The sequence below is a fragment of the Citrobacter sp. TBCS-15 genome (genome assembly GCF_005280815.1).
GTDB classification, from domain to species: Bacteria; Pseudomonadota; Gammaproteobacteria; order Enterobacterales; family Enterobacteriaceae; genus Citrobacter; species Citrobacter werkmanii.
In genome coordinates this window covers 172865-230535 of sequence record NZ_SZWK01000102.1, presented here as the reverse complement: position 1 = coordinate 230535, position 57671 = coordinate 172865, and the positions used below count along the sequence as shown (strand labels likewise).

The 57671-nt window shown below is 50.7% G+C and carries 53 protein-coding genes and 2 pseudogenes (2 of these 55 running past the window's edge); 18 read left to right on the top strand and 37 right to left on the bottom strand.

Features of this window, described 5'->3' with window-relative positions; translation table 11 throughout:
• The 3 genes from FDW96_RS07835 to FDW96_RS07825 all read right to left on the bottom strand — a co-directional run.
• Nucleotides 1-708, bottom strand: the 5' portion of a protein-coding gene (locus tag FDW96_RS07835) for a glucan biosynthesis protein D (protein WP_079224079.1). Its footprint begins 948 nt before the window's first position; the window shows 708 of its 1656 coding nt (coding positions 1-708); the start codon lies at nt 706-708; its stop codon lies beyond the left edge, outside the window.
• Nucleotides 709-901: 193 nt separating this feature from the next.
• The gene (locus tag FDW96_RS07830) at nt 902-2245 is read right to left on the bottom strand and encodes a VOC family protein (protein ID WP_042308247.1); all 1344 of its coding nucleotides are present in this window, start codon (nt 2243-2245) and stop codon (nt 902-904) included.
• Between the two features lie 121 nt (nt 2246-2366).
• On the bottom strand, nt 2367-3269 hold the full coding sequence (locus FDW96_RS07825; RefSeq protein WP_137365477.1) for a manganese-dependent inorganic pyrophosphatase: 903 nt from the start codon (nt 3267-3269) through the stop codon (nt 2367-2369).
• Nucleotides 3270-3500: 231 nt separating this feature from the next.
• Here FDW96_RS07825 and FDW96_RS07820 point away from each other — a divergent pair, with 231 nt between their 5' ends.
• The gene (locus FDW96_RS07820; protein ID WP_038640774.1) at nt 3501-4424 is read left to right on the top strand and encodes a LysR substrate-binding domain-containing protein; all 924 of its coding nucleotides are present in this window, start codon (nt 3501-3503) and stop codon (nt 4422-4424) included.
• 39 nt (nt 4425-4463) lie between these two features.
• Here the strand turns inward: FDW96_RS07820 and FDW96_RS07815 are convergent, their stop codons facing one another.
• From FDW96_RS07815 to FDW96_RS07805, 3 genes are all read right to left on the bottom strand, one after another.
• The gene (locus FDW96_RS07815; RefSeq protein ID WP_061381287.1) at nt 4464-6152 is read right to left on the bottom strand and encodes a methyl-accepting chemotaxis protein; all 1689 of its coding nucleotides are present in this window, start codon (nt 6150-6152) and stop codon (nt 4464-4466) included.
• Between the two features lie 169 nt (nt 6153-6321).
• The gene (locus tag FDW96_RS07810; protein ID WP_038640779.1) at nt 6322-7440 is read right to left on the bottom strand and encodes an S-(hydroxymethyl)glutathione dehydrogenase/class III alcohol dehydrogenase; all 1119 of its coding nucleotides are present in this window, start codon (nt 7438-7440) and stop codon (nt 6322-6324) included.
• 32 nt (nt 7441-7472) lie between these two features.
• Nucleotides 7473-7748 carry a metal/formaldehyde-sensitive transcriptional repressor gene (locus tag FDW96_RS07805; protein ID WP_003833178.1) on the bottom strand — a complete coding sequence of 92 codons (276 nt, stop codon included), beginning with the start codon at nt 7746-7748 and terminating at the stop codon, nt 7473-7475.
• Nucleotides 7749-8332: 584 nt separating this feature from the next.
• Here FDW96_RS07805 and FDW96_RS07800 point away from each other — a divergent pair.
• Entirely contained in the window at nt 8333-8527 is a 195-nt protein-coding gene (locus FDW96_RS07800; protein WP_042308241.1) for a hypothetical protein, read from the top strand.
• A gap of 56 nt (nt 8528-8583) precedes the next feature.
• On the opposite strand, the pseudogene FDW96_RS25395 reads toward FDW96_RS07800, so the two are convergent.
• The 4 genes and pseudogenes from FDW96_RS25395 to cybB form a co-directional block, all read right to left on the bottom strand.
• A pseudogene (locus FDW96_RS25395) lies at nt 8584-8670 on the bottom strand (SAM-dependent methyltransferase); the annotation flags it as partial.
• Nucleotides 8671-8935: 265 nt separating this feature from the next.
• Nucleotides 8936-10201 carry a Y-family DNA polymerase gene (locus FDW96_RS07790; protein ID WP_042308236.1) on the bottom strand — a complete coding sequence of 422 codons (1266 nt, stop codon included), beginning with the start codon at nt 10199-10201 and terminating at the stop codon, nt 8936-8938.
• A gap of 2 nt (nt 10202-10203) precedes the next feature.
• Nucleotides 10204-10623 carry a translesion error-prone DNA polymerase V autoproteolytic subunit gene (locus FDW96_RS07785; RefSeq protein WP_042308234.1) on the bottom strand — a complete coding sequence of 140 codons (420 nt, stop codon included), beginning with the start codon at nt 10621-10623 and terminating at the stop codon, nt 10204-10206.
• A 475-nt stretch (nt 10624-11098) separates the two neighbouring features.
• Entirely contained in the window at nt 11099-11629 is a 531-nt protein-coding gene (cybB, locus tag FDW96_RS07775) for a cytochrome b561 (protein WP_137365476.1), read from the bottom strand.
• Nucleotides 11630-11818: 189 nt separating this feature from the next.
• Between cybB and gap the strand changes: the two genes are divergently transcribed.
• On the top strand, nt 11819-12820 hold the full coding sequence (gene gap, locus FDW96_RS07770; RefSeq protein WP_042308230.1) for a type I glyceraldehyde-3-phosphate dehydrogenase: 1002 nt from the start codon (nt 11819-11821) through the stop codon (nt 12818-12820).
• A gap of 86 nt (nt 12821-12906) precedes the next feature.
• Here gap and aldA read toward each other — a convergent pair whose 3' ends face one another.
• The 3 genes from aldA to hrpA all read right to left on the bottom strand — a co-directional run bounded on the left by aldA (nt 12907) and on the right by hrpA (nt 19326).
• On the bottom strand, nt 12907-14346 hold the full coding sequence (gene aldA, locus FDW96_RS07765; protein ID WP_137365475.1) for an aldehyde dehydrogenase: 1440 nt from the start codon (nt 14344-14346) through the stop codon (nt 12907-12909).
• A gap of 199 nt (nt 14347-14545) precedes the next feature.
• Nucleotides 14546-15343, bottom strand: coding sequence for a YdcF family protein (locus FDW96_RS07760; RefSeq protein WP_170974692.1), 798 nt, complete (start codon nt 15341-15343; stop codon nt 14546-14548).
• A gap of 80 nt (nt 15344-15423) precedes the next feature.
• The gene (hrpA, locus tag FDW96_RS07755; protein ID WP_137365474.1) at nt 15424-19326 is read right to left on the bottom strand and encodes an ATP-dependent RNA helicase HrpA; all 3903 of its coding nucleotides are present in this window, start codon (nt 19324-19326) and stop codon (nt 15424-15426) included.
• A 201-nt stretch (nt 19327-19527) separates the two neighbouring features.
• On the opposite strand from hrpA, the gene azoR reads away from it, so the two are divergent.
• Nucleotides 19528-20133 (top strand): FMN-dependent NADH-azoreductase, encoded by a 606-nt coding sequence (gene azoR / locus FDW96_RS07750; RefSeq protein ID WP_006684422.1) that lies wholly within the window; start codon nt 19528-19530, stop codon nt 20131-20133.
• Nucleotides 20134-20175: 42 nt separating this feature from the next.
• On the opposite strand, the gene FDW96_RS07745 is transcribed toward azoR, so the two are convergent.
• From FDW96_RS07745 to FDW96_RS07680, 14 genes are all read right to left on the bottom strand, one after another.
• The gene (locus FDW96_RS07745) at nt 20176-20367 is read right to left on the bottom strand and encodes a hypothetical protein (protein WP_137365473.1); all 192 of its coding nucleotides are present in this window, start codon (nt 20365-20367) and stop codon (nt 20176-20178) included.
• A 98-nt stretch (nt 20368-20465) separates the two neighbouring features.
• The gene (locus FDW96_RS07740; RefSeq protein WP_042308219.1) at nt 20466-20867 is read right to left on the bottom strand and encodes a hypothetical protein; all 402 of its coding nucleotides are present in this window, start codon (nt 20865-20867) and stop codon (nt 20466-20468) included.
• Nucleotides 20843-22147, bottom strand: a complete 1305-nt coding sequence (locus FDW96_RS07735) for a phosphatase PAP2/dual specificity phosphatase family protein (protein ID WP_252362857.1) — start codon at nt 22145-22147, stop codon at nt 20843-20845. Before FDW96_RS07735 ends, FDW96_RS07740 begins: the two co-directional genes overlap by 25 nt.
• Nucleotides 22137-23897, bottom strand: coding sequence for a bifunctional alpha/beta hydrolase/class I SAM-dependent methyltransferase (locus FDW96_RS07730; protein WP_137365472.1), 1761 nt, complete (start codon nt 23895-23897; stop codon nt 22137-22139). The genes FDW96_RS07735 and FDW96_RS07730 overlap by 11 nt, the downstream gene beginning before the upstream one ends.
• Complete coding sequence (locus FDW96_RS07725) at nt 23890-24531, bottom strand: 1-acyl-sn-glycerol-3-phosphate acyltransferase (protein ID WP_137365471.1); 642 nt, start codon at nt 24529-24531, stop codon at nt 23890-23892. Before FDW96_RS07725 ends, FDW96_RS07730 begins: the two co-directional genes overlap by 8 nt.
• Nucleotides 24532-24534: 3 nt before the next feature.
• Nucleotides 24535-25452 (bottom strand): phosphatidate cytidylyltransferase, encoded by a 918-nt coding sequence (locus FDW96_RS07720; RefSeq protein ID WP_137365470.1) that lies wholly within the window; start codon nt 25450-25452, stop codon nt 24535-24537.
• On the bottom strand, nt 25449-26054 hold the full coding sequence (locus FDW96_RS07715) for a CDP-alcohol phosphatidyltransferase family protein (protein WP_042308211.1): 606 nt from the start codon (nt 26052-26054) through the stop codon (nt 25449-25451). Before FDW96_RS07715 ends, FDW96_RS07720 begins: the two co-directional genes overlap by 4 nt.
• A gap of 109 nt (nt 26055-26163) precedes the next feature.
• Entirely contained in the window at nt 26164-26487 is a 324-nt protein-coding gene (locus tag FDW96_RS07710) for a YdbL family protein (protein WP_042308209.1), read from the bottom strand.
• A 7-nt stretch (nt 26488-26494) separates the two neighbouring features.
• Nucleotides 26495-26686 carry a YnbE family lipoprotein gene (locus FDW96_RS07705; RefSeq protein ID WP_042308207.1) on the bottom strand — a complete coding sequence of 64 codons (192 nt, stop codon included), beginning with the start codon at nt 26684-26686 and terminating at the stop codon, nt 26495-26497.
• Nucleotides 26683-29322, bottom strand: a complete 2640-nt coding sequence (locus FDW96_RS07700) for a YdbH family protein (protein WP_137365469.1) — start codon at nt 29320-29322, stop codon at nt 26683-26685. The genes FDW96_RS07705 and FDW96_RS07700 overlap by 4 nt, the downstream gene beginning before the upstream one ends.
• A gap of 229 nt (nt 29323-29551) precedes the next feature.
• On the bottom strand, nt 29552-29887 hold the full coding sequence (locus FDW96_RS07695; RefSeq protein WP_042308203.1) for a hypothetical protein: 336 nt from the start codon (nt 29885-29887) through the stop codon (nt 29552-29554).
• A 10-nt stretch (nt 29888-29897) separates the two neighbouring features.
• Nucleotides 29898-30350 carry a hypothetical protein gene (locus FDW96_RS07690; RefSeq protein WP_137365468.1) on the bottom strand — a complete coding sequence of 151 codons (453 nt, stop codon included), beginning with the start codon at nt 30348-30350 and terminating at the stop codon, nt 29898-29900.
• A gap of 3 nt (nt 30351-30353) precedes the next feature.
• A complete protein-coding gene (locus FDW96_RS07685) occupies nt 30354-31733 on the bottom strand; it encodes a DUF2272 domain-containing protein (RefSeq protein WP_137365467.1) in 1380 nt (459 codons plus the stop codon).
• A gap of 39 nt (nt 31734-31772) precedes the next feature.
• Entirely contained in the window at nt 31773-32681 is a 909-nt protein-coding gene (locus tag FDW96_RS07680; protein WP_061381273.1) for a hypothetical protein, read from the bottom strand.
• 358 nt (nt 32682-33039) lie between these two features.
• Here FDW96_RS07680 and FDW96_RS07675 point away from each other — a divergent pair, with 358 nt between their 5' ends.
• From FDW96_RS07675 to hslJ, 3 genes are all read left to right on the top strand, one after another.
• The gene (locus FDW96_RS07675) at nt 33040-34146 is read left to right on the top strand and encodes an alpha/beta hydrolase (RefSeq protein ID WP_137365466.1); all 1107 of its coding nucleotides are present in this window, start codon (nt 33040-33042) and stop codon (nt 34144-34146) included.
• 474 nt (nt 34147-34620) lie between these two features.
• Nucleotides 34621-35610, top strand: coding sequence for a 2-hydroxyacid dehydrogenase (locus tag FDW96_RS07670; RefSeq protein WP_137365465.1), 990 nt, complete (start codon nt 34621-34623; stop codon nt 35608-35610).
• Nucleotides 35611-35722: 112 nt separating this feature from the next.
• The gene (gene hslJ / locus FDW96_RS07665; RefSeq protein ID WP_137365464.1) at nt 35723-36142 is read left to right on the top strand and encodes a heat shock protein HslJ; all 420 of its coding nucleotides are present in this window, start codon (nt 35723-35725) and stop codon (nt 36140-36142) included.
• Between the two features lie 13 nt (nt 36143-36155).
• Here the strand turns inward: hslJ and FDW96_RS07660 are convergent, their stop codons facing one another.
• Nucleotides 36156-36422: a DUF333 domain-containing protein gene (locus tag FDW96_RS07660; RefSeq protein ID WP_003833199.1), complete on the bottom strand. Its 267-nt coding sequence runs from the start codon at nt 36420-36422 to the stop codon at nt 36156-36158.
• A 274-nt stretch (nt 36423-36696) separates the two neighbouring features.
• On the opposite strand from FDW96_RS07660, the gene nifJ reads away from it, so the two are divergent.
• The 5 genes from nifJ (at nt 36697) to ttcA (ending at nt 43723) form a co-directional block, all read left to right on the top strand.
• Nucleotides 36697-40221 carry a pyruvate:ferredoxin (flavodoxin) oxidoreductase gene (gene nifJ / locus FDW96_RS07655; protein ID WP_137365463.1) on the top strand — a complete coding sequence of 1175 codons (3525 nt, stop codon included), beginning with the start codon at nt 36697-36699 and terminating at the stop codon, nt 40219-40221.
• Between the two features lie 367 nt (nt 40222-40588).
• Nucleotides 40589-41716: a porin OmpC gene (gene ompC / locus FDW96_RS07650; RefSeq protein WP_137365462.1), complete on the top strand. Its 1128-nt coding sequence runs from the start codon at nt 40589-40591 to the stop codon at nt 41714-41716.
• A 145-nt stretch (nt 41717-41861) separates the two neighbouring features.
• Nucleotides 41862-42074 carry a KTSC domain-containing protein gene (locus FDW96_RS07645; protein WP_069324961.1) on the top strand — a complete coding sequence of 71 codons (213 nt, stop codon included), beginning with the start codon at nt 41862-41864 and terminating at the stop codon, nt 42072-42074.
• An 81-nt stretch (nt 42075-42155) separates the two neighbouring features.
• Nucleotides 42156-42590: a universal stress protein UspF gene (gene uspF / locus FDW96_RS07640; RefSeq protein ID WP_006684401.1), complete on the top strand. Its 435-nt coding sequence runs from the start codon at nt 42156-42158 to the stop codon at nt 42588-42590.
• A gap of 197 nt (nt 42591-42787) precedes the next feature.
• Nucleotides 42788-43723, top strand: a complete 936-nt coding sequence (ttcA, locus tag FDW96_RS07635) for a tRNA 2-thiocytidine(32) synthetase TtcA (protein WP_042308186.1) — start codon at nt 42788-42790, stop codon at nt 43721-43723.
• Between the two features lie 48 nt (nt 43724-43771).
• Here the strand turns inward: ttcA and dbpA are convergent, their stop codons facing one another.
• The 4 genes from dbpA to FDW96_RS07615 all read right to left on the bottom strand — a co-directional run bounded on the left by dbpA (nt 43772) and on the right by FDW96_RS07615 (nt 47880).
• Nucleotides 43772-45145 (bottom strand): ATP-dependent RNA helicase DbpA, encoded by a 1374-nt coding sequence (gene dbpA / locus FDW96_RS07630; RefSeq protein ID WP_137365461.1) that lies wholly within the window; start codon nt 45143-45145, stop codon nt 43772-43774.
• Between the two features lie 28 nt (nt 45146-45173).
• The gene (locus tag FDW96_RS07625) at nt 45174-45338 is read right to left on the bottom strand and encodes a hypothetical protein (RefSeq protein ID WP_370607385.1); all 165 of its coding nucleotides are present in this window, start codon (nt 45336-45338) and stop codon (nt 45174-45176) included.
• 292 nt (nt 45339-45630) lie between these two features.
• On the bottom strand, nt 45631-46614 hold the full coding sequence (gene zntB, locus FDW96_RS07620; RefSeq protein WP_042308182.1) for a zinc transporter ZntB: 984 nt from the start codon (nt 46612-46614) through the stop codon (nt 45631-45633).
• A gap of 156 nt (nt 46615-46770) precedes the next feature.
• Entirely contained in the window at nt 46771-47880 is a 1110-nt protein-coding gene (locus FDW96_RS07615) for a methyl-accepting chemotaxis protein (protein ID WP_137365681.1), read from the bottom strand.
• Between the two features lie 699 nt (nt 47881-48579).
• On the opposite strand from FDW96_RS07615, the gene FDW96_RS07610 reads away from it, so the two are divergent.
• Entirely contained in the window at nt 48580-49812 is a 1233-nt protein-coding gene (locus tag FDW96_RS07610; protein ID WP_079224040.1) for a sensor domain-containing diguanylate cyclase, read from the top strand.
• A gap of 12 nt (nt 49813-49824) precedes the next feature.
• Here FDW96_RS07610 and smrA read toward each other — a convergent pair whose 3' ends face one another.
• The gene (gene smrA / locus FDW96_RS07605) at nt 49825-50388 is read right to left on the bottom strand and encodes a DNA endonuclease SmrA (protein ID WP_042308178.1); all 564 of its coding nucleotides are present in this window, start codon (nt 50386-50388) and stop codon (nt 49825-49827) included.
• Nucleotides 50389-50602: 214 nt separating this feature from the next.
• Here smrA and ogt point away from each other — a divergent pair, with 214 nt between their 5' ends.
• The 3 genes from ogt (at nt 50603) to uspE (ending at nt 53167) form a co-directional block, all read left to right on the top strand.
• Nucleotides 50603-51118, top strand: coding sequence for a methylated-DNA--[protein]-cysteine S-methyltransferase (ogt, locus tag FDW96_RS07600; protein WP_038640835.1), 516 nt, complete (start codon nt 50603-50605; stop codon nt 51116-51118).
• Between the two features lie 194 nt (nt 51119-51312).
• Nucleotides 51313-52065 carry a fumarate/nitrate reduction transcriptional regulator Fnr gene (gene fnr / locus FDW96_RS07595; RefSeq protein ID WP_003020397.1) on the top strand — a complete coding sequence of 251 codons (753 nt, stop codon included), beginning with the start codon at nt 51313-51315 and terminating at the stop codon, nt 52063-52065.
• Nucleotides 52066-52216: 151 nt separating this feature from the next.
• Nucleotides 52217-53167 carry a universal stress protein UspE gene (gene uspE / locus FDW96_RS07590; protein ID WP_042308175.1) on the top strand — a complete coding sequence of 317 codons (951 nt, stop codon included), beginning with the start codon at nt 52217-52219 and terminating at the stop codon, nt 53165-53167.
• A gap of 47 nt (nt 53168-53214) precedes the next feature.
• On the opposite strand, the gene FDW96_RS07585 is transcribed toward uspE, so the two are convergent.
• Nucleotides 53215-53475, bottom strand: coding sequence for a DUF2534 family protein (locus tag FDW96_RS07585; protein ID WP_079224038.1), 261 nt, complete (start codon nt 53473-53475; stop codon nt 53215-53217).
• A 244-nt stretch (nt 53476-53719) separates the two neighbouring features.
• Here FDW96_RS07585 and FDW96_RS07580 point away from each other — a divergent pair, with 244 nt between their 5' ends.
• A complete protein-coding gene (locus FDW96_RS07580; protein WP_137365460.1) occupies nt 53720-54751 on the top strand; it encodes a mechanosensitive ion channel family protein in 1032 nt (343 codons plus the stop codon).
• Between the two features lie 39 nt (nt 54752-54790).
• On the opposite strand, the gene FDW96_RS07575 is transcribed toward FDW96_RS07580, so the two are convergent.
• The 3 genes and pseudogenes from FDW96_RS07575 to FDW96_RS07565 form a co-directional block, all read right to left on the bottom strand.
• Nucleotides 54791-55843 carry an NAD(P)-dependent alcohol dehydrogenase gene (locus tag FDW96_RS07575; RefSeq protein WP_137365459.1) on the bottom strand — a complete coding sequence of 351 codons (1053 nt, stop codon included), beginning with the start codon at nt 55841-55843 and terminating at the stop codon, nt 54791-54793.
• A 40-nt stretch (nt 55844-55883) separates the two neighbouring features.
• Nucleotides 55884-56528 (bottom strand): annotated as a pseudogene (locus FDW96_RS07570) (carboxymuconolactone decarboxylase family protein); the annotation flags it as partial.
• 157 nt (nt 56529-56685) lie between these two features.
• Nucleotides 56686-57069 (bottom strand): VOC family protein, encoded by a 384-nt coding sequence (locus FDW96_RS07565; protein WP_137365680.1) that lies wholly within the window; start codon nt 57067-57069, stop codon nt 56686-56688.
• Between the two features lie 116 nt (nt 57070-57185).
• On the opposite strand from FDW96_RS07565, the gene FDW96_RS07560 reads away from it, so the two are divergent.
• Nucleotides 57186-57671, top strand: the 5' portion of a protein-coding gene (locus FDW96_RS07560) for a DeoR/GlpR family DNA-binding transcription regulator (RefSeq protein ID WP_137365458.1). The gene runs 285 nt beyond the window's last position; 486 of the gene's 771 nt are visible here — the first part of the coding sequence; its start codon is at nt 57186-57188; its stop codon lies beyond the right edge, outside the window.

Genomic DNA, 57671 nt, shown 5'->3' with positions numbered 1-57671 from the left:
ATCAAGTAGCGCATACACGGTAAAGGAGGTCGCTCCCGGTTTGACCGTTTCGAACCAGAAAGCGGTGAAATCAGGAAACTCTTCTTTGCTGTCGGTATAGGTATCTACCGCCAGACCACGCGCCGATAAACCGTACTGGTAGGTGTCATCCACTGCGCGGAAGTAGCTGGCGCCGAGGAAAGAAACCACATCACGACGGGCCAGTTCTGGCGCTTTAAACACGCGGAAACCCGCGAACCCGAGGTCAGTTTGCCCTTCCAGTTGTTTGGTATCCACACCCGCGTCGTTGTATTTAAACAACTCCGGACGGAAGTGGATTTCACGCGCCATATGCGTACTGTCATCGACCGAGAACATGCGAACCCGGCGGCGGAATCCCATTCCCACATGGAAGAACTGCGCATCAAGCTGACGATTTTCAACATTGTTCCACAGAGACTGCTCTGCGTCATATTGAATGCTGTTGTAGGCCTGCGGCGTCAATTTCGCCAGCGTGTCGGGTAACGCACGCGGCGCGCCGCCCCAGGGTTTCTGTGCTAAGTCGTGGGCCATCGATTGCAGAACGGAAAAATCAAAACGTACGGTTTTTCCGTCTGCAATGTCTGACTCTGCCGCAAAGGCGGCGCGGGAAAAGAGTGATGCAATACCACTGGTTCCGCACACGGCGGCCATTGCCATTGAACCTTTAATAAATCGTCTGCGATTCATGCCTGAAAGTGAGTCCTTCTGGTCGTGTAAATGGTCCCGCGCCGGTCAAAATCTGCGGCAAGAGAGTGCACATTTCTGACCGCTCACTCTAGACAAAATTCATTAATAATCCAATTGTTGGTCGCCGATTATCTGTACAAAATCGAAAATATTTTATGTCGATGGGAACAGACCGAATCCCGTGTAAATTCCGTTAAAGTAAACCACACCGCCGTTTACTTCTCTCCTCCGCCTCCTGATACAGCATAAACTCGTCATATACCGTGCAACCCAGTGCCTGTTCAAACGCGTCGCGGCTGGAATTCCCGTGGCTGCGAGCCTGAGTTTCATTACCCAGATTTGACTGGAAAATCCCCGCAGCGCTCACCGGTAAGAAATCTTCGTAGGTGATAGGTTGCGCGACCAGCCAGCCCCGCTCAATAAGCGGTTGCGGATCGTCATCCGGGCGAATAGCCTGGCGATGCGCTTCGCCTGATGGCGTCAGTCGATAACGAAACCAGGCAAGTCCCTGCTGGCGCAGCAGAAACTCACTGTCCGGGAACGCCTTGAAAACCTCCTGAAGATGTAACTGATGCGTCAGATTATCTTTTCCCGTTCCCGCTTTATTCAGCAGTTCGTCATACAAGGCTCTGCCTTTCGGCGTGAGCGCTACGCCGCGCTGTTCAATCTCACCAAAACGCGCCGTGTGAGTACCGCGCATTTCACCGGCAAACAGCACCGGTTCTTCCAGCGCTTTGAAACTGGTCTGACGTAATAAAATCGGCACCTCGCGGCGCGGCGGCCCTTCAATCAATATTTTCGGCTCTATGCCGCATTCCGGCATCATGGACTGTACCCGGTCAATATCCAGCGTGCGCGGCGTCAGATGGTTGATGTGACAACCAGGGAAACACACCACATCTGCAATCAACCGGTGTTCGTTGTGTAATGCGTGATAGGTCGCTTCATCTACCGTGGCGTGCTGATGCCAGCGGAAAGTTTCCAGTGCTTCATGGACAAACTCCTGCGCCTGCTCAGGCGTAAAACTGCCCTGCGCATCAAACTCATCCAGTAGTTCATGACAACGACGAGTGAAAATGTCGCGTTTCGCGAGGATCTCCGAAGCCTTTTGCCGCAGCGCTACGTTCTCGATTAATTCGAGCCGTAATAACGATGTGAATACCCGAAACGGGTTGCGCGAAAGCGATGCATCGTCGATGGGCCGAAAAGCAGTGGAATGTACAGGGACGCCGGCCTGAGAGAGGTCATAGTAACTCACCGGATACATGCCCATAATGGCAAACATCCGGCGCAGCGTAGAAAGTTCCTGCGCAGTACCCACCCGGATGGCTCCGTGGCGCTCAACGTTTAGCCGGGCCAGCTCATCCGCATTAGCCAGTTTTTCATGCAGCGTCGGATTATTTTCCAGTACCGCCAGATTCACATCAGCGACAAGTTCCAGCAACGTGCCATACTGCGGGACTTCCTGCTGGTACATTGCTGACATTGCCTGCGAAAATTGTTCCCGAATCTCATCTGCCGTGATGGTGTTCGCCATAATGTCATGCCTCCAGTGAATATTACCTGGAGTGTAGAGAACGCTGCAAAGTCCGGTGGGAAGAATTTACAAAGTGTGACCCCGCGTAAATTTCCCACCCTATACAGACGGCGAACAGAACCTACTGGCGTGGTTTTAAATGACTTTCCAGCCAGGGGAGCATCTGTTTTTTACGGCTGAGCATACCTTCCACTTTGCAGGGCTGCGGGATGTCTGAAAGCTCAGAACCGGCAAACCACAGACTGGTGTCGCCCAGATTAATATCGGTGAGCATGAGCACAACCAGCGCGGCATTTTTTTCCTGCGCATAGCGCGCCATTTCCTGGCGTAATTCATCCAGCACTGTATCAACCTGTTGCAGTGCATACAGTTCAAGTTGCGCCACACAGACCTGATGCCCATGGATAGTGAAGGTTTTAATGTCTTTCTGCAGGAGTTCGCGGGCGCTCATCCCTTCCACGCTCGTTTTGGCAGACAGCAGGTCACGGCTGAAGGCATCAAGGTCTACACCAGCCTTTTGAGTCAGCGCATCGACCGCCAGGCGATCGTCGGCGGTGGTCGTGGGTGAACGAAGCGTGACAGTGTCACTCAACACGGCACCCAGCAGCAAAACGGCCTCCGCAGGAGATAACTGGCTACGCTCATCTTCCGACATCAGTTGCCATAACAGCGTTGCGCTACTGCCGACAGGCTTCACCCTCACTTCTGGCGGCAGACGGGTGACTAATCCCCCGAGTCGGTGGTGATCGATAATCCCCACGACGTTACAGTCTGCCAGCGATTGCGGTCCCTGGGCAGGTTCGGTGAAATCAACCAACCAGACGTCACGATCGGTCAACTCAAACGTCAGCCGTTCAGGAAGCGCCAGCCCCGCTTGCGCAAAGATAAACTGCGTTTCGCGGTTAGCTTCCCCCAGACGCCATGCCGTTGCCTGCTGACCGCGTAAGGTAAGCCAACGCGCCGTCATTGCGGCAGTGCAAATGGCATCGCTATCGGGATTAAGGTGTCCTACTACATGTATCATTAATCAGTGCCTTGTGAAGATAAAGGGTGCAAAAGCAAACAATATTCAAAGTATAACGACCGGATACATTCCCTTCCATGATCCCACCACCCAGCCTGACTGTACAAAACATAAGCAAAATAAATGAGTTGTAAGTAAAATATGATAAATGTTAATAATATTTTGCTATCAAGTTATCAAAAACGAACAACTTCACTTGTCACCGATACGGCTCTGTTTTTAACATCGCTTATGGAAAAAAATGTTCTGTTCAATCAGCGCATTCGCTTGCGCCACCTGCATACTTTTGTCGCCGTTGCACAACAGGGAACGCTGGGGCGCGCGGCTGAAACCCTTAATCTGAGCCAACCGGCCCTCTCCAAAACACTAAATGAACTGGAGCAGTTGACCGGTACCCGGCTCTTTGAACGCGGTCGCCTTGGCGCGCAGTTAACATTGCCCGGCGAGCAGTTTCTTACCCACGCGGTGAGAGTACTGGACGCGCTCAATACTGCCGGACAGGCGTTAAACCAGCGCGAAGAGTCGCAGACTGACGTCGTACGGATTGGGGCTTTACCCACCGCTGCGTTGGGTATTCTTCCGGCGGTAATCGGTCCGTTCCATAAGCAGCAAATGGAAACGACGCTGCAAGTTGCCACCATGAGTAATCCCATGATTCTGGCCGGTTTAAAATCGGGAGAGATCGATCTCGGTATCGGTCGGATGGCCGATCCGGAATTAATGGTCGGTCTGAATTACGAGCTGTTGTTCCTTGAGTCGCTCAAACTGGTTGTGCGACCTAACCACCCGTTGTTGCAGGAAACCATCACGCTGAGTCGGGTGATGGAATGGCCTGTTGTGGTGTCACCAAAAGGAACGGCTCCTCGTCAGCACGCGGAGACGCTGCTGCAAAGCCAGGGTTGCAAAATGCCGCCGGGCTGCATCGAAACGCTGTCAGCATCGCTTTCCCGCCAGTTGACGGTTGACTACGACTATGTATGGTTTGTGCCGTCAGGCGCGGTCCGGGAAGATTTACGTCAGGCGACGTTGGTATCATTGCCGATTCCCACCCACGGGGCGGGTGAACCTATTGGCATTCTTACCCGTGTAGACGTGCAGCTTTCCTCTGCCGCACAAATCCTCATTGGCGCGATACGCAAAACCATACCGTTTTGATACCAAAAATTAAGGGACCATCTGGTCCCTTATAGCGTGTTAAAACGTTTCCCAGTTATCACCACTGGCCGTTGCTGCCTGCGGACTTGAATGGCTCGACGTTTTGGTACCAGGAGCGCGCTTTATCGCACTTGCGCCCTGCAAGCGGAATGTGCCGACGGCTTCAGTTAAACGTGCGGCCTGTTCTTCCAGCGATGCCGCTGCGGCCGACGCTTCTTCAACCAGAGAGGCGTTTTGCTGCGTCACCTTATCCATCTCCGAAATCGCCTGGCTCACCTGCACAATGCCCCGGCTCTGCTCATCAGAGGCCGCCGCAATTTCCAACATGATGTCGGTCACGCGTTTTACCGCATCGACAATATCCGTCATGGTATTACCCGCCGCGACCACTTCATCGGATCCCTGGTCAATGAGTCGTACCGATTCGCTAATCAAACCCTCAATCTCTTTTGCCGCCTGAGCGCTTCGGCTCGCCAGCGTGCGCACCTCGCTGGCGACCACGGCAAACCCTCGTCCCTGCTCTCCCGCCCGCGCCGCTTCTACCGCCGCGTTCAACGCCAGGATATTCGTCTGGAAAGCAATGCTGTTTATAACGGCTGTGATTTCAGAGATTTTCTTCGAACTACCTGAGATATTGCCCATGGTTTTCACCACGCCAGAAACCATCTGACCGCCACGACTCGCCTTGCCGGAAGCATCTTCCGCCAGCTTGCTCGCATGGTGCGCGTTGTCAGCGTTTTGCTTCACCGTAGCCGTTAGCTCTTCCATACTGGCCGCCGTTTCTTCAATCGCCGCGGCCTGTTGCTCCGTACGTGAGGACAAATCGGTATTCCCTGCAGAAATCTCACTGGTACCGCGATAAATTTCCTCTGCCCCCTGGCGCACCGTACCCACGGTTTTCACCAGCGAATGCTGCATAGTTTGCAGATGACGGCTCAGGCGACCAATTTCACTGCGCCCGGTCGGCTCCTCCGGCATAGTCAGGTCGCCTGCCGAAATTTGCTCGATGCGCAGGGCTGCACGTAACAGAGGATGAATAACGGTGCGGCGCAGAACGATAAACGTCATCACGGTGAGCACCAGCGCGAGGGCAAATGCGCCGAGCATAAACGCCATACCAAGTTGCGTACGTCGGTGCGCCTGCTCGCTGAGGTTATTCGCCCTGGCAGTGCGAATTTCAATGGCTTTCAGCAGCACCTTGTTGTAGGCAGAATCCAGCGGTCTGGCCTGTTCATTTTCGTGGTTGATAATCGCTTCAAACATGCCGTTTTTAGCGTATTTCAGCATTGGCTGTAAACCGTCGGTATAGGCTTTGAAGCTGGCGCTTAATTCGGCGTCTAACGCTTCATCAGCAGACGTTTTCACCGTACGCGACATATAAGCATTGAAGCCGTCCTGCGATTGCTTAATCCGTTTTTCTGCCTCGGCGATATTGGCCTTCATGTCATCCATTTCGGCAATACGACTCGCCGCGCCGGCATGGATCATGTTGATACGTGCGGTGCGTAAGTGGTTAGAGCTGTTAGATAACCCCATCCTGACCTGAATCTCGTCGGTCACATCGCGCTGATCGCGATCGGCCTGCATAAGAAAATAGCTTGCCAGCCCTGAACTTAAGGCGAACAACAGAAGGATGCCACCGAGAATGGAGGAAAACAGCGGAACCAGTCGGATTTGATGCAAAAAACCCAGTTTATGCTGGGCCTGCATCGATGTTGTGTTGTCCATGACCGTCGACTCTCTTGTAGGGTTTATGCGTGAAAACACGCCCGTTAGATAGTCATCGGCAATCCGTGAGGTTTACTTACCGCAAAAAGCGCCGGATTCGTCACACTTTCACAACATAATTCTAAAAAATTCAGGAAAGTGCCAGCGGAGAAATCCGCTGGCCAATGAATCAGTTATCGCCAAAATGGATAACGGTACGGATGGACTTACCCTGATGCATTAAATCGAATGCTTCGTTAATTTGCTCCAGCGGTAAGCGATGAGTGATAAACGGATCCAACTGAATTTTCCCGCTCATCGCTTCTTCGACCATTCCCGGGAGTTGAGTGCGCCCTTTTACGCCGCCGAACGCCGAACCGCGCCAGACGCGTCCGGTAACCAATTGGAACGGACGCGTTTTGATTTCTTGTCCGGCGCCTGCCACGCCGATGATGATGCTCTCGCCCCATCCTTTATGGCAGCATTCCAGCGCCGCACGCATCACGTTAACGTTGCCGATACATTCAAAGCTGAAGTCCACACCACCATCGGTAAGCTCAACAATCACATCCTGAATCGGTTTATCGTAATCATTCGGGTTGATGAAATCAGTCGCACCCATTTCACCAGCCAGTTTGAATTTCTCCGGATTGGTATCAACGGCCAGAATACGTCCGGCTTTCGCCTGCACCGCGCCCTGAATCACCGCCAGGCCGATGCCACCAAGACCAAATACGGCCACGGTGTCGCCTTCTTTCACTTTCGCAGTGTTATGTACTGCACCGATCCCGGTAGTGACGCCACAGCCCAGCAGACACACTTTGTCCAGCGGAGCCTGCGGGTTAACCTTCGCCAGAGAGATCTCCGCGCAAACGGTATATTCACTGAAGGTACTGGTACCCATATAGTGATAAATCGGCTCACCGTTATATGAGAAGCGAGTCGTGCCATCCGGCATCAGGCCCTTGCCCTGGGTGGCGCGTACAGCCTGACACAGGTTGGTTTTCCCCGATTTACAGAACTTACACTCACCGCATTCAGCCGTGTACAGGGGGATGACATGGTCGCCCGCTTTCAGGCTGGTGACGCCTTCGCCCACTTCAACCACAATACCGCCGCCTTCATGGCCAAGCACCGCCGGGAATACCCCTTCCGGATCGTCGCCTGAGAGCGTAAAAGCGTCAGTATGACACACGCCAGTGTGGGTAATTTTAACCAGAACTTCACCTTTCTTTGGCGGTGCGACGTCGATTTCGACAATTTTTAGCGGTTGGCCGGGGCCAAATGCAACTGCTGCACGTGATTTCATTTGTCTCTTCCCATTATTGCGAGGTGATGGTGTTATTTTAGATAAGCGCGAAGAAGATGGCCGATTTCAGCCATACGTACGGCTCGCTGGTCTGGCGTTGTCTCGCCGCTGACCAGTTCGTCTTTCAGGTGGATCTCAACCATTTCGCCCATCAGGCCATTGGATGCGCCGCGTACAGCGGCAATTTGTTGCAGGATCGCAAGGCACGGTTCGCCGGACTCCAGCGCGCGCTCAAGCGCGTCAACCTGACCGCGAATACGACGAACACGGGTGAGGATACGTTTTTTATCTTCAGGTGAATGTGGCATACGCCCTCCAGATACTATAGGGGGGTATACTATCAGTATTTTTACATATTTGTAAAATATAAGAATTATTAAATATCATAGACTTATGTTAAGTCGCTATCAGCCATATGCGGACATATGCAGTCTTTTCTATGCCCCCAAAATCTGCGCCCCGGATTCCTAAAAATGAGGTTAGTCGAAATCACCGTCCCCAAACGAACGTCTGTTACAGCAGCAGTTGTGCCGGTGCTGATAGTAACATTCCCGTTGGCGTCAGGTTTTTTGCCGTTTACCGTGAAAGTTAGTAGGTATTCCACGCCGCCGGCCACAACAACCAGATCGTTTGCTGTTGTACACTCAAACCGCCAGCGTGATTTACCCCCACTCAGGAGTAGAGGTTGGTTAATCGCGACTTAGCAGACAAACGTGGGAAGCATAACACCCACCATAAATAGGAGTTGAAACAACTAGTTACTTTTGTAAAATTAGCAGACACGCCCAGGGAAGGTACAGCAAACACAGAAGCCTCAGTGCTACATGGAACTATATAATAACCATAAAAAATCGCGCGTTAGTTAACGGTTTCCTTCATTAAAGGTGTTGTCATGTCTCAAGAGCCCACTGCAGGCCAATTTTTTTGGGGTATTATTCTTTTTGTTATCACTGCTATTCCTCTTGGATGTATCGGAGTTGCTATGCTGGTGATGGCGCAAGGGATAGAGCGTTGGTCTGGTCTTGTTTTCTTAGCTGTTGCTTTTGGCATTAGCCAGAGTATCTGGAGAAAACTGTCTGGAAAATAACTAAGAAACCACAGATCAAAGCAGGATTATTATCCTGCTTTTTTATTGTGCTATGTATCTGCGAACACGGCGCGGGTGTCCAGTTTGTTAAACCAGAACATGCGGGGGCCGCAACACACGTCCAAAATGGTTTGCTGTAACATCACTCCCCCCTTAATGGCTATACCAGAGGCGTGGCAAGCGTTCTTAAATTTCACCTCACACTTCAGGCGACACACGTTATAAATTGCAGCCAAGTCAGGTGGGTCGAATTCATTGTTGATATAATCGTCGAGTGTTTTTCTGGGTGGCATAATTAGCGAAATACTTCTCGCCTCCAGTTCGGTTAGCCCCCGGAACGACCACCAGCTCTTTATCTTTACTACCCGTCATCGATACATTAAGATTTGAATCAATCGGTATTAATACTCACCTCACGCGCAGTAAATCAGTAAAACGCGTCGTATAGCGAGGTGAGAGCATTTCTCGTTTCATTTGCCACGACTGCTCAATCCCCTGTCCGGCAAACCAGATTGTCCCGCGCCCCTTTTTATTCAGCCGATCAATCACCCTCATCAGTTCCGCACTGCCGTGCCGGGGGGCGTTGCCATCAAACAGATTCAGTTGTGCCACGCCAGAACTAAAAAAATCGCCCAACATCACACCCGCTTTTTGATAATGTTGCCCCTCTCGCCAGATAGCGTCCAGGCTGCGCGTTGCCGCACTCATAATTTCCCGTGTGTCCTGGGTCGGGATCAGCAGTTTTACCGACGCGCTGTTAGCGTAATAAGGGTCCTTTAGGGCAAATGGACTGGTTTTGATAAACACAGAGATAAATCGACAGAACTGATGCTCACCGCGCAGCTTTTCCGCCGCACGTGAGGCATAGGTGCAAATTGCTTCACGCATCGCGTTATAGTCCGTGAGTTTTTCACCAAACGATCGTGAGCAGACGATTTCCTGTTTAACCGGCGCAAACTCTTCCAACGCCAGGCACGACTCACCGCGCAATTCCCGTACGGTTCTTTCAAGAACAACGTTGAAGTGTTTGCGAATAAAACGAATGTCGGTATCAGCCAGGTCACGGACGGTTTTAATCCCCATCGCGTCCAGTTTTTTACTGATACGGCGGCCCACGCCCCACACTTCACCAACAGGGAGTGCGGCCATCAGCTTACGCTGGTGGTCAATATTTGATAAATCCACCACTCCTCGAGTCTGTTGCGGCCATCTTTTGGCGGCGTAATTCGCGAGCTTTGCCAGCGTTTTGGTCTGGGCGATGCCAACGCCAACCTGAAGTCGTGTTTTCTGTAGAATTGTGGCCCTTATTTCGAGACCAAAATCCGTCAGATCCCTACAGTTTCTTACTCCCGTCAAATCGCAGAAGGCCTCATCAATACTGTACCTTTCCACATGTGGAGAGAGGTCTTCCAGGATAGACATGACCCGGCCGCTCATATCCGCATACAGTTCATAGTTGGAACTAAAACACACCACGCCGTAGCGCCGGAACAGATCTTTCTGTTTGAAGTACGGAGCACCCATTGTCACGCCAAGCGCCCGAGCCTTCGCGCTACAGGCGATAACACAACCGTCGTTATTGGAAAGAACGACAACCGGTTTGCCTTTCAGATCGGGCCTGAATGCCATCTCACAGCTGGCATAAAACGAATTAACATCCACCAGGGCAAACATAATTAGCCAGCCGCCTTAACGATAAAGGTCACCACGCCAAAGATATCCAGCGAATCCTCGCTGCTGATTATGATGGGCGCGTAGGCTCTGTTCTCTGGCCTGAGCATCACAATTGGATGCAATTGCAGACGTTTAACAGTGAATTCTCCCTCAATGGCGGCAATCACGATGTCTCCATGAGCCGGGTTTCTGGCGCTGTCGACAATCAGCAAATCACCCTCACCGATCCCCGCCCCGACCATAGAATCACCCGATGATTTAACAAAATAGGTTGCGCTGGGATGCTGTACCAGCAGGTCATTGAGATCGATGCCTTTTTCAACGTAGTCCTGCGCTGGAGAAGGAAAACCACAGGGCACAAGGTCGCTGAACAGGGGAAAATGTTTCGTTTGTCGACGTTTTGCAGGCTGGAAAAACAACATAATAATCGGCCTCTCATTTAACTGTATTTATATACAGTAGTTTTAATGAGGACGGCGATCAAGTGACGAAAGTAGCGAACTGGGTGTTGTTTAACCATCTCGTCGGTAAGCTTTTATCGCATCTGGAAAAATAATTTCTGTTTTATTCCGCAGAGGAAGATGTTCATTTAACCGGAACGATAAGGACGGTATTGGCGTAGGTAATAAACATGCTATTTCAGAGAAAGGGTTCCGTTCACCTCAGCCGTATCACTTTTCTAAAGCACAGATACCCGTGAACGTGCAAGGGAGGCTCACCGCCGCCTCCCTTGCATCCCAGGCTCCCGGCGGGATTGTTAAGGGTACGGCGATAGTACCCTTAACACGTTCACTGGCGTTCAGTGTACAGAGAAGAGATACGGCTGAGGTGAACGGAACGCTGATCAAGAATCACATGTTCAACCTGAACGACATTGCGCGCTTGCGGGGCGTTACGTCAGGAACGCTTACGCGGCATCATGCGCAGCAGCGTATTATCCTTCCAGAAGTAGTGATGCATCAGGGCAGCCGCGGCATGCAAAGCAATAACAAAATAGCCCAGGTTTGCCAGCGTCACGTGCCAGGACTTCAGCATCTCCACGAGGTCAAGGTTGGCTTTTGCCGCATATGGCATGACGATGCCAAATGCAATCCACGGATTCCCCCGGTTGTACATCATCACCAGACCAATAATCGGCAACGCAATAAACAACAGATAGATAACCAGATGCCCCAGATGCGCCATTCCGGTCATCATCGGTTTCGGTTTTGGCACAATCGGCGGCGCCGGATATTTCAGCCTGACCAGCAGACGCGCCACCATCAGCGTTAAAATCGTGATGCCACAGGATACGTGCACCATGTTGAACAAGGGACGATAGCTACGCGGGAAAAACCCGCGAAACTCCATGGCGCTGTAGGCCACAATGACCAACAAAAAAACCAGCCAGTGAATACCAATTTGCAGGCCAGAATACTTATTCCCCATAACACTTCCTGAATAAAAACAATAATGCGTCAACATAACGGGCTTTTGTTAAAAATTCATTAATTTTTGTTCATCCATTATCAGTCAGTTACGTTTAAGCGCAAAAACAGCTATTGCCCCGGATGCCCGACTGGACTATGCCTGGTAGGGAAAATATGTCGTACCGCCTCATCCTGACAGGAGAAAACCATGAGTAAAATTGGCATTAACGGTTTTGGTCGTATCGGTCGTCTGGTATTGCGTCGACTACTGGAGGTCAAAAGCAGCGTGGAGGTCGTCGCCATTAATGACCTGACCTCGCCCAAAATTCTCGCCTATCTGTTAAAACACGACTCAAATTACGGTCCATTTCCCTGGAGTATCGACTTTACCGAAGACGCGCTGATTGTCGACGGTAAAAAAATCGCTGTTTATGCAGAAAAAGAGGCCAAAAATATCCCGTGGAAAACCACCGGCGCAGAGATCATCATCGAATGTACCGGTTTTTATACCTCAACGGAAAAAGCCAACGCGCACCTGGACGCAGGGGCCAAAAAAGTCCTGATATCCGCCCCTGCCGGGGACATGAAAACCATTGTTTTTAACGTGAACGACGACACGATGGATGCGAACGATCGAATTATCTCTGTCGCATCGTGCACCACTAACTGCCTGGCGCCGATGGCGAAAGCCCTGCATGACAACTTCGGTATTCAACTGGGCACCATGACAACCATCCATGCCTACACGGGGACACAATCGCTGGTAGATGGCCCTCGCGGAAAAGATCTGCGCGCCTCGCGGGCGGCGGCAGAGAACATCATTCCCCATACCACCGGTGCGGCGAAAGCGATTGGCCTGGTGATTCCGGCATTGAGCGGAAAATTAAAAGGCCACGCCCAGCGCGTACCGGTGAAAACCGGATCCGTCACGGAACTGGTATCGGTATTGGGTAAAAAGGTTACCGCTGAAGAGGTTAATGACGCGCTGAAAAAAGCCACGCTGAATAATGAGTCATTTGGCTATACCGACGAGGAGATTGTCTCGTCAGATGTGATTGGCTCACATTTCGGTTCGGTATTTGATGCGACACAAACCGAGATTACCGAAGTGGGCGATCTGCAACTGGTAAAAACCGTCGCCTGGTACGATAACGAGTACGGTTTTGTGACCCAACTTATTCGTACGCTGGATAAATTTATCAAGCTCTGACGTTGTGGCGGAGGTCGAATGAACGGTATAGCCGCCAAAGTGTAAGAATTGCGCCGGGTGACGTACAAACTCACCCGGCTAAAAACTTAGGACTGCAGATAAACCACCTGCGTTTGCAGATATTCGTTCAGACCGTGTTTACCGTCTGCCCCGCCAATCCCGGATTTGCGCCACCCAGCGTGGAAGCCCTGCATTGCCTCGAAGTTTTCACGGTTAATATAGGTTTCGCCAAACTTCAGCCCCTTAATCGCTTTCATCGCCGTGTTCAGATTTTGCGTGTAAATCGATGAGGTCAATCCATAATCGCTGTCGTTGGCCATCGTCAACGCCTCTTCCAGCGTATTAAACGCCACCACAGGCAGCACCGGACCAAATGTCTCCTCGTGCATAATCGCCATCTCCTGGCGCACATCTAACAGTAATGTCGGTGGATAGTAATAGCCTTTGCCTTCTACCGCCTTACCACCCAGCACCACTCTGGCCCCCTCCTGCACCGCTCGCGCAACTTTCTGCTCTACTCGTTCCAGCGCAGCGGCGTTAATCAACGGTCCCATCGCAATGTCATTGCGCACAGCCGGATTGCCGAACTGTACGGCTTTCATCGCTTCCCCCAGGCGATTAACGAACTGGTCATAAATACCTTTCTGGACGTACACACGTTCGGCACAGTTGCATACCTGTCCGGTATTGATCACCCGTGAGTCAACAATTGCCTTCACGGCCAGTTCAAGGTCAGCATCATCCATCACGATCGCCGGGGCTTTCCCCCCCAGTTCCAGGCAGACTTTAGTGATGTTTTTGGCCGCTGCAGCCATAATTTTCTCGCCCGCGCCAATGCTACCGGTCATGCTGACCATTGCGACTTTCGGGTTTCCGGCCAGTTCCTGGCCAACCGTTTCACCGCGTCCAAGGACCAGATTAAATACCCCGCGCGGCAAGCCGATATCATCAACAATTTTGGCAAAAGCGATGGCATTGTTGGGCGTAAACTCACTCGGTTTAATAACAATGGTATTGCCCGTCAACAGCGCGGGGGCCAGTTTGCGAGCAATCAGGAAGAACGGAAAATTCCACGGTAGAATGCCCGTCGTCACGCCCAGAGCGCGCTTAAACAGCAGGATATTTTCGCCCGGGCGATCGCTTTGCAGGATCTCGCCTTCATAACGACGTGCCCACTCCGCCATGTAATCGATATAATCGGCGGTAAATGCGACTTCAACGTCGGCCAGTTGCTGTATTTTCCCACCTTCAGCCACTATCAATGCGCTGATTTCGCTGGCGCGTTGACGGATACCCGCAGATATTTTGCGTAGCCAGTTCGCCCGTTCAATGGCAGGCAGCGCTTCCCATTCAGGCTGAGCGCGCTGGGCGGCGTCTATCGCTTTACGCGCATCTTCGGCACGTCCATCCGGAATACGTGAGATAACCTCTTCCGTGGCCGGATTGACGACATCAATCCAGGCGTCATCGTGCCAGGTCACAAACTGCCCATCGATATACATAGGATGTTGTACGGGTACTGACATGCGCTTCTCCTGTGATTGATTTGTTTTTAACAAGTAAAACTATTGTTAATTAATATCAATCATGCCTGACGAATTATCACTACAGTGACTGTTCTGTGAGCGGCTTCATAAAAGCGTCTGGCAAAGCGCTGATGAAAGGAAAAAACGGACGGGATTTATGCCCGTTTGCAGCAAAACGCTTACAAACGGGCAGCGGGGATCACAGAGAGCGGCTCTCCAGTAAGTCTGACAACGCGGTATCGCTTTTCAGTTGCTGCCAGGCTGCCTCAACGTTACCGGGAATATCCACATGCACGATAAAATCGCGGCCACAGGGACCATAGCCATTAACATCGTCTCGCAGGCGCGGCAACTCGCCGGTAATGAGCGAAAGATAGCGATCCACTGACCATAGTCCTTCGACCGTTGGCGCAAAGTCCACGCCGTCGCGCTGTTGGACCAACTCCGGGACGAATCCCGGGAAACCCAACCAGCGCGGTGCATGCGGCTCATCGCGGGTTACGCGCTGAAACGTGGCCATCGTGCGGCGTTGCATGGTCGGATCCTGTACCACAATGACGGTATTAATGCTTTCTGTCGCCTGGCTCAGTAACGCACAGCTAAATCGGGCATTCTCACCGCAGTTTGTTGACTGGTCTTCCACCCAAATCTTCTCCCCCGGAATGTGCCAGAACTGGTGAGCGATATCGGCAAGGATCGCCGCTTCTGCACGTCCGGTGGTTCGAATGATATTGTAGCGAGGATGTCGGGCAATCGCGTCATACAGAAAGCGCGTGGAATGACCGATGCCCCCACTAATCAATAAGGGAACCTGTTGGTCTTTCGCGATCCGACAGGCGGCGTCGATGGTCGGGATCACCGCGTTCCCCGCCAGAATTACGCAATCTGACTGAACCGTGATGCCCCCCGTAAAATCGCTCTGCGCCAGCCATTGCCCTACAGTATTAATCGCCGCCAGCGTGGTCGCGGAAAGCGTCGGAAACTGACTCATATTCATGACTCCTGGTGTTTATTCTTTACCGGGTACAGAGGCCGGATGGCGGCTACGCCGTGTCCGGCCTACAGTCCCGCACCGCGTTATCCCGTGCTCTGATCCATCGCCTGCAGAATACGTTTATCTGAAATAGGATACGGCGTACCAAGCTGCTGAGCAAAGTAGCTGACGCGCAGCTCTTCTATCATCCAGCGGATCTCTTTGACGTCGTCATCTTCACGGCGTGCAGGCGGCAGTTTATTGAACCATTGCTGCCAGGCCTGCTGCACACTATCCACTTTCAGCATCTGTGCGCGGTCGCGGTGTGGATCGATGGCCAGTTTTTCCAGACGCTTTTCAATAGCCTGCAAATAGCGCAACGTATCGCCGAGACGTTTGAAACCATTGCCGGTAACAAATCCGCGGTACACAAGCCCGCTCATTTGCGCTTTGATATCTGAAAGCCCTAACGCCATGGTCATATCCACACGCCCTTTCAGACGTTTATTGATATTAAACACCGCGGTCAGGATCTGTTCGACCTGCTTCGCGATATCCACCACCGTATCGTTCAGTTCAGCCCGCACCTTCTCATGCAACGCCGCAAAGCCCTCTTCCGTCCACACGGGACCACCATGGGCGTCGATCAACCGATCCACACCGCAGGAGATACAGTCGTCAATCAAATCCAGCACTTTACCATACGGGTTAAAATACAGCCCCAGCTTGGCTTTGTTAGGCAACTTCTCGTGTAAGTATTTAATCGGCGAAGGAATATTTAACAGCAACAGGCGGCGTAAACCGCACCACATGGCCTGTTGCTGCTCCAGCGGATTATCAAACAATTTGATGGCAACGCTGTCACGCTCATCGACCAGCGCTGGCCACGCTTTTACCTTATAGTTGCCGCGTTTTTGCTCGTAACTTTCCGGAAGCTGCCCGAAGCTCCAGATATGCAATCCGCTCTGTTCGATACCGTCATCCGCCACCGCGGACAGCGTTTCCTGAACCTTACCCTTCAAGGCGTCTTTCAGATCCTGTAGCGAACGCCCTTCCTGTAGCTTCTTGTTCTTATCATCCACCACCCGGAAGGTAATTTTTAGGTGATCGGGTACCTGATCCCAATGCCAGTCATCGCGGTCAACGGTGACACCGGTCATCCGGCGCAGTTCACGTTCCAGCGCGTCCAGCAGCGGCAGTTCCAGCGGCGTCACGCGGCCTAAAAATGCCTCAGCATAGTTCGGAGCAGGCACAAAATTACGTCGTACCGGTTTCGGCAGCGACTTAATCAGGGCGATCACCAGCTCGCGGCGCAGGCCTGGAATTTGCCATTCAAAACCGCTTTCGTCGATCTGATTGAGCAGCGGCAGCGGAATATGCACGGTCACACCGTCCGCATCGGCTCCCGGTTCGAACTGGTAGCTCAAACGCAGTTTGAGATTGCCCTGGTGCCAGAAGTTCGGATAATCCAGCTTACTGATTTTTTCCGCGCCCTCTTTGATAAGCATGCTCTTTTCAAAGTTGAGCAGGTCCGGGGTCTCGCGGGAGACTTTCTTCCACCAGCTATCGAAGTGGCGGGCAGAAACCACATCATGGCTAATACGCTGGTCGTAAAACTCAAACAGCGTCTCATCATCGACCAGGATGTCGCGACGGCGCGATTTATGTTCTAACTCTTCCACCTCCGCCCGCAGCTTCAGGTTGTCACGGAAGAAAGCATGGCGCGTTTGCCAGTCCCCCTCCACCAGCGCATGACGAATGAACAGTTCACGTGACAGCGCCGGGTCGATCTGGCTGTAGTTCACCTTACGGGCGGCAACAATCGGTAAGCCGTAGACGGTGACCTTTTCTGTCGCCATGACCGCGCCCTGCGCGCGTTCCCAGTGCGGTTCGCTGTATGAACGTTTAATCAGATGCTGCGCAACTGGTTCCACCCACTCGGGATCGATACGTGCGGCAATACGTCCCCACAGGCGACTGGTTTCCACCAACTCCGCTACCATCGTCCACTTCGGCGGTTTTTTAAATAGACCGGAGCCCGGAAAGATCGAGAAGCGGGCGTTACGCGCACCGGTAAACTCCTGTTTATCGGCATCTTTCATCCCGATATGCGACAGTAAACCGGTCAACAATGCGACGTGGATTTCCCGGTATTCAGCAGGTTCGCTGTTAACCGGGATCCCTAACTCTTTTACCACCTGGCGCAGTTGCGTGTAGATATCCTGCCATTCACGTACGCGCAGATAATTAAGAAAGTCGACTTTACACTGACGGCGGAACTGGTTTGACGACAACGCTTTTTGCTGCTCGCCGAGGTAATTCCATAAGTTCACAAACGCCAGGAAATCAGACTCTTTGTCATGGAAGCGGCGGTGCTTCTCGTCGGAAGCTTGCTGCTTGTCCATTGGGCGCTCGCGCGGATCCTGAATGGACAGCGCCGAGGTGATGATCATTGCCTCACGCACACAGCCATGTTTTTGCGCTTCCAGCACCATACGCGCCAGACGCGGATCCACCGGCAGTTGCGACAGCTGACGGCCCAACGGCGTTAACTTATAAGCGGTTGCCTGTTCGTCGGTGGTTATCGCCCCCAGCTCTTCGAGCAGGCGCACCCCGTCCTGAATATTGCGTTTATCCGGCGCTTCAACAAACGGGAACGCCGCGATATCCCCCAACCCCAGCGCGGTCATCTGCAAAATAACGGACGCCAGGTTGGTACGCAGGATCTCCGGATCGGTAAACTCCGGACGCGACAGGAAGTCGTCCTCAGAATACAGACGAATACAGATCCCTTCTGAAACACGACCGCAGCGACCTTTACGCTGGTTGGCAGAGGCCTGCGACACCGGTTCAATCGGCAAACGCTGGACTTTAGTGCGGTAACTGTAACGACTAATACGCGCAGTGCCCGGGTCAATCACATACTTGATGCCCGGTACGGTCAGCGAGGTTTCCGCCACGTTGGTGGCCAGCACAATACGACGACCGCTGTGTGACTGGAATACACGGTTCTGCTCGCTATTGGAGAGACGCGCATACAGTGGCAGCACTTCGGTGTGACGCAAATCCAGCTTATTCAGGGCATCGGCGGTGTCGCGGATTTCGCGCTCGCCGCTCATGAAGATCAGAATGTCGCCCTGACTTTCACGCCCTAACTCATCTACGGCATCAAAAATTGCCTGTAGCTGATCGCGCTCAGTGTCATCTGCGTCTTCAACAATCGGTCGATAGCGTACTTCCACCGGATAGGTTCGGCCAGAGACTTCGATAATCGGCGCATTGTTGAAATGCTTAGAAAAGCGTTCCGGGTCAATGGTCGCCGAAGTGATGATAATCTTTAGATCCGGACGACGCGGCAGAAGTTCTTTCAGGTAGCCAAGCAGAAAATCAATGTTCAGGCTGCGTTCATGCGCTTCATCGATGATGATGGTGTCGTACTGCATTAGCAGCCGATCCTGCTGGATTTCCGCCAGCAAGATCCCATCCGTCATCAGCTTAACCATGGTGTTGTCACTAACATGATCGCTAAAACGGACTTTATAACCGATACAGCCGCCCGGCTCGGTTTGCAGCTCTTCCGCGATACGGTTCGCCACAGTACGCGCCGCCAGACGACGCGGCTGGGTATGGCCGATCAGCCCTTTTACCCCGCGTCCCAGCTCCATACAGATTTTCGGCAACTGGGTGGTTTTACCTGAACCGGTCTCACCAGCCACAATCACCACCTGATGGTCGCGAATGGCTTCCAGAATATCCTGTTTTTTCTGGCTGACGGGCAGGTTTTCCGGGTAGCTGATGACCGGACGCGCCGCTTCACGCAGCACAACTTTACCGGCTGCCTGGTCGATCTCTTTTGCCATCTCCTGGTAAATGGCCTGTTGTGCATCAGGATTTTTAACCTTCTTCACGCCGTGCAAACGGCGCGCAAAACGCTGCCTGTCGCGCAGCATCAGCGAGTCCAGCTGTTGTTGCAGCATGTTGAAGGTTAATTTTGGTTGTTCTGTCATAGCGTTAAAAGGCAGAGTTCTGCCGGGTTAAATCTCTTTTAGATGATAGATATAGAGTACCACATCGGGGCTTTTTATGTGTTGTTCAATAATTTCGAACATAGGATTCGATATATTGCGCTATCACTGCGACAGGATTGTGAATAAAGTGTCAACAAGCAACGGGGCACTACCCCTTCAAACACATAAAAGGAAACACCCATGAGCAAGGTATTAGTTCTTAAATCCAGTATTCTGGCAGGGTACTCTCAGTCTGGTCAGTTGTCTGATTATTTTGTTGAACAGTGGCGTGAAAAGCACTCTGCTGATGAAATCACCGTCCGCGACCTGGCTGCAAATCCTGTTCCGGTGCTGGATGGCGAACTGGTGGGTGCGCTGCGCCCAAGCGATGCGCCGCTGACGCCGCGTCAGCAAGAAGCGCTGGCGCTGTCTGACGAGTTGATCGCTGAACTGAAAGCGCATGATGTGATTGTCATCGCCGCGCCGATGTATAACTTCAACATTCCGACGCAACTCAAAAACTACTTTGACCTGATTGCCCGTGCTGGCGTGACCTTCCGTTATACCGAGAAAGGTCCGGAAGGTCTGGTGACCGGTAAACGCGCAGTGGTGCTGACCAGCCGTGGTGGTATTCATAAAGATACGCCGACTGACCTGATCACACCGTACCTGAACGTGTTCCTGGGCTTTATCGGTATCACCGACGTGAACGTTGTCTTTGCTGAAGGTATCGCTTACGGCCCGGAAGTGGCATCTAAAGCACAGTCCGATGCGAAAGCCGCTATCGACAGCGTGGTTGCTGCCTGATAATTCCCCCTCTCACCATCCGGTGGGAGGGATTCTCGGTACCTACTTCTTTGCCCGCACATGTACCTGCTTGCCGTGAATGCGATTAATATCACGCCAGATGGTGGCATATTCCCTGCATTTCGCCAGATTTTCTTCCCAGCAATGAGCTAAAAATTGTTCCGGCTCCGCGACATCCCGGCTTAACAGCTTGAACACCCAACGATTCCAGACATACCACTTGAGAAGCCACATGATTTCACTCCACGACGCGACCGGTGTTGAACTATATCAACATCAGTTTGATGCCGTGTGGCAACTATTGCGATGTCGATGAATAATCCGAATGAATGCTATACCAACTGCACGAGCCAGAAAGCCCACTGAACCGCAACCATGCAGAGCGTATGTCGATACTGTTTTAATGCGCCTGACTGGCGATCGGCCAGCGTGAGTGTCTTCAGTCGTTCACGTCGCCAGATAAAGTACAGCGCCTCTCCAGCCTGCGTATTGTTTTGTGCGGTGATCAGCGAAAAATAACGTTCGTCGAGCCATAATCGCCAACAGCCAAACCAGACTATGGCGCATAACAGGGCGATAACGGCTCGCAGTATTCCTGGCGGCGCGACAAAAAGCACCCACGCCAGCGGCGGCAGGGAAAAAAGCAGGATGAAGCGCCAGCTCGCTAACGTATGTCGCAACAAACCACTCTGAAGATCTTCACTTTCTGTTACGTCGTCACTTTCTGTTGCCATTGTTGCAGCATCTCCAGATGTTTATCTGTCAGTACCACCTGTGGCCGACTCGCCCGAATCTGCGCCACGGCGTGCCCTACCGTCGCCGCATGACCGTAACGTAACAACCACGCCGCAACCACCATCGCACTGCGCGAGAGACCTAAGGCACAGTGAACCAGCACCGAGCCCTGCGTCTCACGCAGAGTCTCCAGCGTATTCACCGCCTGCTGCAGTTCGGATTCATTCGGGATCACTAAATCCAGCATCGGTACGCAGTGATAAACACGCGAAGCCGTCGCACGACCACGTGGAAACTCAAAGGTCACGTCCAGCACCGCATTTTGCGCAGGCACGCTGTGCGGGTAACAGCCGAGATACACGCCAGCCACCACCGGGCTTATCGCAGGCAGACGTCGGGTAAACCAGCGCATCGACAGCCACATTCCCGCTCGCCACGGTAATGACAGCCAGTAAACGGCGGGAGGCAGTTGGCCCTGCGGATCTTTAGCCGTCACCGCTGCGCCGAATCCAGCGTAACCCCACGCAACCATCAGCAATGCCAGCGCAGGCCATAACAACCACGGCGTCAGCAATGCGGCGGTGATAAAACATAATGCTGATCCAAACAGATAACGACGCATCAGCCTCAGGCGAGCAGCATCCGGCTTACACCAGCGCCAGCGGTGTTGTTCCCGGACCAGCCAGTCAATCAGCATCCCTGTCGCCAGACCGGTAATAATATCGATAAAATGATGCTGCCAGGTGGTCAGCACGGATATAGCGATCAGTAAAAACCAGCTATCACATAGCCTGCGCCAGCCGCCGGACAGATAGCGACTGAAGTGCCGCCACAGCAGCCAGCAGAGTATGATATGCAGTGACGGCGACTGGTTATAGGGTAGATCGAACTGTTCCAGTTGTGCGAACAGCCACCCTGCCGCACCGGTCACCTCAGGACGCGTAAAACTAAACTGCAACGGAAACAGTAAAAAGCCGCCGCAGGCAATTATTGATGCCAGCACCAGCCGGAGCACCAGTCGACGCTGCTCGAAACGTGTAGTGCAAACAAACAGAGATAACCCGTAAAAAAGATCCAGACTCCAGTACGGAATGATGGTCCATGGAATAAAAGGAATGGCAGATTCCCAGGCAAAAACGATGCTGCCAACGTTGTGAAATTGAGCATCCTGCCAGGCGGTAAACTGATTCACCTTGCCGTACGTAAGGAAAAAAAAGGGGGCCAGCAGCAGCAACCACCCGACTGCCTGCACCATAATTTTACGCTGTTCAGGAAGCACGGCGTACCGCCATGGAAACGGTAAAAATACCCCACTCATCAATCAGCTGCGCACACTTCTCAAAGCCTGCTTCGCGGACCAGCGCATCCATTTCACCCTGCGTACGCACACGCATAACCCACGCTTTACCGTCTTTATGACTGGTCAGCGACCAGGCTATCGTTTTAAGCTGCGGGTGCCAGGGCTGTCCGGTGTAAATCAATATTCCGCCCGGCGCTATCGCCTCAGCCAGCCCGGCCAGCGAATTTTTGACCAGTGAATTCTCAGGAAAAAGCTCATACAAACCGGAGACAATCCCCAGAGCAGGACGAGGTTCAAGCGCCGCCAGCTGTTCGCGGTTGAAGGCGTCGCCTTGTTCAAAACGAGCAATCTCAGCCATGCCTCTGCTGGCGATCATTTCCCGGCCTTTATTCACATTCAGTTCGCTGTAATCGCGCAGTAAAATTGAACGTACTGCCTTTTCTCCCTCCAGCGCGTCGAGCACATAACGTCCGTGTCCGGCAGCAATATCCACCACATGCACCGACATGCCCTGCTCCGCCAGCTGTGCAACCGCCTGACTAATCAGCATTTGCAGATGAATTTTACGCTGACGGATCCCTTTCCAGCCTACGCTGTTAAGGTAATTTTTATCGATTAAACGCCCCAGTGCGCTACTGCCCTGCGGCTGATTGCGATAGACGTAATCCAACGTGCTGCCAGAATCAAAACCGGTGTCAAACCCCAGACGAACACCTGCTGATTGCGTCCCCAACAGCTTCATGCCATAGCGCAAACCACGGTAGGCAATGTCGTCAAGAGAATATCGCGCAGGTCCCCCGCTGAGCATCCGCCAGGTATCTGCGCCAGGGCTCCAGCGATCTTCGTTACTGTAATCAAAACGCTGCGGCGCCCTGGCGTAAAGCATAGCTATGAAATCACGCATTTTATCGAACGCCAGATGCCGATCTTTTTCGCCCAGCGTGTCGTGGTAAAACCCCGGCAACACGTGCAGTTCCTTGAGGGGATTTCTCAGGCGCTGATAAAAATCAATTTGCGGCTGGCGATGCACAACGAAATCATCTCCGGACACCAGTAACTGCACTGGTAACGAAATGGCGGCAGCATCGCTGACAATGCGTTCCGCCGTTTTGTAGAGATCCAGCAAGATGTTCACCGCAATAGCCCGGGTGATCTGGGTATCAAGGTTAAAGCTCGCCACACGATCGACGTCATGCGTCAGGTATTTACCCTTAACATAAGAGTTGACGAAAAACAGGCCGCGCAACTGGTGCATCAATGCCAACCCCTGACGGGCAAACGGCACATACAATTTCACTTTGAAGGCCGGAGATGCCAGTACGAGTCCACGAATAGCGGGTGCGTAGTCATGTACCCAGGTCGCGGCCAGTACCGCGCCAACGCTCTGCGCCACGACCACCACATCTTCCATTGCGGCATGGCTGTCTGCGGCGGCGAAACGCACAAACTCTTCGACATCCTGAACTGAACGCGCCAAAGAAGGACTATAGCCACGTTGGCCCGGAGAATGGCCATGACCTCGCGCATCCCAGGCATAAAATGTGGTATCCGGCATCGCTAACTCATCCACAATATGCTGTAGGCGCCCGGAATGTTCGTGTCCGCGATGGAACATGACGATCACTTTAGGCGCTGCGTCAGGGGCAATTGCCGGCCAGTAGCGATAAAACAATTCGGTGTTGTCACTGGTCACAAAATGACGTTCGTCAGGTACGCGTGTATTACTCATGCGAATGTAATCCTTTAGTTTGTTGCTCCAACAGCAACAGTTGCTGTCTGAGCCCGTCCATGAAGAGAGATTTATCCCCATGAAAATACAAAGCACTGCCAATATTGACATCAATAAACAGCGGGAGCGGTATACGGTTCCCTTTCGCCATGACAGATTCGGTGCCACGTAGCCAGACGGGAATAATCGGTACCTCAGGTACGCGCTGGCTCAGATGCCACAATCCGGATTTCAACGGCGACAGCTTCCCTGGTTCACCCCGCGTACCTTCCGGAAAGAGGATCAAGATCTTGCCGTCGCGTAATGCCTGTTCACACTGCGCCAGCGGATTGGTTCCTCCGCCCTTTCGCGAGATGGGAATAATGTTGAGAATATTTAGCGCAAACCAGGCCATTGCTTTATTACGCAGGAAATAGTCAGCGGCAGCCACCGGATGAACCAATGACTGCCGGCGCAGCGGAAAGAGCGAGAGCAGCGCAAAAACATCCATATGGCTATTGTGATTGGCGACAATAATTGCCGGTCCGCGGGTGGGCAAACGCTCCCGATGTCTGATACGCAGCCCCAGCCACAGCCAAATCACCGGCCAGACGATACACAGCGTAAACAGCGTTCGCAGAATTGAACTCAGCATAAGTTAGTAGCAAAAGTAGCGAATGAAATGGAAAAATACGGGAGCTGTGAAGATCAGAGAGTCAAGCCGATCAAGGATCCCGCCATGGCCAGGCAGCAGTGTTCCACTGTCCTTCACGCCAATATCACGTTTGATAGCCGACATCACTACATCGCCACAAAAACCGCTAATACCGATAATAAAGCCTGCCAGTAGCGACAGCGGGATACTTAACGGCGTTATCAAGGGTCCTAACAACGCGGCCAACAGCGTGGTGGTCGCTACGCCGCCGACCAGTCCCGCCAGCGTCTTATTAGGGCTGACTGTGGGTATTACTTTGATCCGCCCAATCGATTTGCCCCACAGGTACTGCGCGATATCGTTGAATTCCGTTAAGCCAACCAGGAACAGCACCAGCAATGCGCCGGTTTGTTTGCCGTCATCCGGCAGAACCAGCAAAAACGCGACATGGCTGAAGGCAAAAACGGTGGTCATCAGGCTCCAGTGGTGCTGCGAAGTGTAGCGCAAGAACCCCTGCGTATCGCCCGCAATGACCATTCGTACGGGTAAGAATAAGAATGCGTATACCGGGATAAACACCACAAACATGCCGTACCAATTGATGCCAATCAGCCAGTAGTTAATCGGGATAGCAATAAACATCCACAGCAGTGGCATGCGATCGGTTTGGCGCGAAGGCGTCAGCGTCAAAAACTCTTTTAGCGCCATAAAACTTACCAATGCGAAAAAAGTTAACGCCAGCCAGTTTGGGCTTAAAATAGCCAGAGAAAACAGTACGATGATTATCCACCAGGTGCGAATGCGTAGCGTCAGCTCCCGCCAGTCTTTGCCTGGACGTAGCCACACCAGCAAACCATTCACCGCTGTTGCGACCAACAACAGCGCGAAAATAACCGCGAGGGATTTTTCCAGCAGCATCATTTCACGCCCTCTTCGCGTAATGCACTTTTACAGCGGTTAATCACTGTCCAGATCAGCAAAAATATGGCTACCCCAAAGAGGATATTGTTCCACTGCACTAGCTGCGGCCAAAGCGAGAGCGCCAGCCCCCACGTACCAAATACCAGCGCTCTGTCGCTTTTACCCAACGGCCCGGCATAGCTGCGGACGCCATTAATCGTTTGCGCCAGAACGCCACAGAACTCCGTCATCACCGTACAGAACAGCATCACGATAACCATCAGTCCGTTGCTGCCTGGAAGCAGCATAAATGGCAGATAAAGCGCAAGATCGGAAAGAATATCTCCACTCTCATTAAGAATGGCCCCAAGGCGTGATTGTTGATTGCATTCACGCGCCAACATGCCGTCCAGCGCGTTAAGCGCCATCCGTATAAACAATACGCCAGGCAAGAGAATAAAATATTGAGGATGGGGAAAAACGACCAGCACGGCGCCGGTCACAATAGAAAGCGCCATCGCGGCAAGAGTAACGTGATTTGCTGTGACGCCTTTTTTATGAAGCCTGAACATTAATGGGCGTAAAAGCGCCTGAAAAGCGGGCTTTATCTGATAAAGCGTCATCATCACTCCTTGATAATAATTGAGTGAACTATAGTGTATTAATTAATCGCTGCCGCCTATTACTTTTTAGCGAGACAATTGAAAATCGGATTTTATAAACAACAATCCATTATTTTTTCAACCACTTACCGTTTATACCTTGCACATACTCCCCCGGTTTAGCGCGAGCAACTAACTTCTGCCCGGCCATTTTTGCCACTTCGTCTGGCGGAATATTATTGCTCTCAGCCAGCTGCTGATAACTGGCGCTTCGCGCCTTATTAATCTCACTCACCAGCGCCTGCGTTTCAGCATCGGTTTGTAATGCCACCAGATAACCATTAAGTGTTTCCCCCACCCGCCCCTGGGTTCTGGCTTCATTCAGGGTCAACGCCCACGCATTGCTGGTGATAAAACTCAGCGCCACCAGGATCGCTGCAAGCTGTTTTTTCATCATTACCTCAGAACAGATCGCTGCGCGATTTCAATAAGCTCTCAACGTCTTTATCAACTTTGATATGGATTTCATGCTCAATTTTGACGTTCATATTAATCGTGATCGGCTCTTTTGGCGCAGCCACTTCGATTCTTGGGGTACAACCTACCACCAGAGATGAAGCCAGCAAACTCAGCATGGCGGCTATCGTTTTCATTGTTGTTCCTCACATTCCTTGCCTTCCAGGCAATGGGTTTCCGGCAGCGCTGCATTTTGCTCAAGCCATGCCTGTAAATTGTCACCAAAACGCAAACTGCGCCATAGCGTAAAGATGTTTTCCTCGTGGGTGTAATTCAAATTAACCGTACCCACTTTGCCATCGACTCGACTATTGCCAGTAACGGTTGCCTGCATCGTTAAGACACCCAGGTTATCCAGGTTTATTTTCGTCCAGGAATGGGTTATTTCCATATAGCGCAGCCAGTTAATTGCCGCGCCAGCCGCCATATTATCTTTAACGACGGCATCCGCCGTGTCTTTATCAATGCGCAGCGTCATTGGACCTGGGTTGGTTAACCAGCCGTCTTTGATGATCCACTTTTCGTTATCTAACCATAATGGCAACGCGCCACTGACCGGACCCGACATGGCGAATTGCTTGGGGTTAACCGCGCTAATAAGCTCGCTGGAGGAGATATTCTGCACCCTTAATAAGGCTGGGTCGTGCTGTGGCATCCGCAGTTGCTGCATGATGACTTTGCCTCCCAGCAGTTCGGCGCTGACATCGCTCAGCAGTAATGGATTGCCTTCACTCCAGGGGTACGCGCCCTGCAGATCGGCAGTAATATTTTTCACCGTCACCTGATTCACGACTTCCGCAATACGTAGTGAAACAGGCCCACGCGTACCTAGTTGCCATGCGCCTTCGCTAAACCGAAACGGCAAGATAAAATCGACGCCATTAATTTGGTTATCAGGCATCCAGGCGCTACCGCCTTTTAATACCCCATGACCGCCTGCTTCAAAGCCCTGTTCCGGCGCGGCCGAGAATGCGACCTGCGCATAGAGATCACCTTCACGCAGTTTCATTTTCCAGTCAGGCGGGATCAGCGGCTGGAACACGGTGAGTGATTGTTTTGGCCACCAGGCCTGCCCGCGCAGACGGATCCCGTCCCAACGACCATTTAGCTGTACGGGGCCAATCGCACCCGCGTGAAGCTGGCCCTTGAACTGGAAAATCGTCGGGTCGCTGCCTTCCACGCTGAACTTTAGCGTTGAGGGAGGTAAGACGCTTCCGCCGGTGAAGACGGTTTTTCCTGCGTCCAGTGATAGTGCGCCGCTAAACGTCGGTTTGGTCGCGTCCCGTACCCAGACGATCGGCTCATCCATTACCAGGCGTGGATTTTCCACCGTCATGGTGCCGTATTGCAGGTGATCAAATCCGGTGGAGAGATCAAAGAGCTTCAGCGTGTTGTCATGCCATTCCCCCTTACCCGCCACGTCCCAGCGAGCATGCATCGGCGTAAAGCTGCCTTCGCCCCAGTAGCGCCATTGCCAACGACCGGCATCAGGAAGAAAATCATTTGCCAGACCATCCAGATGCAGTTCAAAGCCCCCCATCTGGTTTTCATGCGCACGCAAAATAGCCTGTAGACGGCCATCCACCCCGCGTTGTGTTACCTTTACGCCCGCCAACGGCCAACGAATCTCGTCAATATCCAGCGAATCAATTACCCGCCCCCGCGAACGCAACAGCGCCCCAGGCTCAAACGCCAGTTGCGGATCGTTCAGGCTACCGGTGAGTTTGGCGGGTAATTTTGCGTAGAAGATCAGATCGCCCTGTTTCGCTTCGCCGATCAGCTGTAACGGCATCTCGTTATTATCGATACCCAACTTACCTGGCCCCAGCGTTAAAACGGCATTTCCTTTACCGGCATCGCCTTGCGTCAGAATGTTCAGACGCCCGCTCACCACGGCGTTTTCCAGCCCTGCCTGCCAGTTTTCAACTTTCATGCCCAGCCGCCCGCTTAGCGGGAATCCCTGATAAGGCCAGTTCCAACGACCATCGCTGATGGTCAACTGCTGGCGGGTTATTTCCCACGGAAGATCGAGCAGTGGATCGGCACTATCCCGCGCCATGACGATCAGTTGTCCGCTGTTTTCTTGCCACTCCAGTTCGGCATCCACAAGCGTGGGTTCCTGCGGCAAGCTCAGCGTCGCAACGGCATGACCGCTCACTGGTAACCCATCCGGAACCAGCGGCATAGTAAATTCACCGACCAGTTTTACCGGCGGTTGTCCTTCAAATGCAGCGACATCCAGCTCATTTACCGTGAGATTTTGCCCATGCAGACGCCCCTGGAATTTAACCTTTTCACCCTGGTAGCGCAGTTGCTGAGTAGCGGGCGTTAGCGAAAGCGACAGTTTCCCCTGCCATTCCTGCCAGGGAGAAAGAATAAGTTTGTCGATGTTAATCCAGGTATTGGGCAGCATCGATTGCCATTCAGCCAGCGTTTTGGGTGCTACCGGAGACGCTTCTGTCTGCGGTAATTTGGCCAGGCAAGCGGAATCCAGCTCAATTGTCCCGACATTGAGCAACCAGCGGCTGGGATGGGACAGGTCCGCCTGAGTAATGCGCGCCAGCGGGCAATCATCGACCAGATAGCGGAGTTCCGGTATATGCAGCCCATGCCGTGTCAGCCGTGGACTCTCATCCAGCGCGATACGTGTCCCCACAGGTAACCAGACGCCCACCAGGGTCGGGACCCACAAGCCAAGCGTCATCACCAGCGTCAGCGGCACGAGAATCAATAATAAAAGGAGTGCCAGAACGGCTTTATATTTACCCTTCATGGGTAGTTAATATCCTGATTTAGCAAAATTTAAGCCGGTTTAGGCCTGTATTGTGGCATGTTTAACTAAACATGCCCACCTTAAGAATAGATGCCATTGAAATATATGTAATATTTATAGGTTGTGGATAATAAAAAATAGTGGTCTCTCAGGGAGGTACTCCTGTACCATATCCGTCAGTAACGCAGAAAACCGACCATTTTTTTCCCTGTTCGCCCTATGCCGTGCCTCATTTCTGGTGAAAGGCAATGCCCAATAATTTGTCGAGCACAATATTAACCAGCGAAATAGCAATCTTCTCAACCTGAGCTCTTGCTGTAATTGCCACCGTGTTTTTATATTGTCGCAGTAGTTGATCTCTGGCGTAGAGCAACGCCTCCAGTTCACTGTCACTCAGTTTTCCCTGCCCACGAAGACGCAGCCAGTATGCAACTTTCTTACCGGTATCGTTTATTACCTCATTCGTATCTTTTGCAGCTGAGAGCAAGAGCGCTTTCAGTTGTTCTTTAATGGATTCAGCAACCTCATTTTTAATCGCATTCATGGCATCATCAATATCTGACATTTTTCATCCCCTATTTTACAACAGACCCCACGCGGGAAGTTTCTCCCCGAATGGCCAGATCGTAGTTCAACTTAACTACATCGATTTTTTCGTTCACATAGGCGACGCTAAATAACTTTTTATCCTTCATCGCCATTCGGCAATCACTCTCAAAGACATTATCGAGGTAATGAATAGCCCGTACACGTGAGTCATCATGCTTGCCTGCAGCATATTCAGTCGCTTCACGGAACTTGAGGTCCCCGGTATCGCAGGTAGCCTTTACCTTAGTTTCATCAAAGGTATTCCCGGGTTTAGCTGTATTATCTTCGAGAAATTTAAGGTGGAACGCCTTCAAATTTGTGAAGTTCTGGTACGCTCCTGCATCGTAGTGTGAAACGAATAAGGCACACCCACTCAGTAAAAGGAAAGTGCACAACATCAGCCGGGCAGCGGAATTAAGCACTATATTAGATCGTTTCATTTTTCACTCTCCGCGATACCCCATGATGGCAAACAGCGTTTCCCCTCCTTGTACATCGTTGGCAAGGAACCCGTCGGCGGTGAGCGCCAACGGGCGTCGTGTCACCGAATTACCAACATTACCGCCAATAATTTCAATCTCATTAGTGCCAACGGAAACAACTAAGTCGGTGTGACTGCTGTAGTTGCCCAGATGCTGATGATCGTAATCAACGACTTTGTCGGGATCTCTGTCCCAACAGACTAAATCCCCCACCTGCGGTTTATGCTCATTCAGCCTGTATCCCCAGTACAACGCTTTGGCATTGCCCTGATTTCTGTCGCGGATCGATTTGCTGATGTACGTCGCATGCGAAGCGGAGTAGGAAAAACGCTCCCCCGCGCCAGCCTGACGCATGGCCCATGAAATAAACGCCGCCGACCACGGCCAGTCATGATCTCGCCCGTCCAGATCGTCCCGCCCGATTTTTGCCCAATACAGGCCAACACGTTGCCACCAGCCATCCTCACCCTCTTTGTGTCCGGAATGAAGAAGGCCACCATTGCGGTTGTAGCGCTGCTCGCCAAAAAACAGCCACTCGTCAGTTGCGATCGACGCGGCGTTATCCGCAAAACCAGAGACGGGTGTTTCCTCGCCAAAATACGGAACGCTGGGTTGTTCCACCGGAGGTAGCGACGTCTGAGTGATTGATATATCAGGTGATGGCCCGACGAGTATACCGTTGGCATTAATGGGGACCTGTGAAAGATCCCAGTTGCCGCGATCTATTTCAAATCGCAAACATTTTGTACGATAAACGGTAGGATGAAGTTCGGGGTTGCTATGGTTGGCTAACCATGAATTTCTCACTTCAACATACTGGGAAATCCAGGTATGTTCATCACCCCCGCTGGCTGGAGGCACTTCACGAAACTGGGCGCGCAAGAACGTCAAAATAGCGCCGCTATGAACAAATGAGTCATAGATGACCAGAAGTGAAAGCGCATCTTTAAAACCAAAGTCCTGTGCCCATTTCAGCGCAGGCAGATAGTAGCGCTCATCAAAGAACCGATCCTGTACCGATTTCATTATCGGATCATCGCGCCCTGCTCGTCGTAATAAGTCTTTAAACGGTTCATTGTCAACCAGTGCGATATTACCTATCTTTGGAACAAACGGAGCAAGATCGGCACTGAATCGCCCATTTTCATTAACGTAACGGGTCACCAGATCCTGCAATTTGCTGTATTCCGTAGTTTGTGAACGACCGTAAGTGATCTGCCTGATCCCGTGAGGGCCATCATGGAATATCGCGATAGCCGAGTAATCACCTTCGGCCGAGCCGGTTTCAAACGCATTCAGGACTCGTTCACAGAGACTTTTCTGTGCTGGCGTAAGTATCATGATGCCCCTCTCTATTGATAGTTAATCATTACACTTCACTTACTTTTTCATGCTGTCGGATTTACCCTGCTCTGCGGGTTTTGGGCCTGTGGAACGGACTTGCATAACCCGTTGAAGAATATCGAACCAGAAAGGTCCGCCAAGTGAGACGGCGAAAATAGTCACCAGCAGTCCCATCACTTTTGCCAGCCATTCCGCAGCCCCTTGAGGCCATCCTTTCCAGCCCAGTTCGAAACCTGCAGACTGCATAACGGCAATCGCGTGTTTATATTTACCTTCAGCTGTCGCGATACGGTCCTCGTCCTGAGCCTGATTTTTCGCCTCATTGACTTCCTGCTGCGCGATCGCCACCATTTTTTCTCTAACCTCAGGATTGGAGGCCAGCACCGTCGCAAGATTGAGGCTGTCAATATTTCCCCCCAGAACCAAAACGGTGGCGACAATCAACGTGATGGTCTGCATTTTTCGTTTGTACCAACCCGAGGCGCGATCCATTACCGCATCAAACTGTTTTGCAACCGCGTTGCGAAACGTGGCCGCGTTATTGCCCGTCTGCGCCACCACTGTTTCGAGGATGCCTTTGATCCGGTTATTTTTGGCATTTCCCGGCAGCGCGTTTACTCCAGCGGAGAGCGTTGCCATCGCACTTTTGCTGACAACTAACGCCTCCACGACTTGCGCGACAATGTCTGGGGGAATATAGGAAGGACGCCCCTGGTTTCCTTTACTTAGGGACTGAATTAACGGATGTTCAAAAAACTGAGTAATAAATTGCTGATTTTGCGCCAACTCGCCTGAAAGGAACTCGTTCAGCGCCACTTCAAGATTTTGACTACGAATACAGGCCCACGCAGAAATAGTTTCAACAATCGCGGTACACGCTATCCCAAAAATGAAATACACAGTCATCATCCCAATTAATATATCAAGCGTTTCAAGTCCAAACATGCTGTCTCCCTCATAGTGAAGAGCGTTTGATCAACCGACCGCAGAAACCATGCTGGTTGCTTCCTGAAAATATGAGTCAGAAACAGTGAGTATTCGGTAAGAAGTTCGTAGTAATTACTCGCGAGGTATCAATCAGAAGTCGCATACTCTTTGCCTAACTACATGCGTAATCTAATAAACAGTCACTAATAAAATATTATTATCCTGCCAGTCCAAATTAAAACCATTTTATTAATGTTATCCCCTGCGAAAATACGTAAATATTAATTACCCCCACTTAATTTTAGTCGGCAATATTCAGAAAAACATCAATAAAGGTAAAGGCGCTCTAACCAAATTTGAAGCAAGGCCAAGTAAAATGAAAACATTAAAATACATAGCTTTCAGTATTTTTATCGCTATACTAAGTGGTTGCAGCACGTCCAACACTGGTGTTACCAGTATGGCATCCAGCAGCAATGAAATAGATATTTCAGCTCAAAAACCAGATTATGCCATTGTCAAGGTTTTGTATGCCACCGATAGAAATCAGAACAGCGGCGCACCACCCAACCAATCATATGGAATCAATCGAGCCTCAATCTCCTATGGATTCTGTGAAGTTAGCATTCCTCGACACCACATTATAGGAGTAACTGAACAACCTTCATTTTTAAAACTTGAGTTCAAAGAAGACCCTAAAAAACACGTAGCCTTACTTGGTGTAACGCCTTTAGCTAAAAATGATTTTTTCAATTACCTTGTGTCTACAGTAAGCAATTCACCAGAGAAAAAGACCTTCATTTTTGTTCATGGGTATAATGTTTCATTCGCCGAGGCAGCCAGAAAAACAGCTCAAATATACTATGATTTAAACATCGATATGGTCCCTGTTTTTTATAGTTGGCCTTCACAAGCCAGAACCTCTGCTTATACCATTGACGAGCAAAATGCTGAGTGGACACAAACCAACCTAAAACATTTCCTTATCGATTTTCTTGAGAAATCTGATTCAAAAAATATTTACCTGATAGCCCACAGTATGGGTAATAGAATTTTATCGCGGGCGGTTATTGATGTATTGAATACAAATCCAGATTATCGAAATCGTATAAAAGAGGTCATTCTAACTGCTCCTGACATAGATGCCGATGTTTTCAAACGAGACATTGCCCCTGCATTGGTGGCAAAAGGAGAGCCTGTTACTTTGTATGCTTCATCAACAGATAAGGCGTTAGCCGCATCCCAGGCGATACACCGTTATCCGCGAGCGGGTGATTCGTCTACTGGTTTGATTTATTATCCTGGAATAGAATCGATTGACGCAACCAGCGTTGATACTAGCTTTATAGGCCATAGTTACCCAAGCGAAGAACGTTCTGTGCTTTCAGATATTTTTTATCTTATTAATGATAACAAGCGAGCATCCCAACGCATCGGGCTAAGCTACATTGAAGCTGGGCAATACTGGAAAATCAATGAATAGATAGCGAATTCAGGCCTTCTGAATAACACAAATATACTTTGTTCGGCGATAGTAGACTCCTGGAGACAAGAGTCTACTATCAGTACAAATGTCTATAGTCAGGAACGGCCAGGTAAAAGCTAACACTCATGTCGACCCACATTTAACCTTATGTATTTGCTATATTTCTAGTTATGTTAAGACATCCCCCAAGGAAGAATGTGAATGTACCTCACTTTCGTCTGTCCCTCATCCCTCTGCTCACGGCATTTTGCCTGCCCACGCTGAAATTTCATACTACTCAGCTAAAGAGTGTGTATCTACTCCGCCATCACCCTATGCTGAGTAAAGTGGTTTAAATCCAGCAATGTGACCACATTAAGAAGAGATACTCTAAAATTATTCATTACCTCTATGACTATCAATAACTTTTTAGATTTTGTAAAATAATTTGAATTGAACTAATGTGACGTCAAAATCACTGGAGAAAGTCTTATGAAACTCGCCATCTATAGTACAAAACAGTACGACAAAAAGTATCTGCAGCAGGTTAACGAGGCTTTTGGTTTTGAACTTGAATTTTTTGACTTTCTGTTGACGGAGAAAACAGCTAAAACAGCCCATGGTTGCGAAGCTGTATGCATCTTCGTCAACGACGATGGCAGCCGACCGGTTCTGGAAGAACTGAAAAAGCTGGGTGTGAAATATATCGCCCTGCGCTGCGCCGGGTTCAATAACGTCGATCTCGACGCGGCAAAAGAGCTGGGTCTGCAAGTGGTACGCGTCCCGGCCTATTCGCCTGAAGCCGTCGCTGAGCATGCGATTGGCATGATGATGACCCTGAACCGCCGTATTCATCGCGCGTATCAACGTACCCGTGATGCCAACTTCTCTCTTGAAGGGCTGACCGGCTTTACCATGTATGGCAAAACGGCTGGGGTGATTGGTACCGGTAAAATCGGTATTGCTGCGCTGCGGATCCTGAAAGGTTTTGGTATGCGCCTGCTGGCGTTCGATCCCTACCCAAGTGCCGCTGCTCTGGAATTAGGCGTGGAATATGTCGATCTTAAAACGCTGTTTGCGGAGTCCGATGTTATCTCCCTGCACTGCCCGTTAACGCCGGAGAATTATCATCTGCTCAACCAGGAAGCCTTTGAGCAAATGAAAAACGGCGTGATGGTTATTAACACCAGTCGTGGGGCGCTGATCGATTCACAAGCGGCTATCGATGCTCTGAAAAACCAGAAAATTGGTTCACTGGGAATGGACGTATATGAAAACGAACGCGACCTGTTCTTTGAAGATAAATCCAATGATGTGATTCAGGATGATGTGTTCCGCCGTCTGTCAGCCTGTCATAACGTGCTGTTTACCGGGCATCAGGCGTTTCTGACCGCCGAAGCGTTGACCAGCATTTCTGAAACGACACTGCAAAATCTGGAACAAATCGCCAAAGGCGAAACCTGTCCAAACGCCCTCTTCTAATCCTTGTGCCCCCCTGGCTTTAGGGGGGCATTTTCAGATAATTGCCGATGATAAAATAGTCAGTATCATTATTATATTAAATGTATTCCGGTCACGAACTTAGAGAATTTTAATGAAGAAAGTTGTCACGTTAATTGCCCTCAGCACGCTGATGGCCGGCTGTGTGAGCAGTGGAAAAGTTTCCGTCAATCGCGACCAGTTACAGCATCACCGTTTCGTTTTGCAGAGCGTGAATGGTAAAGCTGTTACCGTCGCCAACAACCCACCCGAATTGAGTTTTGGCGAAAACATGACGGTATCGGGAAAGATGTGTAATCAATTCCACGGCCAGGGCAAGCTGTCCGACGGCGAGTTGAAAGTGAAAGATATGGCGATGACCCGCATGATGTGCGCCGATCCACAGCTTAACGCGCTCGACGGCATCGTCAGCGAAATGTTTAAGCAAGGCGCACAGGTCGATTTGACTGCTGACCAGTTGACACTGGCGACGGCAGAACAAACGCTGACGTATAAACTTGCGGATTTAATGTAATAAACGCGGTGGCTCAATAGCTCCCGCAGCTTCCGGCGGCAAGCGACTGTTCACTACAGCGTTTGCCGTTGGGTAGCGCACACATCCCGATGGCTGAGCCATCCAGTTGACGGGCCACGGAGAGCGAACCACCAATCATGGCGCAATTTGCCTCTCCGGAACTGGACATTGCTGCCTTCATGCCCGGTGCGACATGTGCTGCGGTTGCCTGCTGAACAGGTTCACTGCTACACGCCGATAATAATAACGCGGCACACCCTACCCAAAACGCTGCGCGCATCTTACTCCCCTCTGAATATTAACCAAACGACACAGCCATAAATAATAGGCAGCAGACACACTGCCGTCGAGAGGCAAACCACGCATTTATGCGCGCTGTTTACATTTTCTGGCAATTTTTTGCCTGCTCCTTTGATCAAACCATTCATTCTCTTTATTCCAGGGACACAAAAGCGAAAATGCGCCTGAATGGCTTTTGCTAAAATAGAAGGATAATTACAGGATTCGCCGCTGTTACGCGAGTCCCTCTTTTTGCGCAATGTAAGGGTGTCAGTATGCAAACAATTGACGGTAATGGTGCGGTTGCTTCGGTCGCATTTCGTACCAGCGAAGTTATCGCCATCTACCCGATTACGCCCAGTTCGACGATGGCTGAACAGGCGGATGCCTGGGCTGGAAATGGGCTGAAAAACGTATGGGGGGATACTCCTCGCGTCGTAGAAATGCAGTCAGAAGGCGGTGCGATTGCGACCGTTCACGGCGCGTTGCAGACCGGTGCGCTCTCTACGTCCTTTACCTCATCGCAGGGCCTGCTGCTGATGATCCCAACGCTGTACAAACTGGCCGGTCAGTTGACCCCGTTTGTACTGCACGTTGCGGCACGTACGATTGCGACTCACGCGTTATCGATCTTTGGCGATCATTCCGACGTGATGGCGGTACGTCAGACGGGATGCGCGATGCTGTGCGCCAGCAGTGTTCAGGAAGCACAGGACTTTGCGCTAATTTCGCAAATGGCCACCCTCAAAAGCCGGGTCCCGTTTATTCATTTCTTTGATGGTTTCCGTACATCGCATGAGATCAACAAAATTGTGCCGCTGGCCGATGACACGATCCTCGGACTGATGCCTCAGGCGGAGATCGATGCTCACCGCGCTCGGGCGCTAAATCCAGAGCATCCGGTTATCCGCGGTACATCAGCGAATCCGGACACCTACTTCCAGTCACGCGAAGCGACCAACCCGTGGTACAGCGCGGTTTACGATCATGTAGAACAGGCGATGAACGACTTCGCCGCAGCAACGGGTCGCCAGTACCAGCCATTTGAATATTACGGCCATCCGCAGGCAGAACGCGTCATTATTTTGATGGGCTCGGCGATTGGCACCTGTGAAGAAGTCGTCGAAGAACTGCTGGCTCGCGGCGAGAAAGTTGGCGTGCTGAAAGTGCGCCTGTTCCGCCCATTCTCTGCCAGACATTTGCTGCGCGCCCTGCCGGAAACCGTACGGAGCATCGCCGTTCTGGATCGCACCAAAGAACCCGGCGCGCAGGCAGAACCATTATATCTGGATGTCATGACCGCGCTGGCGGAAGCGTTTAACTGTGGTGAACGAGAAACCTTACCGCGTGTGATTGGCGGACGCTATGGTCTTTCGTCCAAAGAGTTTGGACCCGACTGCGTCATGGCGGTCTTTAATGAGCTGAATAGCGCGAAGCCAAAACCACGCTTCACGGTCGGTATCTATGATGATGTCACCAACCTGTCATTGCCTTTACCAGAAAACACCCTGCCCGGCACCGCTAAGCTCGAAGCGCTGTTTTACGGCCTGGGTAGCGATGGCAGCGTGTCGGCCACCAAAAACAATATCAAGATTATCGGTAACTCTACGCCGTGGTATGCGCAGGGTTATTTCGTCTATGATTCGAAAAAAGCCGGCGGCCTGACGGTTTCCCACCTGCGCGTCAGCGAACATCCCATTCGCTCAGCGTATCTGGTTTCACAAGCCGATTTTGTCGGCTGCCACCAGTTGCAATTTATCGATAAGTATCAAATGGCCGAACGCCTGAAACCTGGCGGTATATTCCTGCTTAATACCCCATACAATGTGGATGAAGTCTGGGCGCGTTTGCCGCAGGAAGTTCAGGCTGTACTGAATCAAAAGAAAGCCCGTTTCTACGTCATTAATGCGGCCAAAATCGCCCGTGAGTGTGGTCTGGCGGCGCGTATAAACACCGTGATGCAAATGGCGTTCTTCCACCTGACGCAAATCTTACCCGGCGACAGCGCGTTGATCGAATTGCAGGGTGCGATTGCGAAAAGCTACAGCAGTAAAGGACAGGATCTGGTCGAACGTAACTGGCAGGCATTGGCTCTGGCGCGTGAATCCGTCGCCGAAGTAGCCCTGCAGCCGGTTGATCCGCATAGCGCCAACCGCCCACCGGTGGTTTCTGATGCCGCACCAGATTTCGTGAAAACCGTCACCGCAGCAATGCTCGCCGGTCTGGGTGATGCGCTTCCCGTTTCCGCGCTGCCGCCAGACGGTACCTGGCCAATGGGCACCACGCGTTGGGAAAAACGTAATATCGCCGAAGAGATCCCCATCTGGAAAGAAGAGCTGTGTACGCAATGTAACCACTGCGTTGCCGCTTGCCCGCACTCGGCAATCCGCGCCAAAGTGGTTTCCCCAGAAGCGATGGAAAACGCCCCTGCCAGCCTGCACTCTCTGGATGTGAAATCACGCGATATGCGTGGTCAGAAATATGTTCTGCAGGTCGCGCCAGAGGATTGCACCGGTTGTAATCTGTGCGTCGAAGTGTGCCCGGCGAAAGATCGTCAAAATCCAGAAATCAAGGCCATCAATATGATGTCGCGCCTTGAGCATGTTGAAGAAGAAAAAGTTAACTATGACTTCTTCCTCGATCTGCCGGAAATTGATCGCACCAAACTGGAACGTATTGATATTCGCACCTCGCAGCTGATTACGCCGTTATTTGAATATTCCGGTGCCTGCTCTGGCTGCGGTGAAACGCCGTATATCAAACTACTCACTCAGCTGTACGGTGACCGGATGTTGATTGCGAATGCCACCGGGTGTTCATCAATTTATGGCGGTAACCTGCCCTCAACGCCCTACACCACAGACGCCAATGGGCGTGGGCCAGCATGGGCAAACTCGCTGTTTGAAGATAACGCCGAGTTTGGCCTGGGCTTCCGTCTGACGGTGGATCAACACCGAGTGCGCGTTATGCGTCTGCTGGAGCAGTTTGCCGATAACATCCCGGTTGAACTGAATGATGCGCTGCATGCAGAAGCCACGCCGGAGGTTCGTCGTGAGCAAGTAGCGGCCCTGCGCCAGCACCTGAAAGATGTCGAAGGCGCACAGCAGTTGTTAACCGATGCCGACGCGCTGGTTGAGAAATCCATCTGGCTGATTGGCGGTGATGGCTGGGCCTACGATATTGGCTTCGGCGGGCTGGATCACGTCCTGAGTCTGACCGAGAACGTCAATATTCTGGTGCTGGATACCCAGTGTTACTCCAACACGGGCGGACAAGCATCAAAAGCCACGCCTCTTGGGGCTGTCACTAAATTTGGGGAGCACGGCAAACGTAAGGCTCGTAAAGATCTTGGTGTCAGTATGATGATGTACGGGCATGTTTATGTCGCGCAGATTTCCCTGGGTGCCCAGTTGAACCAGACGGTGAAAGCTATTCAGGAAGCGGAATCCTATCCGGGGCCGTCGCTGATTATCGCGTATAGCCCTTGCGAGGAGCATGGTTATGATCTCGCGTTGAGCCACGATCAGATGCGTCAGCTCACGGCAACCGGATTCTGGCCGCTGTATCGCTTTGATCCGCGTCGTGCTGACGAAGGTAAACTGCCGTTGGCGCTGGATTCTCGCCCGCCGTCAGATGCACTGGCTGAAACTTTACTTAACGAGCAGCGCTTCCGCCGCTTAAATGCCCAACAGCCTGAAGTGGCTGAACAGCTGTGGAAAGATGCAACAGCCGATCTGCAAAAACGCTACGATTTCCTGGCGCAACTGGCAGGTAAGGCGGAAAAGAGCGGAACCGAGTAATACGCTTAGCTCAGCGTTAAAGTGGAACGAAAAAAAAGCCCGAACAGTTGTTCGGGCTTGTCAATTTATTCGCTGGCTAATTAATATTGGCTATCAATACGTCAACGAAAAAATAAAACGTGACAATAAAGGCATATAACACGCGCAGAATAGCTCAACAAAATTCACTTGTATAATTTTTATTTTATATATTTTTAATAAACACATTCATTGAAATTATCACTGTTTCTGTGGAATTATTTATTTAAGGTTTTACTTAAGACGTAACAATTCATATTTATCTCTTTACGGAACTTCTCCTTTAGCATGCTTTTACTCCCTACATGGGTAGTCACAGGTTAAATAAAAAAACTAAAGGATTATTTCAATGAACAGAAAAGTACTGGCTCTCGTAATTCCTGCCCTGCTGGCTGCAGGCGCGGCTCACGCTGCTGAAGTTTATAATAAAGACGGCAACAAATTAGACCTGTATGGCAAAGTAGACGGCCTGCATTACTTCTCCGACGACGCCAACAAAGATGGCGATCAGACTTATATGCGTATGGGCTTCAAAGGCGAAACCCAGATTAATGATATGATTACTGGCTACGGTCAGTGGGAATATCAGGTTCAGGCTAACGGTACTGAAAGTGGCGATAAAGGCGATTCATGGACTCGTCTGGCATTCGCGGGTATTAAAGTTGGTGACTACGGTTCATTCGATTACGGTCGTAACTACGGCGTACTGTACGACGTAGAAGGCTGGACCGATATGCTGCCTGAGTTCGGTGGCGACTCCTACACCTACGCTGATAACTTCATGACCGGTCGTGCTAACGGCGTAGCAACCTACCGTAACACCGACTTCTTCGGTTTGGTTGATGGTCTGAACTTTGCACTGCAGTATCAGGGCGCAAACGAACAAACAAGTGATGAGCAGGAAGGCACCAACAATGGTGGCGACCGTAATATTCAGAACTCTAACGGCGACGGCTTCGGTATCTCCTCTACCTATGATCTGGGTATGGGTGTAAGCTTCGGTGCGGCATACTCCACGTCTGACCGTACTAACGATCAGGTTAATGCAGGTAAAGCTGGAGGCGACGTTGCTGGCGGTGATACAGCTGACGCGTGGACTACTGGCCTGAAATACGATGCTAACAATATCTACCTGGCAACCATGTATTCCGAAACCCGTAACATGACTCCTTATGGCAAGAACGGTGTAGCCAATAAAACGCAGAACTTCGAAGTCACTGCACAGTACCAGTTCGACTTTGGTCTGCGTCCAGCAGTCTCTTTCCTGATGTCTAAAGGTAAAGACCTGAACTCTACCGACGGCGACAAAGACCTGGTGAAATATGCTGACGTAGGTGCAACTTACTTCTTCAACAAAAACTTCTCCACCTATGTTGATTACAAAATCAACCTGCTGGACGAAGACGACAGCTTCTACACTCGCCAAAACATCTCTACCGATGACGTTGTAGCTCTGGGTATGGTATACCAGTTCTGATTCGTCAGCCCGCCGGCAACGGCGGGCTTCCTTTCTGTTATCGCAATTCTGTTTTATCCAGATCAAAACATTATATCTGTTGCTTCAAAACACATCCCTGATAGATGATATATTGCATAAAGACCTGTAGTAGAGGATACCTGCAATGAATCATCACCCTGTAAAATCATCCCGTATTGCATCCGTCGGTTATGACGAATCCTCCTGCACGCTTGAAATTCGCTTTCATCAATTGTCTACGCTGCAATACCAGCATGTGCCTGCCCGTATTTTTCGTGATTTCCTGAGCGTCGTCTCTAAAGGTCGATTTTATGATGGGGTAATAAAAGGAAAATTCCCTGAAATCAAAATAAAGTGATGCCAAAATGTGATCTTTGTCATTGTACATAAAGTGCCATTACGCGGTAAGCTTTAGATGGATACTTAAACAGGAGGTTTTATGAACAGAACGATTCTTGTACCCATCGATATTTCAGACTCAGAATTAACTCAACGCGTTATTGCCCATGTTGAAGCAGAAGCAAAAATTGACGATGCGCAGGTCCATTTTTTGACCGTTATTCCGTCACTGCCCTATTATGCTTCCCTGGGACTGGCCTACTCGGCAGAGTTGCCGGCCATGGACGATCTGAAAGCCGAAGCGAAATCTCAACTGGAAGAGATTATCAAGAAGTTCAATATCCCAACGGACAGGGTGCACGTTCATGTCGCGGAAGGTGCGCCGAAAGATAAAATTCTGGAGATGGCTAAAAAATTACCGGCTGATATGGTCATTATCGCTTCTCACCGACCTGACATCACCACTTACCTGCTGGGTTCTAACGCCGCAGCCGTGGTGCGTCATGCGGAGTGTTCAGTTCTGGTTGTCCGCTAAGCTGTCTGGCCCGCACATCGTGGCGGGCTTTTTGTTTTACCCTTCATACCCCACGATTCCTGTCCTAAATGTGCTGACATTTTTCCCGCTTATCCGTACCATACACGCCACAGTTTTTATATCAGACTTCTTTTGCCGGACTATCCGGCGTGATGCATACTCTTCTGATGCCACAATATGAATTGAGCCTCTATTAAATGTCGCAAAATCAAGATATTAGCAAGAAAGAACAATACAACCTGAACAAATTGCAAAAACGTCTGCGTCGCAACGTGGGCGAAGCGATTGCCGACTTCAATATGATCGAAGACGGCGATCGCATTATGGTGTGCCTTTCCGGAGGGAAAGACAGCTATACCATGCTGGAGATCCTGCGTAATTTGCAGCAAAGCGCGCCGATCAGTTTTTCCTTAGTTGCGGTTAACCTCGATCAGAAACAACCTGGCTTCCCGGAGCATATTCTGCCGGAGTATCTGCAACAGTTGGGCGTTGAGTATAAAATCGTCGAAGAAAATACCTACGGGATCGTCAAAGATAAAATTCCTGAAGGTAAAACGACCTGCTCGCTCTGCTCTCGCCTGCGTCGCGGCATTCTGTACCGCACGGCAACCGAGTTAGGCGCCACCAAGATTGCGCTCGGCCACCATCGTGATGACATCCTGCAAACACTGTTTTTAAACATGTTCTACGGCGGGAAAATGAAAGGTATGCCGCCGAAGCTGATGAGTGATGATGGTAAGCACATCGTGATCCGTCCACTGGCCTACTGCCGTGAGAAAGATATTGAGCGTTTCTCTGAAGCGAAAGGTTTCCCGATTATTCCGTGTAACCTGTGTGGCTCACAGCCTAACCTGCAACGTCAGGTCATCGCCGACATGCTACGCGACTGGGACAAACGCTATCCAGGCCGCATTGAAACCATGTTCAGCGCAATGCAGAACGTTGTACCTTCTCATTTGAGTGATATCAATCTGTTCGATTTTAAAGGCATTAAACACGGCTCAGAAGTTGTGGACGGTGGTGATTTAGCGTTTGACCGCGAAGAGATCCCGCTGCAACCCGCGGGCTGGCAGCCAGAAGAGGATGATACCCAACTGGATGAGTTGCGCCTGAACGTTGTGGAAGTGAAGTAACTTATCATGCCAGATAAGCGGAGCGCCATCGGGCGCTCCAACGCGCATTTATTTCAATAAACGAACGCGGCAGGTCTTGCCTTTAATCTTTCCGTTTTGCAATTTTTTCCATGCCTTATGCGCCACAGTCTGGCGAACTGCGACATAGACATGCGCCGGATGGACGGCGATTTTGCCGATATCAGCCCCATCCAGACCAATGTCGCCGGTCAGAGCGCCGAGAACATCGCCGGGACGCATTTTAGCCTTTTTACCGCCATCAATGCACAACGTAGCCATCTCAGCTTCCAGCGGCAGGATTGAACCATTGCCTGGAGCAGGCAACCAGTTCAGTTTGAGTTGCAGCATTTCAGCCAGGATATTGGCACGTTGCGCTTCTTCCGGCGCGCAGAAACTAATCGCCAGACCGCTGTTACCAGCGCGAGCAGTACGTCCAATACGATGGACATGGACTTCAGGATCCCACGCCAGCTCGAAGTTAACCACCAGTTCCAACGACTTGATATCCAGACCACGCGCGGCCACATCGGTAGCAACCAGTACACGTGCGCTACCGTTGGCAAAACGTACCAGCGTCTGATCGCGATCGCGCTGTTCAAGATCACCATGCAACGAGAGTGCGCTTTGCCCTGCCGCATTCAGTGCGTCGCAAACGGCCTGGCAATCTTTTTTGGTATTACAAAAAACCACGCAGGATGCGGGCTGATGCTGACTGAGCAATTTTTGCAGCAGCGGGATTTTACCGTGGCTGGACGTTTCAAAAAATTGCTGTTCAATCGCCGGCAGCGCATCCACCGTATCAATTTCGATCGTGAGCGGATCTTTCTGTACCCGACCGCTGATGGCGGCAATCTCCTCCGGCCAGGTCGCTGAAAATAGTAAGGTTTGACGCGATGCTGGTGCAAAGCGAATCACCTCATCAATCGCATCGCTAAAGCCCATATCCAGCATGCGGTCGGCTTCATCCATCACCAGCGTATTCAGAGCGTCCAGAGAAACGGTGCCCTTTTGCAGGTGGTCAAGTAAACGCCCCGGCGTGGCGACAATAATATGTGGCGCATGTTGTAGGGAGTCACGCTGTGCGCCAAAGGGCTGCCCGCCGCACAGGGTTAAGATCTTGGTATTTGGCAGAAAGCGCGCTAAACGACGCAGTTCCCCTGCCACCTGGTCGGCAAGCTCACGCGTTGGGCACAGCACCAGAGACTGCGTCTGAAACAGCGCGGCATCAATATGCTGCAACAATCCAAGACCAAAAGCAGCCGTTTTGCCACTGCCGGTTTTAGCCTGCACGCGAACATCTCTCCCCGCCAGGATTGCCGGCAACGCAGCAGCCTGAACAGGCGTCATTTCAAGGTAGCCCAGCTCGTTGAGGTTCTCGAGTTGGGCGGCAGGTAAAACATTCAGGGTCGAAAAAGCGGTCACAATTTAATCTCGCGGTAAAAACTCACATTCAGCAGGCGCGTATCCTCGCAGATCTGCGCTCGCGATGCGACAATTTAATCGGCTCTTCATCCGGTGGCGGATCCGGCATAGGCTGCGGACGAGGTAGCGGATCGGGAACAGGAACCGGGTCGGTGGGTAGCGAATCAGCGTTTAGTACTTGCCGCTGTAGCATTGCAATCAGACAGGTCATATAGCCCTCCAGTCATCAGGTTGACTCTTTTAGGGTAGACGCTGATTTCCTGCAGGCAAAAAAAAGCCGACTAATCTAAGTCGGCGTCGTACGAATCAATTGTGCTATGCAGTAATTCAAAAAAGGAAGTAAGACAATATGGAGCGCAACGCCCATCGCTTGACGTTGCATTCACCTGCGAGTGAGATATTGCCCCGAATAGGTAGATGGTTTATTGACTTCGCTCAAAAACCTGGCCGTTTTCATGCGCAAAAGTCGCTAAAAAATGTTGTTGTTACAACCATTTACTACGATGCAACCATAAAGTAACACCACCAATCAGGACCACTAACAGAATACAGAAAAGTGAGAAGCCAAACTGCCAGCCGCCGCCGGGGATACCACCGAGGTTAACGCCAAATAGCCCGGTTAAAAATGTACTGGGTAGAAAAACCATCGCCATCAAGGACATTGTATAGGTGCGGCGCGCCAGAGACTCCTGCATAACCTGCGCAATTTCGTCCGCCATGATACCGGTCCGGGCGATACAGGCGTCTATCTCATCCAGCCCTCTTCCCAGCCTGTCGGCGATATCCTGCATCCGTCGCCGATGATCGTCGGTCATCCAGGCTAAACGCTCACTCGCCAGGCGCGCATAGACATCCCGCTGAGGCGCCATATAGCGGCGCATCACAATCAGTTGCTTGCGCAGTAATGCCAGGAATCCGCGTGGGGGGATTTGCTGATCGAGCAGGTTATCTTCCAGGTCTATAATCTTGTCGTGCAGTTGCTCGATAAACTCGCTGGCATGATCGGTTAACGCATCGCAGACATCCACCAGCCAGCTACCGCAGTCAGCCGGCCCTGTACCTTCCTGGAGATCGCTGACCACATCATCCAGTGCCAGTACTTTGCGCTGGCGCGTTGAAACAATCAGACGTTCATCCATATATAGGCGCATAGCGACCAGCTGGTCAGGTCGCTCGTCGGTGCTGCCATTAATACAGCGCAGCGTGATCAACGTACCTTCCCCGACTCTGCTTACGCGTGGACGCGTACTTTCACCCGCCAGCGCATCACGCACATTATTAGGAAGCAGAGGCGTGGTCGCCAGCCATTGCGCACTTTCAGAATGGGTATAATTAAGATGCAGCCAGCAGGGATGCTGAGCGTCGATAACATCGTTATTTTCCAGCGGTTTCACCCCACCACGGCCATCCAGCAGCCAAGCAAACACGGCATCTGGCACATTAACATCCGTTCCCTTAATGGCTTCCACAACGCCTCCACAAACATTCAGCTTTTTTCGATAGTCTAGCCGTCAGAATAGGTTAAGCAATATCTCATTGTCCCATTGCGCTGAAATGATTCATAAAAGTATCCGATAACAGAAAAAGCGTCGACGAATGCGACGCTTGTGGTGAGAGAGAGCCTGTTATGCTCGCTGGTGTATTGCGGGCTCAAGTGTCTTACTTAAGCGAAATTGATGGGTCCGGGACTGGAGATCAATAACCTGGTTTTTCAGGATGCCAGAGGAATCAGAAAGCTCATCCACCATAACGGCATTACTTTGCGTTACGTTCTCCAGTTCGGCCAGAGCATGCGTGATCCTGATGATCCCTTTCTCCTGCTCCTGGGTAGTTGTTAATATCTCGCCCATTAACTGGCTTAATTGCCCGGCGCCCCCGACGATATCCTGCATATTTTTTTCTGCTTCGCGTACGATAGCCGCGCCTTGCTGAACATTTTGATGAGTCTGGGCAATCAGCTGTTTAATATTTTTAGCTGCATCTGCGCTACGGTGCGCCAGCTTTCTTACCTCACCAGCCACCACGGAAAACCCTTTGCCATGTTCCCCGGCCCTCGCCGCTTCCACAGCTGCATTCAATGCCAGAATATTTGTCTGGAATGCGATACCATCTATCAGCGTAATAATTTCAGTCATCTGTTCCGCGCATTCGGTGATTGATCGCATATTTGTCGCCACCTGCACCATTAATTCGCCCCCCTGTCGGGCGCACTGCGTAGCAATTGTCGCCTGGGCGCTGGCTATTTGCGTGTTATCAGCATTGTTTCGCGTATTCACCGCGATCTCATCCATGTTGGCAGCCGTCTGCATTAATGCTCCGGATTGCTGTTCTGTTTTCACTGAAAGCTCGGCGCTACGTTCTGCAAGCTGTTCTGAGAGCGCCATCGCCGTTTGTGAAGATATCCTTATCTCATTCACAAGTGTTGAAATATTACTGGATAAGCTATTGATGCCCGGAATAAGTCTACCCGCGCAGTTATTACCAAATTCTGGAATGCTGATCGCCAGATTCCCGGATGTAACCTCTTCAATACTTCTTTTAACCGTATTAATCGGCATCACCAGATATTTGGTCATGTATCCCCACAGACATACTATAGAAATAAAGCTTACTAAGTTGGCACCAATAATAACATCAACGCTAGCTGAAAGTATTATTTCCACCACATTGAGAGCCACTGCCGTAATCACCAAAAATAAAACAATAAAGGTCCTGACGCTAATATCATTTAACATTTTAGCCCTGTTTACCAAGAAAACGAGGAGAATATTATTTTTTATAGCACCTGCAATATAAATTGCCATAGCTCGGATACGAAAAATGAATATTCAATAAGAGTCGATAACCTTTTTACTTAAAGCACACAATGGCGCTATTTATTTGCCTTAATCCAGTGATTTACTCCACCAAAGGTGATGGCCAGGTTTGTTATCAGATTATTGTGATGGTGAGCACGCAGCGAATGTAAAACGTACAGAGTTATAATTATCATGAATACATATATAAGCACTATTGCAGCATTCTTAATATTTTGTGGTTCTAACTAATACACAGTGTAAAAATATGAGTACAGTCAAGGTGGCGATCTCTGGCTGACATTGAGCTGCCTTCTGGCGATTATCTGGTGGCGTGACCCAATGTATGGGATCACCATTTTTGTTGATGATTCCAGCCCGATTCATTCAAATATATTGATGTTGAAACCGCGTCTGGCACTAGAATTAAAAATTGAAAGTATATTTTAGCGATAACGGTAAACATGCCAAAATAGTGTCTACTATTATTGGCATAGCCAGTACCATGAATTGCAACCAACATCAAAAAAAACCAGTTGTACCCCCTTGTCTCACCGACAATCAAAACATTATGAGACGGTAATATAAAAAATTCGCCATTAAATGGGCAACACAGCAGATAAGATAACGGGATTATCGATGAATATAACCGCGCTGCATTCACTGGATTTATTAACTCTTCCGGTTTGGATAGTTTCACCACATACCGAAGAACTTGTGTTCGCAAATGCCGTTGCACGGGAGCTAATGCAGGATCCCTGTTTTTCTCCACTGCGAAAAGGCATATTCTCAACATATGCACAAAATGATTTAACCATGTATCTCAGCGACTTGAAAAATCATCACTATATTGTGGAAATTCTCACGGTTTATCGCAACGGTGAGGAAACTGCGATGGCCAGCCGCCTGTCCATTAACTCGCTCCCGGATATTGGCGATATCATCGTTTTCGAAGGCATTGAAACACCGACCGCGCAGGGACTGAAAGCCAGTCGTTCTGCGAACTATCAGCGAAACAAGCAGGGATTTTACGCGCGCTTCTTCCAGACTAATTCCGCGCCGATGTTACTTATCGATCCATCTCGAGATGGTTTGATCGTCGATGCGAATCTCAGTGCCCTGAATTTTTATGGTTACAGCCATGATGTGATGTGCCAGAAACATACATGGGAAATCAACATGCTGGGCCGTCATATCCTACCGGTGATGCATGAAATCGCCCATCTGCCCGGCGGCCATAAGCCCTTGCATTTTGTTCATAAGCTTGCTGATGGTTCCTCACGTCACGTACAAACTTATGCCGGGCCGATCGAAATCTATGGCAATAAGCTCATGCTGTGCATCATTCATGACATTACCGAACAAAAAAGGCTGGAGCAGGAACTTGAACAAGCGGCCCTGCGTGACGCCCTGACCGGATTACTGAACCGCCGACATTTTTATCAGGTAACCGAACCGCAACAGACGCACGCGATGTCATTAACGCAGGACTACAGCCTGCTGTTAATCGACACCGATCGCTTTAAAAGCATTAACGATCTCTTCGGTCATTTAAGAGGTGACGATGTGCTTTGCGCTCTGGCACGAACGCTGGAGTCCTGTGCAAGAAAGGACGACCTGATTTTTCGCTGGGGAGGTGAAGAATTTGTGCTCCTTCTGCCACGAACCTCACTGGAGGTTGCCCTTAATCTCGCAGAAGTAATACGCGCGGCGGTGGCCAAGGTGACGCTCCCTGGCCTTCCCCGCTTTACCGTCAGCATCGGCGTTGCGCGGCACGAAACGAATGAAAGCATCGATGAGCTATTCAAACGCGTTGACGACGCGCTGTACAAAGCCAAAAACGAAGGGCGGAACCGGGTGCTGGCCGCCTGATGTTTATGTCGGTCAGCGACTGCGCTTAGCGTGACGCTCCCAGTTATCCTGTTTTGCCTGCGCGGTTTTACGTAATGCCACATAGCATGCCCCGCTGCCGCCGTGATGCGGCAGTGCGGCGCAGTAGGCTTGTACATCTTCAAATTCCGTCAGCCAACGCGCTACATAGCTGCGAACAATGTTGGCATGAGAGTTATCGTCGCGCCCCTTGCCGTGTATCACCAGCACGTTACGCAATCCTTCTTGCTGTGCCTGCAGAATAAAACTGAAGAGCATCTGACGGCAGGTTTCAACGGGCTGACGGACGAGATTGAGACTCGCCTGCTGCGGATATTTGCCGGTTCGTAGCTTGTCAGTCACGCCGTGCTGCAAACCTTCGCGACGAAATTCCAATGGTACGCTTAACGGGACAATATCGAGAAAACCCGTCGAGAGAAAATTATCCAATTGGAGCGTATCAATACGTGCCGGAGCGCGGAGATTGCGCGTGGGCTGCCAGTGCACCTCGGTGCAGCCTTTCAGCGGTTGAACATCCCCCATCGCGTCAAGAAACAACGATGCGTCATCAAGGTTCATGTTTCATCCTCCAGCGTATTACGACGGGTCTTATCATAACCGCGCACTGTTATACCGACAACGGTTTACGATTATTTCCAATAATTCACCAGATTCACGCCGTGAAAGCGATCTACTTCCAACAAACTGATATCCATTTTTAGAGGTATAGCTGCGACGATAACTGGCGTGATAATGTGTCACCTTGCCTGTAATGCTGTAATGAGAGAAACGGATGCTGAACTTACTGGAAGACACCATCGCCACACCGTTGGGCCCGCTGTGGATTATTTGCGATGAGCAATTTCGTCTGCGCGCGGTCGAATGGGATCAACACAGCGATCGTATGGTGCAGTTGCTGGACATTCATTATCGCGCTGAAGGTTATCAGCGTATTGCTGCCAAAAACCCTGGCGGATTGAGTGATAAGCTGGCTGAATATTTTGCCGGAAACCTTAGCATTATTGACACACTGGAAACCGCCACCGCGGGGACACCTTTCCAGCGTGAAGTCTGGCAAGCGTTACGTACCATTCCCTGTGGACAGGTCATGCATTATGGTCAACTGGCCGAACAACTGGGACGTCCTGGTGCTGCCAGAGCCGTCGGGGCGGCGAATGGATCAAACCCGGTAAGCATTGTCGTCCCTTGTCATCGCGTCATTGGGCGTAACGGTACCATGACCGGATATGCCGGTGGTGTGCAACGAAAAGAGTGGCTATTGCGTCATGAGGGCTATTTGCTACTCTAGAATCCAGGCAATTAATGCCTTATTCATCACACTTCCACATAATACAGCCTTAAATAAAGTGCGGCTAATCAGGTAGATACAAACATTCAACCCAGTTATGCCTGAATTATTCTCTATTGGGAGTAGCTCAGGCTTACGTGCTCACCAAAAAGATGTTAAAATTGACAAATATCAATTACGGCTTGAGCAGACCTATGATCCCGGAAAAGCGAATTATACGGCGCATTCAGTCTGGCGGTTGTGCTATCCATTGCCAGGATTGCAGCATCAGCCAGCTTTGCATCCCGTTCACACTTAACGAGCATGAGCTTGACCAGCTCGATAACATCATCGAGCGCAAAAAGCCTATCCAAAAGGGGCAGACGCTCTTTAAAGCAGGTGATGAGCTTAAATCACTTTATGCTATCCGCTCCGGAACGATTAAAAGCTATACCATTACCGAGCAAGGCGATGAGCAAATCACCGGTTTCCATCTGGCAGGTGACCTGGTAGGTTTTGACGCGATTGGCAGCGGTCATCACCCCAGCTTTGCCCAGGCGCTGGAAACCTCAATGGTATGCGAGATTCCTTTCGAAACTCTGGATGACCTGTCCGGCAAAATGCCGAATCTGCGTCAACAGATGATGCGTCTGATGAGTGGCGAAATCAAAGGCGACCAGGACATGATCCTGCTGTTGTCGAAGAAAAACGCTGAAGAACGCCTGGCGGCCTTTATCTACAATTTGTCCCGCCGCTTCGCCCAGCGTGGATTCTCGCCTCGTGAATTCCGCCTGACCATGACCCGTGGCGACATCGGTAACTACCTCGGTCTGACGGTTGAAACAATTAGCCGTCTGCTGGGTCGTTTCCAGAAAAGCGGTATGCTGGCGGTAAAAGGCAAATATATCACTATTGAGAATAGCGACGCTCTGGCAGTTCTTGCTGGCCACACGCGTAACGTTGCATAATCGTTCTGCAAATATCTCTGTTATCCTCCTGTCAAATCACTAAATTTTCCCGATTTATTGATCTGGCAGGAGGTTCTCCCCTGTTTCAATCCACATTATTGGGTTACTCTTTTAATTACAAACTGCGATGACAGTTGTAAGGAGACCCTGTATGGCTATGTATAAAAATATGCTGGTCGTCATCGACCCTAACCAGGACGATCAACCAGCATTACGGCGAGCTGTTTATTTGCATCAACGGATTGGTGGCAAAATTAAAGCCTTTTTGCCGATCTACGACTTTTCCTATGAGATGACTACCCTGCTGTCGCCCGATGAACGTACGGCAATGCGTCAGGGTGTCATCAGCCAGCGAACGGCGTGGATACGTGAACAAGCGAAATACTATATCGAAGCAGGGATCCCTCTTGAGATAAAAGTAGTCTGGCACAACCGCCCCTTTGAAGCCATCATCCAGGAAGTCATCAGCGCCAGGCATGATCTGGTGCTAAAAATGGCGCACCAACACGACCGTCTGGAAGCCGTGATTTTCACCCCGACCGACTGGCATTTATTGCGTAAATGTCCAAGCCCGGTGTGGATGGTTAAAGACCAGCCGTGGCCTGAGGGCGGTAAAGCGCTGGTTGCGGTGAACCTCGCCAGCGAAGAGGCCTATCACAACTCCCTCAATGAAAAACTGGTTAAAGAAACGCTGCAACTGGCGGAACAGGTTAACCATACCGAAGTGCATTTGGTTGGCGCCTACCCTGTTACCCCCATCAACATTGCGATTGAGCTCCCTGAATTTGATCCCAGCGTATATAACGATGCGATCCGTGGACAGCATCTGCTGGCCATGAAAGCCTTACGCCAGAAATTCAGTATCGATGAGAAAGTAACGCATGTTGAAAAGGGATTACCTGAAGAGGTTATTCCTGATTTAGCCGAACACTTACAGGCGGGCATCGTGGTCCTGGGCACCGTTGGACGTACCGGCATCTCTGCCGCGTTCCTGGGAAATACCGCGGAACAGGTTATCGATCATCTACGCTGTGACCTGCTGGTTATCAAGCCGGATCAGTATCAGACGCCCGTTGAGCTGGACGACGACGAAGACGACTAACCACACCATACAATGCCGGATGGATATTCATCCGGCATAACAAATAATTAGTGTTTCTCGTCGCCACCGAGGAAGTAGATGCCCAGAGGGATGGCAAGCAGAATGGTAAACACCATGCTGTAGACACAAATCATTGCAGATTGAATGGCATACATTGAGGCGGTCCAGTCGGATAGCGGAATGCCATACTGTTCAATAACGCCGCCGATCGTCGCTCGCGTGACTACCGATGCAGCGATAATAAACACCCCAAGCAGGCACAACAAAAACTTTCGTCCCTTCGCTGTCTTCAGCTTAGCCATGTTCATAGTACTGTCCTTTTGCAGATGAAAAGCTTGTTACTTTGCGCTAACAATACCATGACATCAACTTACTGTCTGCTACATAACGCTCCTTCACGAGTGACACCTGCGCGATTGCGTTGAAATTAGCGCTGATTGCATTATTTCTCTCGCCCTTTGGTTAATGATCTGAGCGCCAAAACTGCGTAAAATATACGATGAGCAGAATGTCAGATGATATTTAGCAACCACGGAGCTGCCAGGAAGGATCATGATCGCTGAACTGTTTATGAATAATGCGTTTAATTTGACGGTAATTCTCAGTTGTTTTACCGCACTGGTGCTGATGAGCGTTTGGTTTCACCGTGGCGAACGACGTTGCAAAGGATTCATATTTCATGCGGCACAATTTTTCGTCTATGCCATTATCATTGGAACGTTCGGCAGTATTGCCAATAACGTGATCGAGAGTTACAACCTGAAATTTATCTCTCCTAGCGTAGTCGATTTTATCTGCACCTCGTTGATTGCGCTGATTCTGACGATCAAACTCTTTCTGGTGATTAATCAGTTTGAAAAAACGCAGATTAATAAAGGCAGAGATATTACCAGCGCAAGGATCCTGTCGCGGATCATTAAGATTACCATCGTGGTCGCCATCATTTTGCTGTATGGCGAACATTTCGGCATGAGCTTATCTGGTCTGCTAACCTTTGGCGGCATCGGTGGTATCGCTGTAGGTATGGCAGGTAAAGACATCCTGAGCAATTTTTTCTCCGGCATTATGCTCTATTTCGACAGACCGTTTAGCATCGGCGACTGGATCCGTTCCCCGGACCGTAATATTGAAGGCACTGTGACAGAAATTGGCTGGCGAATGACCAAAATTAACACCTTCGATCATCGTCCGTTATATGTACCCAACTCGATTTTCTCCTCTATCAGCGTAGAAAATCCAGGGCGTATGACCAACAGAAGAATCAAAACGGTGATCGGGTTACGATATGAAGATGCCGATAAAATTGAGGCTGTTGTCGAGGCGGTCAGGCAAATGCTGCAAAATCATCCAGGGATAGACCAGAAGCAAACGCTACTGGTCTATTTCAATGAATTTGCAGATTCATCATTAAATATCATGGTGTATTGCTTCACGAAAACTACCGTATGGCAGGAATGGCTTGCAGTACAACAAGACGTTTATTTGAAAATTATTTCGATAGTCCAGGCAAACGGCGCCGACTTTGCATTCCCCAGCCAGACGCTGTATATGGATAATCCTGAAGTATCGCCATCGGCACACTAACAAAAAGTAAAGACGCGGAAATCCGCGTCTTTTTTACCGTTATTTCAGCGAGGCAATATCAATTACAAAGCGGTATTTCACATCGCTTTTCAACATCCGCTGCCAGGCGTTATTAATATCCTGAATATTGATCACTTCGACATCGGCTGTAATACCGTGCTGGCCGCAAAAATCCAACATCTCCTGCGTTTCTGCAATCCCGCCGATAACCGACCCCGCAACAGATTTCCGCCCGTGAATCAGGGGAACCGTATTCAGGAACGGATCCAACGCGCCCAGATAGCCAACCAGTACCAGCGTACCGCTTAGCGCCAACGTTGGGATATAGGGATTCAGGTCATGAACGTACGGGACAGTATCAATAATCAGGTCAAACTGATTAGCGGCGGCCTTCATCTGCTCAGGGTCAGTGGAAAGCACAACGTGACTGGCACCCAGACGTCTGGCATCTGCTTCTTTGCCCGGCGAACGCGTGAACAGCGTAACTTCAGCCCCCAACGCATTAGCGAGTTTGATGGCCATATGCCCAAGGCCGCCCAACCCAACAACCGCGACTTTACTGCCCTCACCAACCTGCCAGTGACGCAGCGGCGACCATGTGGTGATCCCGGCACAAAGCAGCGGCGCGGCACCGCGTAAATCTATCCCTTCTGGCACCTTCACCACAAACTTTTCGGTAACGACAATCTTGTCGGAATAGCCCCCGAAGGTAGGCAGCCCGTCATGACGATCGATATCGTTATACGTGAGCGTGTTACCCTCTTCGCAATATTGCTCCAGCCCCTGTTTGCAAGCGCTACAATGCTGGCATGAGTCAACCATACAGCCAACCCCGGCGAGATCGCCTACGGCAAATTTGGTCACCGACTTCCCGACATGCACCACACGGCCAATGATTTCGTGTCCCGGCACCATCGGATACTTAGCGCCGCCCCAGTCATTATAGGCGTTGTGGATATCTGAGTGGCAAACACCGCTATACAAGATATCAATCACCACATCATCTTCGCGCGGATCGCGACGAACAAAGCTGTGTGGAACTAAATCTTCTTTCACCGCCAGAGCGGCATAACCCTTCACGTTCATGACCATTATGATTTCCTCAGGGATTAGGTATTACCTTAACCAGCATTCATAAGCGACATTCATCAAGAACCGCGCGGGCATTAGTCGCGATCTCAGCACCACAATGCTGTTCAAGTATTGCAATAAATTCAATCAGTTGATCAGTAGTCATACCGATATTCAGACTGATAGCAAAATGGCTCTTCAGTTGACTGTTCACACCGCCTAATACCGCTAACGCAGAAACCGTCGCCAGCTCCCGCATCTTCCAGTTAAGGACGTCACGCTGAAAAATATCGCCAAATAAATGTGCCTTTAGCCAGACATCAATGGCAGGCGCAAAGTCGAACAGCGGCCCACTGACCTGATGCCCAACGAGCTGGGTCTGTGTGCGACTCCCTGCCAGGAAGCTGTCCCAGCCCTCCGTCGGCGGCGTGGCCGGATTTCCCTCTGCGTCGGTAATTCCTCTTTCTCTACGGCGTTTAACCACAGACATTAAACAAGCAAGTCCATTCAGGCTGCGGGGGAAACCGCAGTAAGCATAAAGCTGTAGTAGAATTTCCTTCACTTCATTGAGGGTGAGCCCCGCATCCAGCCCGGCATTCAACGCCGCGTCCAGGTTTTCACCGTGACCTGTAGCGGTAAACGCGGCAATAGGTATGATTGCCTGCTGTCTGGCATCCAGTTGATGTTGCATGTATGACTCTCCAAAATAACGCCAGCGTACTGCCGCCGGATACTGAAAACAGTAAAATTATAGAGGCCTAACGCACCGCTGATTAGAGGGTTAAATAAGAACGAACCTATGAACAATACTCATCAATAATCAGTCCCCGATGCCATTTATCAGCAGGGAAATTTGTACAACGTTAGGCAACAATCTCAATTAAATTGCCGTCAGGATCTTGTATTACCGCTTCGTAATAGCCATCACCGGTAGTTCGTGGAGCAGAAATTAAAATCCCCTGTTCCTGCGCACGTCTCGCGATGGCATCAACTTTTTCCGCGCAGCCTGCAGAGAGTGCAAGGTGTACCCATCCACAGGTATTATTGTCTGGCTGCCGTCTTGTAAGGCCCGGTTTGGTCATTATTTCAATCGCAACCTCATCGCCAATACGAACAAAATAAGATTCAAATCCAGGATTGGTTTTACTGCAGTATTTTTCGTTAATCTTGCCGTCAAAGAACGTGACCCAGAAACGAGCTTGCTGCTCGAGATCCTGTGTCCATAAAGCCATATGCGCAATCTTCATCACGAACCTCTTCTCGTAGTATTCCGAACAGTACGTTCTCAAGGGTGTTGACATCGTTAATCATCATGCACGATCATGCTCATTATTGCTCGTTATTTGTTTTATCTGGAGTATTTATGCTTGATTATGCTGCCTTCCCGGAACAGCGCCAGGCGCTTATCTATCAGATCTTGCAGGAAAACGGCAGAGTCATTTGTTCCGAGCTCGCCAGTCGGCTAGGCGTTTCTGAACATACGATCCGCCGCGACCTGCATGAGCTAAGTAAAGATGGCGTGTGTAAAAAGGTTTATGGCGGCGCGGTCATTGCCCTTCCTGAATCCGAAGACATCGCTGTACGCAAGAACATTAATGTGGCGAAAAAAAACAGTATCGCGCAGAGGTGCGCCCGGTTGGTCAAATCCGGCAGCTGCATTTTTATCGACACGGGCAGCACAAATTTAGCGATGGCTGAAGCCCTGCCCGCCGAACTGGCGTTAACCGTAGTGACCAACTCCCCAGAGATTGCCGCCGTTTTGCTGGAAAAACCGCTGTTTGAGGTCATCATATTAGGCGGCGCGGTACAGAGATCCTCGGGTGGATGTGTGGGGGCCACCGCCATCGCC

What these genes read in the sequence shown, in the direction of transcription:
- FDW96_RS07830 (WP_042308247.1), bottom strand. Translation starts at nt 2,245, where the DNA reads ATGGCGAACACCATCACGGCAGATGAGATTCGGGAACAATTTTCGCAG.
- FDW96_RS07825 (WP_137365477.1), bottom strand. Translation starts at nt 3,269, where the DNA reads ATGATACATGTAGTAGGACACCTTAATCCCGATAGCGATGCCATTTGC.
- FDW96_RS07820 (WP_038640774.1), top strand. Translation starts at nt 3,501, where the DNA reads ATGGAAAAAAATGTTCTGTTCAATCAGCGCATTCGCTTGCGCCACCTG.
- FDW96_RS07815 (WP_061381287.1), bottom strand. Translation starts at nt 6,152, where the DNA reads ATGGACAACACAACATCGATGCAGGCCCAGCATAAACTGGGTTTTTTG.
- FDW96_RS07810 (WP_038640779.1), bottom strand. Translation starts at nt 7,440, where the DNA reads ATGAAATCACGTGCAGCAGTTGCATTTGGCCCCGGCCAACCGCTAAAA.
- FDW96_RS07805 (WP_003833178.1), bottom strand. Translation starts at nt 7,748, where the DNA reads ATGCCACATTCACCTGAAGATAAAAAACGTATCCTCACCCGTGTTCGT.
- FDW96_RS07800 (WP_042308241.1), top strand. Translation starts at nt 8,333, where the DNA reads ATGTCTCAAGAGCCCACTGCAGGCCAATTTTTTTGGGGTATTATTCTT.
- FDW96_RS07790 (WP_042308236.1), bottom strand. Translation starts at nt 10,201, where the DNA reads ATGTTTGCCCTGGTGGATGTTAATTCGTTTTATGCCAGCTGTGAGATG.
- FDW96_RS07785 (WP_042308234.1), bottom strand. Translation starts at nt 10,623, where the DNA reads ATGTTGTTTTTCCAGCCTGCAAAACGTCGACAAACGAAACATTTTCCC.
- cybB (WP_137365476.1), bottom strand. Translation starts at nt 11,629, where the DNA reads ATGGGGAATAAGTATTCTGGCCTGCAAATTGGTATTCACTGGCTGGTT.
- gap (WP_042308230.1), top strand. Translation starts at nt 11,819, where the DNA reads ATGAGTAAAATTGGCATTAACGGTTTTGGTCGTATCGGTCGTCTGGTA.
- aldA (WP_137365475.1), bottom strand. Translation starts at nt 14,346, where the DNA reads ATGTCAGTACCCGTACAACATCCTATGTATATCGATGGGCAGTTTGTG.
- FDW96_RS07760 (WP_170974692.1), bottom strand. Translation starts at nt 15,343, where the DNA reads ATGAATATGAGTCAGTTTCCGACGCTTTCCGCGACCACGCTGGCGGCG.
- hrpA (WP_137365474.1), bottom strand. Translation starts at nt 19,326, where the DNA reads ATGACAGAACAACCAAAATTAACCTTCAACATGCTGCAACAACAGCTG.
- azoR (WP_006684422.1), top strand. Translation starts at nt 19,528, where the DNA reads ATGAGCAAGGTATTAGTTCTTAAATCCAGTATTCTGGCAGGGTACTCT.
- FDW96_RS07745 (WP_137365473.1), bottom strand. Translation starts at nt 20,367, where the DNA reads ATGTGGCTTCTCAAGTGGTATGTCTGGAATCGTTGGGTGTTCAAGCTG.
- FDW96_RS07740 (WP_042308219.1), bottom strand. Translation starts at nt 20,867, where the DNA reads ATGGCAACAGAAAGTGACGACGTAACAGAAAGTGAAGATCTTCAGAGT.
- FDW96_RS07730 (WP_137365472.1), bottom strand. Translation starts at nt 23,897, where the DNA reads ATGAGTAATACACGCGTACCTGACGAACGTCATTTTGTGACCAGTGAC.
- FDW96_RS07725 (WP_137365471.1), bottom strand. Translation starts at nt 24,531, where the DNA reads ATGCTGAGTTCAATTCTGCGAACGCTGTTTACGCTGTGTATCGTCTGG.
- FDW96_RS07720 (WP_137365470.1), bottom strand. Translation starts at nt 25,452, where the DNA reads ATGATGCTGCTGGAAAAATCCCTCGCGGTTATTTTCGCGCTGTTGTTG.
- FDW96_RS07715 (WP_042308211.1), bottom strand. Translation starts at nt 26,054, where the DNA reads ATGACGCTTTATCAGATAAAGCCCGCTTTTCAGGCGCTTTTACGCCCA.
- FDW96_RS07710 (WP_042308209.1), bottom strand. Translation starts at nt 26,487, where the DNA reads ATGAAAAAACAGCTTGCAGCGATCCTGGTGGCGCTGAGTTTTATCACC.
- FDW96_RS07705 (WP_042308207.1), bottom strand. Translation starts at nt 26,686, where the DNA reads ATGAAAACGATAGCCGCCATGCTGAGTTTGCTGGCTTCATCTCTGGTG.
- FDW96_RS07700 (WP_137365469.1), bottom strand. Translation starts at nt 29,322, where the DNA reads ATGAAGGGTAAATATAAAGCCGTTCTGGCACTCCTTTTATTATTGATT.
- FDW96_RS07695 (WP_042308203.1), bottom strand. Translation starts at nt 29,887, where the DNA reads ATGTCAGATATTGATGATGCCATGAATGCGATTAAAAATGAGGTTGCT.
- FDW96_RS07690 (WP_137365468.1), bottom strand. Translation starts at nt 30,350, where the DNA reads ATGAAACGATCTAATATAGTGCTTAATTCCGCTGCCCGGCTGATGTTG.
- FDW96_RS07685 (WP_137365467.1), bottom strand. Translation starts at nt 31,733, where the DNA reads ATGATACTTACGCCAGCACAGAAAAGTCTCTGTGAACGAGTCCTGAAT.
- FDW96_RS07680 (WP_061381273.1), bottom strand. Translation starts at nt 32,681, where the DNA reads ATGTTTGGACTTGAAACGCTTGATATATTAATTGGGATGATGACTGTG.
- FDW96_RS07675 (WP_137365466.1), top strand. Translation starts at nt 33,040, where the DNA reads ATGAAAACATTAAAATACATAGCTTTCAGTATTTTTATCGCTATACTA.
- FDW96_RS07670 (WP_137365465.1), top strand. Translation starts at nt 34,621, where the DNA reads ATGAAACTCGCCATCTATAGTACAAAACAGTACGACAAAAAGTATCTG.
- hslJ (WP_137365464.1), top strand. Translation starts at nt 35,723, where the DNA reads ATGAAGAAAGTTGTCACGTTAATTGCCCTCAGCACGCTGATGGCCGGC.
- FDW96_RS07660 (WP_003833199.1), bottom strand. Translation starts at nt 36,422, where the DNA reads ATGCGCGCAGCGTTTTGGGTAGGGTGTGCCGCGTTATTATTATCGGCG.
- nifJ (WP_137365463.1), top strand. Translation starts at nt 36,697, where the DNA reads ATGCAAACAATTGACGGTAATGGTGCGGTTGCTTCGGTCGCATTTCGT.
- ompC (WP_137365462.1), top strand. Translation starts at nt 40,589, where the DNA reads ATGAACAGAAAAGTACTGGCTCTCGTAATTCCTGCCCTGCTGGCTGCA.
- FDW96_RS07645 (WP_069324961.1), top strand. Translation starts at nt 41,862, where the DNA reads ATGAATCATCACCCTGTAAAATCATCCCGTATTGCATCCGTCGGTTAT.
- uspF (WP_006684401.1), top strand. Translation starts at nt 42,156, where the DNA reads ATGAACAGAACGATTCTTGTACCCATCGATATTTCAGACTCAGAATTA.
- ttcA (WP_042308186.1), top strand. Translation starts at nt 42,788, where the DNA reads ATGTCGCAAAATCAAGATATTAGCAAGAAAGAACAATACAACCTGAAC.
- FDW96_RS07625 (WP_370607385.1), bottom strand. Translation starts at nt 45,338, where the DNA reads ATGCTACAGCGGCAAGTACTAAACGCTGATTCGCTACCCACCGACCCG.
- FDW96_RS07615 (WP_137365681.1), bottom strand. Translation starts at nt 47,880, where the DNA reads ATGTTAAATGATATTAGCGTCAGGACCTTTATTGTTTTATTTTTGGTG.
- FDW96_RS07610 (WP_079224040.1), top strand. Translation starts at nt 48,580, where the DNA reads ATGAATATAACCGCGCTGCATTCACTGGATTTATTAACTCTTCCGGTT.
- smrA (WP_042308178.1), bottom strand. Translation starts at nt 50,388, where the DNA reads ATGAACCTTGATGACGCATCGTTGTTTCTTGACGCGATGGGGGATGTT.
- ogt (WP_038640835.1), top strand. Translation starts at nt 50,603, where the DNA reads ATGCTGAACTTACTGGAAGACACCATCGCCACACCGTTGGGCCCGCTG.
- fnr (WP_003020397.1), top strand. Translation starts at nt 51,313, where the DNA reads ATGATCCCGGAAAAGCGAATTATACGGCGCATTCAGTCTGGCGGTTGT.
- uspE (WP_042308175.1), top strand. Translation starts at nt 52,217, where the DNA reads ATGGCTATGTATAAAAATATGCTGGTCGTCATCGACCCTAACCAGGAC.
- FDW96_RS07585 (WP_079224038.1), bottom strand. Translation starts at nt 53,475, where the DNA reads ATGAACATGGCTAAGCTGAAGACAGCGAAGGGACGAAAGTTTTTGTTG.
- FDW96_RS07580 (WP_137365460.1), top strand. Translation starts at nt 53,720, where the DNA reads ATGATCGCTGAACTGTTTATGAATAATGCGTTTAATTTGACGGTAATT.
- FDW96_RS07575 (WP_137365459.1), bottom strand. Translation starts at nt 55,843, where the DNA reads ATGGTCATGAACGTGAAGGGTTATGCCGCTCTGGCGGTGAAAGAAGAT.
- FDW96_RS07565 (WP_137365680.1), bottom strand. Translation starts at nt 57,069, where the DNA reads ATGAAGATTGCGCATATGGCTTTATGGACACAGGATCTCGAGCAGCAA.